The 57,671-nt window shown below is 39.9% G+C and carries 52 protein-coding genes and 2 pseudogenes (2 of these 54 running past the window's edge); 41 read left to right on the top strand and 13 right to left on the bottom strand.

The genetic code is table 11. The features are described 5' to 3' along the window. The 8 genes from ligA to rlmD form a co-directional block, all read left to right on the top strand. Positions 1 to 1,426 carry the 3' portion of an NAD-dependent DNA ligase LigA gene (gene ligA, locus ACXAEO_RS19405; protein WP_474883816.1) on the top strand. It extends 581 nt beyond the left edge of the window, so the window shows 1,426 of its 2,007 coding nt (coding positions 582-2,007); its start codon lies beyond the left edge, outside the window; it ends in the stop codon at positions 1,424 to 1,426. A 120-nt stretch (positions 1,427 to 1,546) separates the two neighbouring features. Continuing rightward, positions 1,547 to 2,725, top strand: a complete 1,179-nt coding sequence (locus tag ACXAEO_RS19400; protein WP_474883814.1) for a CamS family sex pheromone protein — start codon at positions 1,547 to 1,549, stop codon at positions 2,723 to 2,725. Between the two features lie 217 nt (positions 2,726 to 2,942). Beyond that, on the top strand, positions 2,943 to 4,487 hold the full coding sequence (pruA, locus tag ACXAEO_RS19395) for an L-glutamate gamma-semialdehyde dehydrogenase (RefSeq protein ID WP_474883811.1): 1,545 nt from the start codon (positions 2,943 to 2,945) through the stop codon (positions 4,485 to 4,487). Positions 4,488 to 4,851: 364 nt separating this feature from the next. Then, positions 4,852 to 5,142, top strand: a complete 291-nt coding sequence (gatC, locus tag ACXAEO_RS19390) for an Asp-tRNA(Asn)/Glu-tRNA(Gln) amidotransferase subunit GatC (RefSeq protein WP_474883809.1) — start codon at positions 4,852 to 4,854, stop codon at positions 5,140 to 5,142. 17 nt (positions 5,143 to 5,159) lie between these two features. Beyond that, a complete protein-coding gene (gene gatA / locus ACXAEO_RS19385; RefSeq protein WP_474883807.1) occupies positions 5,160 to 6,617 on the top strand; it encodes an Asp-tRNA(Asn)/Glu-tRNA(Gln) amidotransferase subunit GatA in 1,458 nt (485 codons plus the stop codon). Positions 6,618 to 6,631: 14 nt separating this feature from the next. After that, positions 6,632 to 8,062, top strand: coding sequence for an Asp-tRNA(Asn)/Glu-tRNA(Gln) amidotransferase subunit GatB (gene gatB / locus ACXAEO_RS19380; RefSeq protein ID WP_474883805.1), 1,431 nt, complete (start codon positions 6,632 to 6,634; stop codon positions 8,060 to 8,062). Between the two features lie 215 nt (positions 8,063 to 8,277). Then, positions 8,278 to 9,222, top strand: coding sequence for a diacylglycerol kinase (locus ACXAEO_RS19375; RefSeq protein ID WP_474883803.1), 945 nt, complete (start codon positions 8,278 to 8,280; stop codon positions 9,220 to 9,222). 135 nt (positions 9,223 to 9,357) lie between these two features. Further along, positions 9,358 to 10,731 (top strand): 23S rRNA (uracil(1939)-C(5))-methyltransferase RlmD, encoded by a 1,374-nt coding sequence (gene rlmD / locus ACXAEO_RS19370; protein WP_474883801.1) that lies wholly within the window; start codon positions 9,358 to 9,360, stop codon positions 10,729 to 10,731. A 122-nt stretch (positions 10,732 to 10,853) separates the two neighbouring features. On the opposite strand, the gene ACXAEO_RS19365 is transcribed toward rlmD, so the two are convergent. Further along, positions 10,854 to 11,714 (bottom strand): AraC family transcriptional regulator, encoded by an 861-nt coding sequence (locus ACXAEO_RS19365; protein ID WP_474883799.1) that lies wholly within the window; start codon positions 11,712 to 11,714, stop codon positions 10,854 to 10,856. A gap of 616 nt (positions 11,715 to 12,330) precedes the next feature. Here ACXAEO_RS19365 and ACXAEO_RS19360 point away from each other — a divergent pair. Together ACXAEO_RS19360 and ACXAEO_RS19355 are read left to right on the top strand one after the other, a co-directional pair. Continuing rightward, positions 12,331 to 13,353 (top strand): tRNA dihydrouridine synthase, encoded by a 1,023-nt coding sequence (locus ACXAEO_RS19360; protein WP_474884300.1) that lies wholly within the window; start codon positions 12,331 to 12,333, stop codon positions 13,351 to 13,353. 204 nt (positions 13,354 to 13,557) lie between these two features. Beyond that, entirely contained in the window at positions 13,558 to 14,241 is a 684-nt protein-coding gene (locus ACXAEO_RS19355) for a hypothetical protein (protein ID WP_474883796.1), read from the top strand. A gap of 255 nt (positions 14,242 to 14,496) precedes the next feature. Here ACXAEO_RS19355 and ACXAEO_RS19350 read toward each other — a convergent pair whose 3' ends face one another. Beyond that, entirely contained in the window at positions 14,497 to 15,015 is a 519-nt protein-coding gene (locus ACXAEO_RS19350) for a DUF421 domain-containing protein (RefSeq protein WP_474883795.1), read from the bottom strand. Positions 15,016 to 15,376: 361 nt separating this feature from the next. Between ACXAEO_RS19350 and ACXAEO_RS19345 the strand changes: the two genes are divergently transcribed. Further along, a complete protein-coding gene (locus ACXAEO_RS19345) occupies positions 15,377 to 15,865 on the top strand; it encodes a YehS family protein (protein WP_474883793.1) in 489 nt (162 codons plus the stop codon). Between the two features lie 20 nt (positions 15,866 to 15,885). Beyond that, on the top strand, positions 15,886 to 16,593 hold the full coding sequence (locus ACXAEO_RS19340; protein WP_474883792.1) for a M48 family metallopeptidase: 708 nt from the start codon (positions 15,886 to 15,888) through the stop codon (positions 16,591 to 16,593). 136 nt (positions 16,594 to 16,729) lie between these two features. Here ACXAEO_RS19340 and ACXAEO_RS19335 read toward each other — a convergent pair. After that, positions 16,730 to 16,822 (bottom strand): annotated as a pseudogene (locus ACXAEO_RS19335) (NAD(P)-dependent oxidoreductase); the annotation flags it as partial. Positions 16,823 to 17,179: 357 nt separating this feature from the next. Between ACXAEO_RS19335 and yyaC the strand changes: the two are divergent. Beyond that, positions 17,180 to 17,734, top strand: a complete 555-nt coding sequence (yyaC, locus tag ACXAEO_RS19330; RefSeq protein WP_474883790.1) for a spore protease YyaC — start codon at positions 17,180 to 17,182, stop codon at positions 17,732 to 17,734. A gap of 84 nt (positions 17,735 to 17,818) precedes the next feature. On the opposite strand, the gene ACXAEO_RS19325 is transcribed toward yyaC, so the two are convergent. After that, the gene (locus tag ACXAEO_RS19325) at positions 17,819 to 18,631 is read right to left on the bottom strand and encodes a MurR/RpiR family transcriptional regulator (RefSeq protein ID WP_474883789.1); all 813 of its coding nucleotides are present in this window, start codon (positions 18,629 to 18,631) and stop codon (positions 17,819 to 17,821) included. 150 nt (positions 18,632 to 18,781) lie between these two features. Here ACXAEO_RS19325 and ACXAEO_RS19320 point away from each other — a divergent pair, with 150 nt between their 5' ends. Further along, entirely contained in the window at positions 18,782 to 20,107 is a 1,326-nt protein-coding gene (locus tag ACXAEO_RS19320) for a 6-phospho-alpha-glucosidase (RefSeq protein WP_474883787.1), read from the top strand. Positions 20,108 to 20,237: 130 nt separating this feature from the next. Next, positions 20,238 to 21,800, top strand: coding sequence for a glucose-specific PTS transporter subunit IIBC (ptsG, locus tag ACXAEO_RS19315; protein ID WP_474883785.1), 1,563 nt, complete (start codon positions 20,238 to 20,240; stop codon positions 21,798 to 21,800). 380 nt (positions 21,801 to 22,180) lie between these two features. On the opposite strand, the gene ACXAEO_RS19310 is transcribed toward ptsG, so the two are convergent. Next, positions 22,181 to 22,825 (bottom strand): peroxiredoxin-like family protein, encoded by a 645-nt coding sequence (locus ACXAEO_RS19310; RefSeq protein ID WP_474883784.1) that lies wholly within the window; start codon positions 22,823 to 22,825, stop codon positions 22,181 to 22,183. 208 nt (positions 22,826 to 23,033) lie between these two features. Here ACXAEO_RS19310 and ACXAEO_RS19305 point away from each other — a divergent pair, with 208 nt between their 5' ends. From ACXAEO_RS19305 to ACXAEO_RS19275, 7 genes are all read left to right on the top strand, one after another. Then, positions 23,034 to 24,269 carry a hemolysin family protein gene (locus ACXAEO_RS19305; RefSeq protein WP_474883782.1) on the top strand — a complete coding sequence of 412 codons (1,236 nt, stop codon included), beginning with the start codon at positions 23,034 to 23,036 and terminating at the stop codon, positions 24,267 to 24,269. 55 nt (positions 24,270 to 24,324) lie between these two features. After that, positions 24,325 to 24,555 carry an excisionase family DNA-binding protein gene (locus ACXAEO_RS19300; protein ID WP_474883780.1) on the top strand — a complete coding sequence of 77 codons (231 nt, stop codon included), beginning with the start codon at positions 24,325 to 24,327 and terminating at the stop codon, positions 24,553 to 24,555. Between the two features lie 207 nt (positions 24,556 to 24,762). After that, positions 24,763 to 26,550: a PTS mannitol transporter subunit IIBC gene (locus ACXAEO_RS19295; protein WP_474883778.1), complete on the top strand. Its 1,788-nt coding sequence runs from the start codon at positions 24,763 to 24,765 to the stop codon at positions 26,548 to 26,550. A gap of 249 nt (positions 26,551 to 26,799) precedes the next feature. Next, positions 26,800 to 28,923, top strand: a complete 2,124-nt coding sequence (locus ACXAEO_RS19290; RefSeq protein WP_474883777.1) for a BglG family transcription antiterminator — start codon at positions 26,800 to 26,802, stop codon at positions 28,921 to 28,923. Continuing rightward, complete coding sequence (locus tag ACXAEO_RS19285) at positions 28,924 to 29,361, top strand: PTS mannitol transporter subunit IIA (protein WP_474883774.1); 438 nt, start codon at positions 28,924 to 28,926, stop codon at positions 29,359 to 29,361. It abuts the gene before it with no gap. A 1-nt stretch (position 29,362) separates the two neighbouring features. Further along, positions 29,363 to 30,526 (top strand): mannitol-1-phosphate 5-dehydrogenase, encoded by a 1,164-nt coding sequence (locus ACXAEO_RS19280; protein ID WP_474883772.1) that lies wholly within the window; start codon positions 29,363 to 29,365, stop codon positions 30,524 to 30,526. Between the two features lie 580 nt (positions 30,527 to 31,106). Next, on the top strand, positions 31,107 to 33,041 hold the full coding sequence (locus ACXAEO_RS19275) for an endonuclease MutS2 (RefSeq protein WP_474883770.1): 1,935 nt from the start codon (positions 31,107 to 31,109) through the stop codon (positions 33,039 to 33,041). A gap of 52 nt (positions 33,042 to 33,093) precedes the next feature. Here the strand turns inward: ACXAEO_RS19275 and ACXAEO_RS19270 are convergent. After that, positions 33,094 to 33,624, bottom strand: a pseudogene (locus tag ACXAEO_RS19270) (methyl-accepting chemotaxis protein); the annotation flags it as partial. A gap of 19 nt (positions 33,625 to 33,643) precedes the next feature. Here ACXAEO_RS19270 and ACXAEO_RS19265 point away from each other — a divergent pair. Next, on the top strand, positions 33,644 to 33,847 hold the full coding sequence (locus ACXAEO_RS19265; RefSeq protein WP_474884305.1) for a hypothetical protein: 204 nt from the start codon (positions 33,644 to 33,646) through the stop codon (positions 33,845 to 33,847). Positions 33,848 to 33,878: 31 nt separating this feature from the next. On the opposite strand, the gene ACXAEO_RS19260 is transcribed toward ACXAEO_RS19265, so the two are convergent. Further along, positions 33,879 to 34,067: an anti-repressor SinI family protein gene (locus ACXAEO_RS19260; protein WP_474883767.1), complete on the bottom strand. Its 189-nt coding sequence runs from the start codon at positions 34,065 to 34,067 to the stop codon at positions 33,879 to 33,881. A gap of 529 nt (positions 34,068 to 34,596) precedes the next feature. Here ACXAEO_RS19260 and ACXAEO_RS19255 point away from each other — a divergent pair. The 10 genes from ACXAEO_RS19255 (at position 34,597) to ACXAEO_RS19210 (ending at position 44,404) form a co-directional block, all read left to right on the top strand. Next, positions 34,597 to 34,908 carry a helix-turn-helix domain-containing protein gene (locus tag ACXAEO_RS19255; protein ID WP_474883765.1) on the top strand — a complete coding sequence of 104 codons (312 nt, stop codon included), beginning with the start codon at positions 34,597 to 34,599 and terminating at the stop codon, positions 34,906 to 34,908. Between the two features lie 430 nt (positions 34,909 to 35,338). Beyond that, on the top strand, positions 35,339 to 35,908 hold the full coding sequence (sipW, locus tag ACXAEO_RS19250; RefSeq protein ID WP_474883764.1) for a signal peptidase I SipW: 570 nt from the start codon (positions 35,339 to 35,341) through the stop codon (positions 35,906 to 35,908). 91 nt (positions 35,909 to 35,999) lie between these two features. Continuing rightward, complete coding sequence (locus ACXAEO_RS19245) at positions 36,000 to 36,830, top strand: TasA family protein (RefSeq protein ID WP_474883762.1); 831 nt, start codon at positions 36,000 to 36,002, stop codon at positions 36,828 to 36,830. 105 nt (positions 36,831 to 36,935) lie between these two features. Further along, positions 36,936 to 37,556 (top strand): hypothetical protein, encoded by a 621-nt coding sequence (locus tag ACXAEO_RS19240; protein WP_474883760.1) that lies wholly within the window; start codon positions 36,936 to 36,938, stop codon positions 37,554 to 37,556. 415 nt (positions 37,557 to 37,971) lie between these two features. Next, a complete protein-coding gene (locus tag ACXAEO_RS19235) occupies positions 37,972 to 40,014 on the top strand; it encodes a hypothetical protein (RefSeq protein ID WP_474883759.1) in 2,043 nt (680 codons plus the stop codon). Next, on the top strand, positions 40,007 to 40,552 hold the full coding sequence (locus ACXAEO_RS19230) for a signal peptidase I (RefSeq protein ID WP_474883757.1): 546 nt from the start codon (positions 40,007 to 40,009) through the stop codon (positions 40,550 to 40,552). Before ACXAEO_RS19235 ends, ACXAEO_RS19230 begins: the two co-directional genes overlap by 8 nt. Before the next feature lie 123 nt (positions 40,553 to 40,675). Continuing rightward, complete coding sequence (locus ACXAEO_RS19225) at positions 40,676 to 41,680, top strand: TasA family protein (RefSeq protein ID WP_474883755.1); 1,005 nt, start codon at positions 40,676 to 40,678, stop codon at positions 41,678 to 41,680. Positions 41,681 to 41,890: 210 nt separating this feature from the next. Beyond that, positions 41,891 to 42,160, top strand: coding sequence for a DUF5658 family protein (locus ACXAEO_RS19220; protein ID WP_474884298.1), 270 nt, complete (start codon positions 41,891 to 41,893; stop codon positions 42,158 to 42,160). 207 nt (positions 42,161 to 42,367) lie between these two features. Then, positions 42,368 to 43,822 carry an alanine/glycine:cation symporter family protein gene (locus ACXAEO_RS19215; RefSeq protein WP_474883753.1) on the top strand — a complete coding sequence of 485 codons (1,455 nt, stop codon included), beginning with the start codon at positions 42,368 to 42,370 and terminating at the stop codon, positions 43,820 to 43,822. Between the two features lie 141 nt (positions 43,823 to 43,963). Beyond that, positions 43,964 to 44,404, top strand: coding sequence for a DUF2935 domain-containing protein (locus tag ACXAEO_RS19210; protein ID WP_474883751.1), 441 nt, complete (start codon positions 43,964 to 43,966; stop codon positions 44,402 to 44,404). A 104-nt stretch (positions 44,405 to 44,508) separates the two neighbouring features. On the opposite strand, the gene ACXAEO_RS19205 is transcribed toward ACXAEO_RS19210, so the two are convergent. Continuing rightward, entirely contained in the window at positions 44,509 to 44,706 is a 198-nt protein-coding gene (locus tag ACXAEO_RS19205) for a YwbE family protein (protein ID WP_474883749.1), read from the bottom strand. 62 nt (positions 44,707 to 44,768) lie between these two features. Then, positions 44,769 to 46,310 carry an FAD-dependent oxidoreductase gene (locus ACXAEO_RS19200; RefSeq protein ID WP_474883747.1) on the bottom strand — a complete coding sequence of 514 codons (1,542 nt, stop codon included), beginning with the start codon at positions 46,308 to 46,310 and terminating at the stop codon, positions 44,769 to 44,771. Positions 46,311 to 46,648: 338 nt separating this feature from the next. On the opposite strand from ACXAEO_RS19200, the gene ACXAEO_RS19195 reads away from it, so the two are divergent. From ACXAEO_RS19195 to megL, 4 genes are all read left to right on the top strand, one after another. After that, positions 46,649 to 48,292: a PhoX family protein gene (locus ACXAEO_RS19195; RefSeq protein WP_474883745.1), complete on the top strand. Its 1,644-nt coding sequence runs from the start codon at positions 46,649 to 46,651 to the stop codon at positions 48,290 to 48,292. Between the two features lie 9 nt (positions 48,293 to 48,301). Then, positions 48,302 to 48,499 (top strand): twin-arginine translocase TatA/TatE family subunit, encoded by a 198-nt coding sequence (gene tatA, locus ACXAEO_RS19190; protein WP_474883743.1) that lies wholly within the window; start codon positions 48,302 to 48,304, stop codon positions 48,497 to 48,499. 156 nt (positions 48,500 to 48,655) lie between these two features. Then, the gene (gene tatC, locus ACXAEO_RS19185; protein WP_474884296.1) at positions 48,656 to 49,381 is read left to right on the top strand and encodes a twin-arginine translocase subunit TatC; all 726 of its coding nucleotides are present in this window, start codon (positions 48,656 to 48,658) and stop codon (positions 49,379 to 49,381) included. A gap of 122 nt (positions 49,382 to 49,503) precedes the next feature. Then, positions 49,504 to 50,700 (top strand): methionine gamma-lyase, encoded by a 1,197-nt coding sequence (gene megL, locus ACXAEO_RS19180; protein WP_474883741.1) that lies wholly within the window; start codon positions 49,504 to 49,506, stop codon positions 50,698 to 50,700. A gap of 68 nt (positions 50,701 to 50,768) precedes the next feature. Here megL and ACXAEO_RS19175 read toward each other — a convergent pair whose 3' ends face one another. After that, complete coding sequence (locus ACXAEO_RS19175) at positions 50,769 to 51,290, bottom strand: hypothetical protein (protein WP_474883740.1); 522 nt, start codon at positions 51,288 to 51,290, stop codon at positions 50,769 to 50,771. 163 nt (positions 51,291 to 51,453) lie between these two features. On the opposite strand from ACXAEO_RS19175, the gene ACXAEO_RS19170 reads away from it, so the two are divergent. Then, positions 51,454 to 51,999: a general stress protein gene (locus tag ACXAEO_RS19170; protein WP_474883739.1), complete on the top strand. Its 546-nt coding sequence runs from the start codon at positions 51,454 to 51,456 to the stop codon at positions 51,997 to 51,999. Positions 52,000 to 52,107: 108 nt separating this feature from the next. Here the strand turns inward: ACXAEO_RS19170 and ACXAEO_RS19165 are convergent, their stop codons facing one another. Further along, the gene (locus ACXAEO_RS19165; RefSeq protein ID WP_474883737.1) at positions 52,108 to 53,169 is read right to left on the bottom strand and encodes a M20 family metallopeptidase; all 1,062 of its coding nucleotides are present in this window, start codon (positions 53,167 to 53,169) and stop codon (positions 52,108 to 52,110) included. Positions 53,170 to 53,514: 345 nt separating this feature from the next. Between ACXAEO_RS19165 and ACXAEO_RS19160 the strand changes: the two genes are divergently transcribed. Next, positions 53,515 to 54,330: a YitT family protein gene (locus tag ACXAEO_RS19160; RefSeq protein ID WP_474883735.1), complete on the top strand. Its 816-nt coding sequence runs from the start codon at positions 53,515 to 53,517 to the stop codon at positions 54,328 to 54,330. Positions 54,331 to 54,396: 66 nt separating this feature from the next. On the opposite strand, the gene ACXAEO_RS19155 is transcribed toward ACXAEO_RS19160, so the two are convergent. Next, a complete protein-coding gene (locus ACXAEO_RS19155; RefSeq protein ID WP_474883733.1) occupies positions 54,397 to 54,837 on the bottom strand; it encodes an Rrf2 family transcriptional regulator in 441 nt (146 codons plus the stop codon). Between the two features lie 226 nt (positions 54,838 to 55,063). On the opposite strand from ACXAEO_RS19155, the gene hmpA reads away from it, so the two are divergent. Together hmpA and ACXAEO_RS19145 are read left to right on the top strand one after the other, a co-directional pair. Next, on the top strand, positions 55,064 to 56,260 hold the full coding sequence (gene hmpA / locus ACXAEO_RS19150) for an NO-inducible flavohemoprotein (protein ID WP_474883730.1): 1,197 nt from the start codon (positions 55,064 to 55,066) through the stop codon (positions 56,258 to 56,260). Positions 56,261 to 56,426: 166 nt separating this feature from the next. Beyond that, positions 56,427 to 56,942: a type 1 glutamine amidotransferase domain-containing protein gene (locus ACXAEO_RS19145; protein WP_474884294.1), complete on the top strand. Its 516-nt coding sequence runs from the start codon at positions 56,427 to 56,429 to the stop codon at positions 56,940 to 56,942. Positions 56,943 to 56,991: 49 nt separating this feature from the next. On the opposite strand, the gene ade is transcribed toward ACXAEO_RS19145, so the two are convergent. Then, positions 56,992 to 57,671, bottom strand: the 3' end of a protein-coding gene (gene ade, locus ACXAEO_RS19140) for an adenine deaminase (protein ID WP_474883729.1). Its footprint extends 1,051 nt past the window's final position; 680 of the gene's 1,731 nt are visible here — the last part of the coding sequence; its start codon lies beyond the right edge, outside the window; it ends in the stop codon at positions 56,992 to 56,994.

Here is a 57,671-nt window from a genome sequence, read left to right as displayed (position 1 = left end):
CAATCCACGAAACGCCGCAGCAGGTTCTTTGCGTCAGCTCGATCCGAAAATTGCCGCTTCACGGAATCTCGATCTCTTTTTATATGCGGTAGCGGATGCTGGTAGCACAGGAATCGAATCACATAGCGACGGATTAAATTTTCTCGATAAACTAGGCTTTAAGACGAATGCAAATCGTCAAAAATGTGCTACGATAGATGAAGTCTTGCAGTATATTGAAAACTGGGTGGACCAACGTCCTCATTTGCCGTATGAGATTGACGGCATCGTCATTAAAGTGGACAAGTTCCATCAACAGCAGGAGTTGGGAACGACAGCAAAGAGTCCACGCTGGGCTATCGCTTATAAATTTCCGGCAGAAGAAGTCATCACAAGGCTGGTAGGGATTGAATTGAATGTGGGGCGCACAGGTGTTGTGACGCCAACAGCTTTGCTGGAGCCTGTTCTAGTAGCGGGAACGACGGTAAAGCGGGCTTCTCTTCATAATGAAGATTTGATTCGCGAAAAGGATATCCATATTGGTGATTATGTGGTCATTAAAAAAGCGGGTGACATTATCCCTGAAGTCGTCAATGTGATGGTTGACCGCCGAAACGGAGAAGAGGAAGAATTCCACATGCCGACTCATTGTCCAGAGTGTAACAGCGAGCTTGTACGCTTGGAAGAGGAAGTGGCACTTCGCTGTATTAACCCGAGTTGCCCGGCGCAAATTCGTGAAGGGCTCATTCACTTTGTTTCCCGAAATGCGATGAATATCGACGGGTTAGGTGAAAAAGTCATTACACAATTGTTCAAGGAAGAATTGGTGCATGATGTCGCCGATTTGTATGCTTTGACGAAAGAACAAGTCGTACAGCTTGAGCGAATGGGTGAAAAATCAGCAGATAATTTAATTCAGGCAATTGAAGTGTCCAAAGGCAATTCATTAGAAAAGCTCTTGTTTGGTCTTGGCATTCGCCATGTCGGAGCAAAGGCAGCTAAAACACTCGCACAGCATTTTGAAACGATGAATGCGTTAAAAGACGCGACATATGATGAGCTTGTGGCCATCAATGAAATTGGTGACAAAATGGCGGATGCAGTCGTGACTTATTTCCAGCAGCCGGAAGTGCTTCAACTACTGGAAGAGTTAGAGTCATTTGGCGTCAATATGACATATAACGGCCCGAAACTAGTGCAAGCGGAAAATATTGATTCATACTTTGCCGGAAAAACAATTGTGTTAACAGGAAAGCTTGAGCAATTGTCCCGAAACGAAGCAAAAGAGCAAATTGAACAATTAGGCGGAAAAGTAACGGGGAGCGTCAGCAAGAAAACCAACCTGGTCATTGCCGGGGAGGAGGCAGGTTCCAAACTAGCGAAAGCACAAGAGTTGGGGATTGAAGTGTGGGATGAGAACCGGATGCTTGAAGAATTAAACGGATAGACGGCTGAAAGCGGTGGTCTTTATTTAAGAGACCGCTGTAGCCTTCATGCTGTTTGTTACAAAAGGAGCACCTATCATGAGGTGTTCCTTTCATATCAATTACAAGAGGTGTCAAATGTTTTGAAAAAAACGTTTTTAATTTCGTTAATGATGATGCTGCTTGTTTCCGCATGTGCTCCTAATTTTAATAAAGAAGAAGAAGTAGTGCAGGAAACGGATTCGAACAAAGAAAAAGCGATTATACCGAAATTTAGTATTTCCGACAGCTATTATCGTACAGTCCTTCCATTCAAATCTGGAGAGGCAAGAGGTCTTGTTGCGGCCAATTTAAATAATCGCCTTGATATCGGTGAATTTGAAACAGGGTTAATGCGATTAGCTCAAGGGGAATTTCCGCCTGATAAGTATTTTTATCAAGAAGGGCAGTACTTGGAAAAAGCAACGGTACAGCAATGGCTAAAGCGAAAAAAGAGTGCGGCGCAGTTAGAAGAGGCTCAACAGAGTTCAAAAGATAAAGAAGTCCAAAACTTAGGGTTGAACCCAATTGACGACGGGCAAGGTTCACTGGAAGATCGGAACAAGCGAAGTCCTCTCTATCTTTCTCATATATTAGAACAAGACTATTTAATTAAAGGGGAAGATGAAAAGGTTCAGCTTGGTGGAGTCGTTATTGGCCTTGCGTTAAATTCTACGCATTATTACACACAGGAGCAAGGCTATCCACGGGAAGTTAAGATTGAACAGAAGGTTTTGGAAGAGGAAGGGAAAAAGATTGCAGAAGAAGTTGTGAAGCGGATGCGGGAAATCGAAGGGTTAAGTGAAGTGCCGATTACAATCGGGCTGTTTAAACAAATGCCGAAAAGCTCCATTACTCCAGGTAACTTTTTCGCGGTTGGAACGGTAGATAAAGGGGATTCCTCGATTGATAAGTGGTCAGATGTGGATGAGCAGTATTATTTATTCCCTTCATCTGATATAACAAAAGATCACCGAGATGATGCGATGATGTTTAATGAATTCAAGGTGAAAATTGAAGAGTATTTCCCGAATTTCACGAGTGTCATTGCGCGAGGATACTACCTTGATGATCAGCTTCAACAAATGACGATTGAGATTCCGATTCAATTTTACGGAAAAGGCGAAGTCATTGGCTTTACTCAATATGTCGCCGGTTTAATGATGGAGTATTTCCCGCCGCATATGTCGACCCAAGTTTATATTACATCAACGGGCGGACCAGAGAGCATTATCGTACGAGAAGCGGAACAAGAAAAGCCGTTTGTTCATATTTATCAATAAGGTCAACGTTGTCGTTGATGACATAAAAGGTAAGAGCTGTCATGGAAACTTTTCTATGGCAGCTTTTTTATGGACAAGAATAAGGTTGTGGTAGTTGTTATATAAAAATAATTTTTGTGGTGTAGGTCGTTTAGTGTTTGAATTAATCAGTATATTCAAGTAGAATGAAAATTGTGAGTTGTATCCGCTTTAATTCGACAACGAGGGGGAAGGGAAAATGGTACCTTACAAACACGAACCATTTACAAATTTTGCAGTAGAAGAAAACAAAAAGGCGTTTCAAGACGCTTTAGCTTATGTGCAAACACAATTAGGAAAAGATTATCCGCTTGTGATCGGCGGGGAATATATTGAAACAGAAAATAAGGTTGTATCGATCAACCCAGCCAATAAAGAAGAAGTGATTGGAAGCGTGTCGATGGCGGACCAAGAATTAGCGGAAAAAGCGATGCAAGCCGCTTTGACGACCTTTGAAACGTGGAAAAAATGGAAGCCGGAGCACCGTGCGAACATTTTATTCCGTGCCGCTGCGATCATGCGCCGCCGCAAACATGAATTTTCGGCGTATCTCGTTAAAGAAGCCGGGAAACCGTGGAAGGAAGCGGATGCTGATACAGCTGAAGCGATTGATTTCTTAGAATATTACGCACGTCAAATGCTGAAGTTAAAAGACGGCATTCCAGTTAACAGTCGTGAAGGTGAGTTTAACCAATTCCATTACATTCCGCTTGGTGTCGGCATTATCATTTCACCGTTTAACTTCCCATTAGCGATTATGGCAGGGACAACAGTGGCGGCGATTGTATCTGGAAATACGGTTTTATTAAAACCAGCAAACTCGACGCCAGTGATTGCGGCAAAATTTGTGGAGTTAATGGAAGAAGCAGGCCTTCCAGCGGGTGTATTAAACTTCGTGCCAGGAAGCGGGTCGCAAATTGGAGACTACTTAGTCGATCATCCAAAAACACGTTTCGTTTCCTTCACCGGTTCTCGTGAAGTTGGTTGCCGCATTTATGAGCGCGCCGCGAAAGTACAGCCAGGCCAAATTTGGTTAAAGCGTGTGATTGCAGAAATGGGTGGAAAAGATACAATGGTCATCGACAAAGATGCCGACTTAGATTTAGCAGCGTCTTCCATCGTCTACTCAGCGTTTGGTTTCTCGGGTCAAAAATGTTCGGCTGGTTCCCGTGCAGTTGTTCACCAAGATGTGTATGACGAAGTGTTAGAAAAAGCCGTTGCGTTAACGAAAACGTTGACATTTGGTAATCCAGAAGATGTGGACACATACATGGGGCCAGTGATTGACGAAAGATCCTACAGCAAAATTATGAATTACATTGAAATTGGGAAAGAAGAAGGCAGACTGATGACTGGCGGTGAAGGAGATGATTCGAAAGGATACTTCATTCAACCGACGATTTTTGCCGACCTTGACCAAAACGCTCGTTTAATGCAGGAAGAAATTTTCGGGCCTGTTGTCGCATTCTGCAAAGCACGTGACTTCGATCATATGATGGAAATCGCGAATAACACAGATTACGGTTTAACAGGGGCACTTGTCTCAAACAACCGTGAGCACATTGAACGTGCACGTGAAGAATTCCATGTTGGAAACTTGTATTTCAACCGCGGATGCACAGGCGCGATTGTCGGTTACCAACCGTTCGGCGGCTTCAACATGTCAGGTACGGACTCGAAAGCGGGCGGACCTGATTACTTGCTTCTTCACATGCAAGCAAAAACAACATCTGAAATGCTATAAAAGAAGAGAATCGATTTTTAATATTTTATGAAGCGTCGTGAAGGGTCAACATCTGTTGAACTTCTTCATGACGCTTTTTTATTAAAGTATTTCTAGTAAACTGTTTAATCGGAAGACATTTTATTAAAATATTATTGAGATGTTCTGTTGGGTGCACTTGTCAGAGCAGGATAAACCATGTTGTCTCTTTGTCGATTTTAGAGTAACTTATGGTTGTTATTTCGTTTGAGAAAGCCTGTTGTACGGGGGGGAAATCCCAAAAAGAGAAATCCGAAAACAGCTGGTGGAAAAGATTGCTTCATGGCGCTAAAGTTTGGTATCATCAGTATATTGTCATGGGACGAATATTCGGAGGTGAAGGAAGATGTCAAGAATTTCAATTGACGAAGTAAAACACGTGGCGAACTTAGCCCGTTTAGCTATTACAGAAGAAGAAGCAGAAATGTTTCAAAAGCAATTAGATGCAATTATTACATATGCAGAACAATTAAACGAGCTTGATACAACAAATATCGAGCCGACTTCACATGTGTTGGCGATGAAGAACGTGATGCGTGAAGATAAGAAAAAAGCAGGTCTGCCGATTGAAGATGTTGTGAAAAACGCACCAGATCATAAAGATGGATACATTCGCGTACCATCCATTTTGGAATAGGGAAGGAGGAACGAATCATGTCATTATTTGACTTAAAAATGTCAGAATTACATAAAAAGTTACATGATAAAGAAATTCGCGTGCAGGACCTTGTGGATGAATCATATGCGCGCATTCAAGCAGTGGACGAAAAAGTAGGGGCTTTTTTAGCGTTAAATGAAGAACAAGCCCGTGCTTATGCAAAGGAATTAGATGAGGCGTTAACAGAAAAGGATGAGTTCGGCTTACTATTCGGAATGCCGATTGGTGTCAAAGACAACATTGTCACAAACGGACTTCGTACAACGTGCTCAAGTAAAATTTTAGCGAACTTTGATCCGATTTATGATGCAACGGCTGTGCAAAAGCTAAAAAGCGCAGAAGCTATCACAATTGGTAAATTAAATATGGATGAATTCGCGATGGGTTCTTCCACGGAGAACTCTGGTTTACAGTTAACGAGAAACCCTTGGAATCTTGAACATGTACCAGGAGGATCAAGTGGTGGGTCCGCTGCAGCGGTAGCAGCAGGCGAAGTATTGTTTGCGTTAGGTTCTGATACGGGTGGTTCTGTTCGTCAGCCGGCTTCTTACTGCGGGGTTGTTGGATTAAAACCGACATACGGAAGAGTATCTCGTTACGGCCTTGTGGCTTTTGCTTCCTCGTTAGACCAAATCGGACCGGTCACACGTACGGTTGAAGATAATGCTTACTTGCTTCAAGCAATTGCCGGAGTGGATCCACTTGATTCGACATCCGCTAATGTGGACGTGTCTGATTATGTTTCTTCGTTAACAGGCGATATTAAAGGCTTGAAAATTGCGGTGCCAAAAGAGTACTTAGGTGAAGGGGTTAGCGAAGAAGTTCGCCAATCTGTTCTTGAAGCGTTAAAAGTATTAGAAGGACTTGGTGCAGTTTGGGAAGAAGTTTCGCTTCCACACTCCAAGTATGCATTAGCCACGTATTACTTGCTGTCATCGTCTGAAGCGTCTGCCAACCTTGCTCGCTTTGACGGTGTTCGTTACGGTTACCGTACAGACAATGCAGAAAACTTAATCGAGATGTACAAGCAAAGCCGCAGCGAAGGCTTCGGAAACGAAGTGAAGCGCCGTATTATGCTTGGAACGTTCGCATTAAGCTCTGGTTACTATGATGCTTACTACAAAAAAGCACAACAAGTACGTACATTAATTAAAAAAGATTTTGAAGATGTGTTTGCGAACTATGATGTTATCATTGGACCGACAACGCCGACACCAGCCTTTAAAATTGGAGAGAAAACAAGCGATCCAATGACGATGTACGCGAACGATATTTTAACGATTCCTGTGAACTTAGCGGGCGTACCGGGCATTTCTGTGCCATGCGGATTCTCCAACGGTTTACCGTTAGGACTGCAAATCATTGCGAAGCACTTTGATGAATCCACGATTTACCGTGTTGCTCATGCGTTTGAGCAAGCGACGGAACACCATAAAGCGAAACCAGCATTGTAAGGGGTGAAAAGAAGATGAACTTTGAAACGATTATTGGTCTTGAAGTACACGTAGAGTTAAAAACAGAATCAAAAATTTTCTCTGGAAGCCCAAATGCTTTCGGAGCAGCTCCAAATACAAACACAAGTGTTGTTGAACTTGGTTACCCGGGCGTATTACCTGTTTTAAACCGCCAAGCTGTTGAATTTGCGATGAAAGCGGCTATGGCTCTAAATTGCGAAGTAGCGACGGATACAAAATTCGACCGTAAAAACTATTTCTATCCAGACAATCCAAAAGCATATCAGATTTCTCAATTCGACAAGCCGATTGGAGAAAACGGCTGGATTGATATCGAAGTGAACGGAAAAACAAAACGCATCCGCATTAATCGTCTTCACTTAGAGGAAGATGCGGGGAAATTGACACATACAGGAGACGGCTATTCTTTAGTTGACTTCAACCGTCAAGGGACACCGCTTGTTGAAATCGTATCCGAGGCAGATATGCGTTCTCCAGAAGAGGCATATGCGTACCTTGAGAAGTTAAAGTCCATTATCCAATATACAGGCGTATCGGACTGTAAAATGGAAGAAGGATCACTACGTTGTGACGCAAACATTTCTCTTCGTCCATTTGGACAAGAAAAGTTCGGAACGAAAACAGAGCTGAAAAACTTAAACTCTTTCGCTTTCGTTCAAAAAGGTCTCGAGTACGAGGAAAAGCGTCAGGAGAAAGTACTTCTTGCAGGCGGAGAAATCCAACAGGAAACACGCCGCTACGATGAAGCGACGAAAACAACGCTTTTAATGCGTGTAAAAGAAGGATCTGACGATTATCGTTATTTCCCAGAACCAGACTTATTGGCACTGTACATTGACGATGAGTGGAAAGCGCGAGTTCGTGCGGAAATTCCAGAGCTGCCAGATGCGCGTCAAAAGCGCTATGTAGAAGAGTTCGGTTTGCCGTCTTATGATGCGAAAGTGTTAACTGTTACGAAAGAAATGGCGGATTTCTTTGAAGCGACAGTTGGTGCTGGTGCGGACGCTAAGCTGGCATCCAACTGGTTAATGGGGGAAGTATCGGCTTACTTGAACGCTGAACAAAAAGAGTTTACAGATGTTGCTCTAACGCCGGACAACCTTGCCGGGATGATTAAATTGATCCAAGACGGGACCATTTCGTCTAAAATCGCGAAAAAAGTGTTTAAAGAGCTCATTGAAAACGGCGGTGAAGCAGAAAAAATCGTCAAGGAAAAAGGACTTGTCCAAATTTCCGACGAAGGGGCACTGCGTAAAATTGTCACAGACGCGCTCGATGCAAACCCGCAATCAGTGGACGATTACAAAAACGGAAAAGAAAAAGCGGTTGGTTTCTTAGTTGGTCAAATTATGAAAGCAACAAAAGGTCAAGCCAACCCGCCGATGGTGAACAAGATTTTATTAGAAGAAATTCAAAAGCGCTAATCCATTAGAAGCCATTTTGCCGAAGGCACAGGAAGGTCTTGCTTCCTGAAAACTACTTGATTATACTGGAACTATTGGATTATTTTTCAAGAAAGAAACGCTGCTCCTTGGTGAGTGGTGTTTTTTTCGTGTAAAATAGAAGCAGACATGTTTGAAACGTATTGCAGTTTAAAATAATAAAGATTAATGAAAAATTCTCTATAGGATGATGGGATATGAAACGAGCACGAATTATTTATAATCCGACGTCAGGGCGAGAGCTGTTTAAAAAGCACTTACCTGAAGTACTGCAGAAATTAGAAAAAGCTGGTTACGAAACATCCTGCCATGCAACAACAGGTGCGGGAGATGCAACGGAAGCGGCACGCACAGCGGTTGAGCGGCGATTCGATCTTGTCGTGGCCGCAGGCGGTGATGGAACAATCAATGAAGTGGTCAATGGAATTGCCGAACAGGAATATCGACCGAAGCTTGGGATCATTCCGGTCGGCACGACGAATGATTTTGCGCGAGCTATTGGCGTGCCGCGAACGACGATTGAAGCGGCCTGTGATGTCATTACAGAGGGCGTGTCTATGCCGATTGATTTAGGCAGTGTGACGAATGAAGGGACGACTCATTACTTCATCAACATTGCCGGAGGCGGCCGTTTAACCGAGCTGACGTATGAAGTGCCAAGCAAACTGAAAACGATGCTTGGTCAGTTGGCTTATTATTTAAAAGGAATGGAAATTTTGCCATCGATTAAACCGGCGAATGTTCGGGTGGAGTATGATGGGAAAATGTTTGAAGGCGAAATTATGCTGTTTTTAGTGTCACTGACAAACTCCGTCGGCGGCTTTGAAAAACTTGTTCCAGACTCGTCTTTGAACGACGGGATGTTTGATTTAATTATTTTGAAAAAGACGAATTTGGCGGAGTTCGTTCGAATTGCGACATTGGCGCTTCGAGGCGAGCATATTCACGATCCGCATTTAATTTATACAAAGGCGAACCGCGTCAAGGTGTTTACAGACGAAAAGATGCAATTAAACTTGGACGGGGAATTCGGCGAGTCGCTGCCTGGAGAGTTCGTCAATTTGTATCAGCATATTGAAGTGTTTATGCCGAAGGAAAAAGCAGAAGCAATGGAGAGAGGCGAAGACCTCTTAGATGTGTAAGTGTTTTGGACAAGCACGTTCAAAAAGAGGGGGTGACGAAAAAGAGATAGGCTCTTTTTCGGTCACCCCCTTCCTTTTCCCACATGTATGAAATGTGGTACAATCAGTTCAGCATTTTAGTAAAGGATGTTCATAATGACGAAACAACAACTGCCAGTTGAAAAGAATGATTATATAGATGTCGTATTTGAAGATTTAACGCATGACGGAGCGGGTGTCGCGAAAGTCAACGGGTTTCCTGTGTTTGTTCCGAACGCTTTGCCAAATGAACGGGCGCAAGTGAAAATCATCAAGGTGAAAAAAGGTTATGCGTTTGGACGATTAGTAGAAACATACGAGGAAAGCGAGCATCGTCAAACACCGCCTTGTCCAATCTATAAGCAATGCGGAGGCTGTCAGCTTCAGCACTTAACGTATGAAGGACAGCTCAAGTTCAAGCAAAAGCAAGTAAAAGAAGTCATGGCTCGTATCGGAGGGCTTCCGCACGTGCCAGTTCATCCAGTATTAGGGATGAACGAGCCTTGGCGTTACCGTAATAAAGCTCAAGTTCCAGTAGGGGAGCGGGAAGGCGGGCTCGTGACCGGCTTCTACCAGCAGCGCAGCCATGAAATCATTGATATGGAAGCCTGTCTGATCCAGCAAGAAAAAAATGATCGCATCGTTCAAAAAGCGAAAGAAATATGTGCGAAATACGGCATCCGTGCCTATGATGAGCAAAAGCACCGTGGTACATTGCGCCACATCATGGCTCGTTACGGCCTTGTGACGGGAGAAGCGATGGTCGTCTTCGTCACGAAAACGGAAGAGTTTCCTCATAAAAACAGCATTATTCAAGAATTGACCGAGGCATTTCCGGAAGTGAAGTCTATCGTCCAAAATGTCAATTCTAAACGAACGAATGTGATCATGGGTGACAAGACGAATGTCCTTTGGGGCGAGGAATACATTTATGACTTCATTGGAGACATTAAATTTGCGATTTCGGCCCGTTCGTTTTATCAAGTAAACCCGGAACAAACGAAAGTATTGTACGACAAAGCATTGGAATATGCAGGGCTGACAGGAGAGGAATCTGTCATTGACGCCTACTGTGGCATCGGTACGATCTCACTATTCCTTGCGCAAAAAGCGAAAAAGGTATACGGCGTCGAAATCGTTCCAGAAGCGATTGAGGATGCGAAGCGCAATGCAGCACTCAACGGATTGGAAAATGCCGAATTTGAAGTAGGCGGAGCTGAAACGGTCATCCCAGCCTGGTATGAAAAAGGCATTAAAGCAGACGTCATCGTCGTCGACCCACCAAGAAAGGGCTGTGACGAAGCCTTACTGCAAACCATCATCGAAATGAAGCCAAAGCGCGTCGTCTACGTCTCCTGTAACCCAGCCACACTCGCCCGCGACCTCCGTATCTTAGAAGACGGCGGTTACGAAACAAAGCAAGTGCAGCCAGTTGATATGTTTCCGCATACGACGCATGTGGAGTGCGTAGCAGTGCTAGAATTAAAATAATTTTATTAAAACCCGTCTCAATTGAGGCGGGTTTTAATATTTACATGACATTTTTAGTTTGGGATTTATTGCTAAATCAGTCTTTTTGGCATTCATCAATATATAAGGTAATTCATGTTTATTTAAAGCGATGACCGTTGAAGTTGGTCAAAAAAATGTGCCGTGCGTCTCGTCATTTCTGAAGGGAGTTGTTTAGATTGGCTCCACTGTTTCGGGGACTGCCCATACATGCGTTTGAACTCACGGCTGAATTGAGAGGAACTTTCATAGCCTACTTCCATAGCAGCTTCGTTCACATTCATTCCTCCAGCTATCTTCATAGCGGCATTGTTTAGTCGCATAGATTTTACAAACTGGATAGGGGACATCGTTGTAGCCTGCTTGAATTTGCGGTGGAATACGGCTCGACTCATCCCAACCTGTGCGGCCATATCTTCAATGGTGACGGTTTTGTCTAAGTGGGAAGATAGATACGCAATCGAGCGGGAGATTTCATTACCGACTCCAAATGCGCGCATAGCGGATTCCCCTGCATCTCCTTTCAAAACAGTGTAGTATAACTCTCGAAGCCTGCTGTCACCAAGTATCGCTGTATCCGTAGGGCTATTTCCTAATTGTAGTAAGCGCAATAGTGCTTCAGTAAATGCATCATCCCAATGAGCAAGTGCCAATCCTTTTGGAAGAGGACCACCTTTGGGCTTTCGGATTGCACCATAGGCGTTTTCCATCTCAATTGCTAGTTCGGTCATTACTTTTGTATCAAGGGAGATATAGACGCCTAGGAGAGGGTTATCTGGAGAAGCGGTTGGGGTCCCTGCTTCCACAGGTATCGACATCGTACAACACATGTATTGACTGCTGTCGTATACATAGGACTTGCCATCCAATATCGCTTCCTTAGCTCCGCTTACGATAGCCACAACAGTGGGTTTATATACCGCTGGGGCGCAGCGAAGTGAGGTGCTAACTCGGAAAAGTTGCACACCCTTTATCCCCGTTTCTATCATGCCATCTTCAGTCATTCTGTTTTCGATAAGTTGTTTGATTTGTTGTTTATTCATGAAACAAGTGTAGCACGATATAACAATCAACTCAACATCGTCGATACAATTAGGCAAGTTTTAGTGATTAATATGCCTAGTTATATCAATGGGTGAGAGTTATGATTGCTTTAGACAGGAAACACTTGCTGATAAACAACATTGGTTATTGACAAAGATATTAAAAAAGAAAATAGAAATTTTTAGGGATGCTTTAATTAAGTATAGAAAAAAGAGCTTGAATAATGGCAAATAATAAAATAGCCCAGTCCAAAAACTGGGCTATTTTATATGTAAATCTACATGTTGTAAAAATTCATTTCGGGCGAGCACGAAGAAGGAAATTGATTTTACAGTATCTTGCTTGTACTGAAATAGTGAAGTTACAACAAAAATTTTCGCTACACCTCTCAATTTGGTGAAAATAAACAGTGCTAATCTGTTTGAAAAAAGGTGCTTAAGCATGGTATAAGTGTAGAAGAAGTATGGACATTTTGTTGTTTGATTTTGGGATAAGGGTTTGACTTAGTAGCCCATCATGAGAGGATTGAATTTGAAAATGAAAGAGAATTTTTGGCGTGATTTACCACGACCATTTTTTATACTGGCACCAATGGAAGATGTGACGGATGTTGTTTTTCGTCATGTAGTGAGTGAAGCAGGTAGACCAGATGTGTTTTTTACCGAGTTTACAAATACGGAGAGTTATTGTCACCCAGATGGGATTCAAAGTGTGCGTGGGCGTTTGGCTTTTACAGAGGATGAACAACCGATTGTAGCTCATATATGGGGAGATAAGCCTGAATACTTCCGACAGATGAGTATCGGTATGGCAGAGCTAGGCTTTCGAGGTATCGATATTAATATGGGCTGTCCTGTACCTAATGTGGCACGACATGGGAAGGGAAGTGGCCTTATTCGTCGCCCAGAAGTGGCAGCAGAGTTAATCCAAGCAGCCAAAGCAGGAGGATTGCCAGTAAGTGTTAAGACAAGGCTTGGCTACACGGAGGTAGATGAATGGCGAGGCTGGCTCACACACATATTGAAACAAGACATTGCGAATCTTTCTATCCATCTGCGTACGAGGGAGGAAATGAGCAAAGTTCCTGCTCATTGGGAGTTGATTCCAGAGATAAAAAAGCTTCGTGATCAGGTGGCACCAGATACACTTTTGACGATCAATGGGGATATTCCTGACCGCCAAACGGGTTTGAAGCTCGTGGAACAATATGGTGTGGATGGAGTTATGATTGGGCGTGGTATTTTCCATAATCCATTTGCCTTTGAAAAAGAGGCGAAAGATCATAGTAGTAAGGAATTGCTTGATCTTTTAAGATTGCATATGGACCTTCATGATAAGTATTCACCATTAGAACTGCGTTCGTTCAAGGCTCTTCATCGCTTTTTTAAGATTTATGTTAAAGGGTTTAGAGGAGCAAGTGAATTAAGAAATCAATTAATGAACACCGAGTCAACAGACGAAGTTCGTGCATTGATTGATGACTTTGAGTCAAAGAATCTTGATGAAGTGCAAAATAATCGAGGTGTTTCTGTTCAAGGTAAAAGTGAAGTAGGACGTTAAGTTAAAAAAGTTAGCGTTTATTCTAGCTGTTAATTGGCGGGAGTGATGTACGGGATTGAACCGGGCTCATTCCCGCCAATTTTTATTAGTAATTGTATTTTCTTTAATTATTTATTGTTCTTCTCTTTTTTAAGCTTTCTTTAAGGTAGGTTGTGTACACTGGCTATGCCCATATATGAATGATTGGAAAAACAGGAGGAAACGATGAAAATTTCAGATAGTTATATGATGCAAAGTACACAATATGTTCAAAGAATGAATAATAGCTCATTACCTTTTGCGAATGCTCAATTAGTTGGAGATTCAAGCGATAGCGGCATGAAAGTCGAGATAAGTGATAAAGGAAGAAGAATGGGTCATATGATGGAAACAATGGGGCAAATGGGTGGTTCCAAAATGGAAGAAAGAATGAAAGAGATGAAAACTTCTATTGAAGAATTAGGGCTTTCTGAGCTGGATCTTGATAGTTTGTCCGATGAAGAAATGACTGAAGTGGCTAAAAACATTCATAGTGTCATGGAGAGCTTTAAGCCTGAACATGCAGAAGGGTTAAACATTGATTTTGATAGTCTGTCAGCAGAAGATATTAAGTCTTATGTGTCTGAATTTAAAAATAATACGTCTGGCGTTCTGGAGTCCATCGGAAAAATGGAAGGTATGATGCAAGGAAGACCTCCAATGGGAGGAAAGCCGCCGATGGGGGATAAAAATCAAAATGCGATTGATGCATATAAAAGCAATGAGGTAACGACTGAAGAAGACGAAGAGTTATTGGAAATGCTAGAGATGTTTATACAAACATTAAATACAGATGAAAACTCGGATGAAGATGAAAATGTTCGTGCGCTTCAGCAATTTGTTAGTGACTATTTATCAATGAAAGCATAATAGTGGTTGGGCACTTATTGTTCTCATATGCAACCGATTTATTTAGAAGAAGGACGTTCATTATAACGTTAAAGAGCTGTTGAATCCGCTCTTTAACGATACATAAGTGGCTGTCATCAACTTTACAAGGGGATGGCAGCCGTTTATGTTTAGAAAGCTTATGCCAGTTTTCTAGCTAGATGATGGCATGTACAAGAAGCTGTCCTATCAATATGAAACGTACCTGCTCCATTTCGGGAAGAGGAAAAGAGTAGTTCATTTTAATGTTTTAATTAAATTTTCTAAGTCATCTATTCGTTGAGTTAATACGTGTATATCGTCTTCTGTAGAGGGCTGTTTTCCTTTTATCCATCTGTAACCAATTTCGCCATTAGGGTCGATTGTGGCATAATCAATATCTCCAATATCTTTAATGCCATGTTGGCGTAAGCGCGCTTCTAATTCCCCCATTGTCATTCGCAGTTTTGTCATATTCTTTTTATTTGCGATGCCTTTTTCAATGACAATGACAGGTTTGCCTCCGATTAAGTCTTCAAAAAACTTACTTTTAAGCATGAGAAATTCAATGGTTAATAAAATGAGCACCATGACTCCCGCAACAGCAAAGTTTAATCCGACGTCCTTTTTAGCAACAGGTTCGATTAGTACTTTTCCAATTGAAATAATGATGACGGTTTGTGCAATCGTCATTTGTGAGATAGACTTTCGGCCTCCCAGCCTCATCAAGAATGTTCCAACTAATACAATTAAAGTGGTTTCCCAAAACCAATGCATCTTATCACCCTTCGCTCACGAATTAAAAGTTTTTTCTTCTATCTTTTTGTTCAATATGTTGTACAGGCATACTATGTTTAGTTAAGAAAGTTAGCAGCACTAGCTGTAACCCTACAGGGACTCGGTTTCTGTCGATCATTGGTTTATAAGGAAACTATGGTATATTGAAAAGACAAGTGTGTGGAAAATATGGAATAACGCTTTAAGAATAAATACAGAAATCATAGTGAGCAAGAGTTGAGCAAACTGTAAGAAGTTTGATAGTCATCTCCCCCTCACATATGGTAGGATTAATCTTTGCATGGAGAAATAATCATTAAAGAACATGCGGTGCAACAGCACGCTTACAGGAGGATTATAAATGGATAATAACGATATATTAATTCGATTACGATATGCATTGAACTTAAAAAACGCAGAGGTGGCAGAGATTTTTCATCTTGGCGGCCAAGATGTGGCGATAACGGACATCTCAAGAGTTTTAACAAAGACGGATTCTGATGAAGCGGAGAATCAAATCCCATGTGATAACCGTATGTTAGATGCGTTTTTAAATGGCTTAATTATTTTCAAAAGAGGAAAGCAAGAACCAAAACCGGGATCGGCGGCACCGGAACCCCCTTCTAATAAAAGTATCAACGTCAATAACCTTGTCTTAAAGAAAGTAAAGATTGCTTTGGCGCTAACAACGGAGGAGATGCTCGAAATCTTTGAAGAAGGCGGTATTGTCGTGACAAAAGGAGAGCTTGGTGCACTGTTGCGAAAAGAAGGGCATAAAAATTATAAAGAGTGCGGCGATAATTTTGCACGTAAGTTCTTAAAAGGGCTAACGGTGAGGTATAGAGATTAACGCATTGTAAAGGTGATGACATGATACATACGTATGCTGGAGAGACGATACGTTTTGAGATAAAGTATAAACAACGAACATCTGTTGGAATGATGATGGATGCGTATGGAAATGTGGAAGTTCAAGCTCCGAAAGGAACATCAGAGGAGACAATTCGCCAGCTGTTAGAGGAAAAATGGGATGTAATCCAGCAAGCCTTGCAGGAAATGAAGGAGCGACTGAATGGAACACAGGAAAAGGTGTATGCGCAAGGAGAGCGGTTTCTCTTTCTAGGGAAAAGCTTGCCGATTAACATTGTTCAAGATCATACCATTGAACAAGATTATGTCGTGTTGGAAGGCAATTGCTTGTATGTCCATGTTCAACAGCTAGAGGATACAGCAATGAAACAAGCGTTAAAGCGGTTTTATTACCAGCAGTGCAAGGCGTTAGTGGAGAAACGTGTACGTCATTATCAACAGCACTTTAAAATGAAGCCACGTTCCATTACGATTTCTGATAGTAAAACAACGTGGGGGACATGTGATTCCAAACAGCAACTCACCTTTAATTGGCGATTAGCGATGGCCCCTATGACAGTAATTGACTATGTCGTCGTTCATGAAATGTGCCACATGGTTCATCTGAATCACGACCGATCCTTCTGGCGCCTTGTCGGGAAGATTATGCCAGATTATAAAGAAAAGGAAAAGTGGCTAGCGTTATCTAATTGGAAAATGACAGTATAGTTACAAGTTCCTCTTTGGAGTGTGCAAGATGAAGGGGAGGGCTAATAAGTCCCCAAAAATAGTTAGCTTTATATTTATGAAGGGTGTCTGAAAAGGAATGATTTTTCTTTTTCAGGCACCCTTTCTTTTTAACTGATTACTTCATTTCTTCGACCCCCGTAAATCGCTCATTCATATGTTCCGAATGTTCAATTTCATCCAATACGGCCATCGCGTAGTCAGCGTAGCTGTTTCCTTCGGAGTTGAAAATAATTTACATTGGCGATAGTGGACAATCTGCCTACGCGGGGAGTGCCTCTGCTATATTTGTATGTTACTCAAATAAGAAGAAAAAATTGGTTGATAAGTAATGAATGTCTAAAACCTGCTGTAGTGTACAGATACGTTTTTTTTGACAAAAATCGTGTGTTTTCTATGGGGAAAACGGGAAATATGCCGATAAATGCGGAAAAATTTTCAAGGTGAATGAAGCATATTTCTACGAAAATAAACATTTTATGATAAAATTATTAAAAAATGTTAATTTTCTGTTAAGTTATTATGAAGATGTTACTGTAAGTGTTACCCATTTGAAGGGGGGATCTTAATGATTAAACCAGTGAAACCGTTAAATGCTTTAGGGCTGCAGCAAGCGTTAACAACTGTGATTCCCGCGCACGTATCGTACTATCAAGTCGTCTTTCTTTGTGTCGGGACAGATAGGTCTACAGGTGATTCTTTAGGTCCGCTTGTCGGGTCTTTCTTAAAAAAGAAAGGGTACAATAATGTTATAGGAACCATTAACGATACAGTTCATGGCCAAAATATAGATGAAAAAATAAAAAACATCCCATCTTATAAAAAAGTAGTCGTCATTGACTCAATGCTTGGGCAGACAAGCTCCATCGGCCGTTTTTTTGCCTTTGAAGGCGGCTTAAAGCCGGGAGCTGGGGTGGGGAAAGATTTGGATTTAATCGGTGATTATTCAATTGCAGGCGTTGTAAACGTCGGAGGCTTCTTTGCTCAGCAAGTGCTTCAATACACAGAGCTGTCGCTTGTGCTGAAAATGGCCGAAGAAATTACAGAGGCAATTGAAGCAAGATTTCCGCTTCCAGAACGGCTCGCTTCTCGGTATGAACTTGATTGGAAGATTACGTCGTAAAGGTGATTTATATTGATTGTCTTTTTTTCTGAAGAAGGACTAACAGGTTTTTTGACCTTTTAGTCCTTCTTTTTTGCGTGTCATTTATTTTGGTTGTTCCATGCTATTCAAGAAGATGGAATATACAAGGTAGATGGAGTTGATGACACTGAGCATGCTCAGTTCTTCAATAATGGGTGATTTATAATGTTCAAGCTTCTTGTTGCTGACAGAAATCAGGTCATTTGCGTTTTGAGCTAGAAATGACTGGCTATCGCCAGTTATAGCGATGATGGGAATGCTTCTTTCCTTTAATATTTTGACAAGCTGGACAATAAAGCGAGTTTCGCCGGAAAACGAAATGACAATAGCGGTATCAGCAGAAGTTAATGACTGGGCCTCTGTCAGTTGGTTTTCATGATTACTATATGCTGCTGAATATTTCCCGAGACGCATAAATTTAAACTGGGCATTTCGAGCAATGACATGGGAAAAGGTCACTCCAAAGAACGAAATCTTTTGGGACTCATGAATTTTTCTTGCGATGTTGAGTAGCTCCTTCGGACGAATCAATTGACTAGTTTCTGCTAGGGAATCTTGAAGTTGTCTGTAATAATCTTCAAGAAGGTCATCATTTATCGTTTGTTCAATTTGCTGAAAAAGTACTTCTGAAACATTAAATTCAATAAAGGACCTTGCATATTCTTTCAACTCTTTAAAGGATATATTTTCAAATCTTTTGCAAAATCTAGTGATGGTAGCTGGCGATGTATGGCAGGCTTCTGCAACATCGTAAATTGACATATGAGGAATTTCCCGTACATTTCTTAAAATATATTCTGCAATAATAATATCTGAGCTTGTATGGTCAGTCGATGATTCAATAAAATTTAATAGTTTTGCTAAAAAATTGTACATGATAAACCTCCGTACCCTGTCATCGTTTCTTACGCTCTATTATATAGCATGTATAAAAAGTTTCGTAAAATGAAACTTTTCTAGTTTCTTACCTTTTCTTTGATAAGATACGGATGAAAGCGATGACAATACTCTCTAGGAGATGATAATATGAAAAAATTTAATGTGTTAATTGTAGGCGGGGGAAGTACATGGACACCAGGCTTATTAAAAAGTATTTGTGTTAGACAAAAAACGTTCCCTATTAATCGTTTAGTCATGTTGGACGTGAATGAAGAGCGACAACAATATATTGGGGAATTTGCTAAAATTCTATTCCAAGAGGAATATCCTGAGCTGGATTTTTCCTATACGACGAATAAAGAAGAAGCTTTTACAGAAGACCTCGATTTCGTCTTAGTTCAGATGCGAACAGGTGGATATGCAATGCGGGAACAAGATGAAAAAATTCCGTTGAGCTTAGGGGTAATCGGTCAAGAAACTTGTGGACCAGGAGGCTTCGCATATGGGATGAGATCCATCAAAGATATGATTGAGCTGGTTCAGGATGTGCGTAGTAAATCGAAGGATGCATGGATTTTAAATTATACAAATCCAGCTGCGATTGTAGCAGATGCTTTGCAACGAGTATTTCCAGATGATAAAAAAATCTTAAATATTTGTGATCAGCCTGAAAATCTTCTTCGTTCATACGGTCGTTTGTTAAACATGGATACAAGAGAGTTTGATCCTGTCTATTTTGGATTAAATCATTTCGGTTGGTTTACAAATTTATATGACCAAGCTGGCAATGACGTACTGCCGAAATTACGAAATATCATTCTAGAAGGCGGATTCCGACCGGTTGACTATGAACAGCGTGATCAATCGTGGTTGGAAACGTATGCGATGGTTGAGCAAATTGTGAGAGATTTTCCTGAATATTTACCGAATACGTATTTGCAATATTATTTGTATCCAGATAAGGTTATGAAAAAGTTGAATCCTGAACATACACGTGCCAATGAAGTGATGGAAGGAAGAGAAAAAAGAGTATTCGAAGAATGTAAACGGGTAATTGAAGCAGGTACATCAAGAGATTCCCATGTTGTGCATAACGATGCCCACGGAGAGTTTATTTTAATTGTGGCGGAATCCATCGCCTTCAATAAAGGAGATAATTTCATCGTCATTTTAAAGAATGAAGGCATTATTGATAATCTTCCGAAGGATGCGATGGTCGAGGTAGCAGCAAGTCTAACTGCCAATGGACCAAGACCTTATGCAGTTGGGGAAATCCCAGCTTTCCATAAAGGCTTAATTGAAGGTCAATTTGCTTATGAAAAATTAACCGTAGAAGCATATTTGGAAGGCTCTTATCAAAAGGCGCTGCAAGCATTGACATTAAATCGTACTATCGTGTCAGCTGCAAAAGCGAGGGAAGTGTTGGATGCCCTTATGGAAGCTAATAAAGGATATTGGCCAGAGTTAAACTGATCCATTGTTCAAAGCAGGGAGTTCTTTTAGTGAACAGTTCTCCTTGCTGTTTTTTCAAAAACAATATGTTATGCGCTTTCAATTTGTTGCTTGCTTTTTAAAAGATTTCATTGGAAACGAGGAGAAATGGATGAAGAAATTTTTTAACTTTGATCTTTTTCAGCGTGTAGGCAAATCATTTATGGTCATTATTTCTTTATTACCAGCAGCGGGGCTTTTACTTGGAATTGGGACGACTTTACAATCACCGTATCTGATAGAATACATGCCTTTTCTTGAAGGGGGAGCTTGGGCTACTTTCGCTTCCTTAATGAAAGGGGCAGGTAGTGCCATTTTTAAAAATCTTGGCATCTTATTTGCAATTGGTATCGCCGGAAGCTGGACTGGAGGAAAAGCTGGAGCGAGTATAGCCGCATTTGTCGGATATGTAGTGATGCATACGGTTATTGGTATTGTATTAGGGATTACTCCAGAAAACGTATCTCAACCTGGTTACACGACAGAACTGGGAATTCCTACATTACAAGTAGGTGTGTTCGGAGGAATTTTAATGGGCTTTGTGGCAGCAGCCTTGTATAAGAAGTATCAAGATTTCAAAATGCCAGAAATGTTATCGTTTTTTGGAGGCACAAGGTTCGTTCCAATCGTAACAGCCGGTGTCTCAATTATTATGGCCTTAATTTTGGCTTTTGTTTGGCCTCATGTCCAACACTTCATTTTTGCAGTTGGTAATCAGCTTGCTGGAGCGAATACACCGCCGGTTTACATGTTTATATATGGCCTCATTGAACGAGCTTTAATTCCGTTTGGTCTTCACCATATTTTTTATATTCCGATTCGCTTTTCGGAGGTTGGTGGATCTTATACGACGCTTGCTGGTTCCATTGTGTCTGGCGATACGGCCATGTATATGGCGCAGCTGGCTGATAAACAAATTAATTCGGCCGTTGAGATTACGGCAGGTCGTTTTATGGCAGGGAAATTCCCATTCGTGTTATTTGGGCTTCCTGCAGTAGCGTTGGCGATGTATCATCTCGCTAAACCAGAGAATAAAAAAGCAGTGAGTGGTTTATTGTTAACAGCGGCCGGAACTGCTTTTTTGACAGGGATTACAGAACCTCTGGAGTTTACATTTTTGTTTGTTGCTCCATTGCTTTATGTTTTTCACTGCTTAATGGCAGGATTGTCATTTATGCTCATGTACATGTTAGATGTTAACATTGGCTATGCTGGCGGAGCTGGCATTATTGATTTTGCGCTGTTTGGCATTTTGCCGGGGGTGGGTGAACCGTGGTGGCAAGTGATTCTTGTAGGCTGCCTGATGGCCGTCGTGTATTATACGGTTTTCCGCTTTGCTATTAGTAAATGGAATTTACTGACACCAGGTCGAGGTAACGAAGATTCGAATCGTTTATATACAAAGCAAGATTATCAAGATAAGGGTAAACATCAGCAGGCGTTAAGTGTATTAGCAGCACTTGGAGGTCAAGAGAACATTAATAATCTGGATGCTTGCATCACGCGTTTAAGAGTAGGTGTGAAGGATAAAAACCAAGTCAATCATGACGAATTGAAATTACTTGGAGCAAAAGGGGTCTTGGAAGTAGGAAACGGTGTTCAAGCTATTTTTGGACCGACAGCAGAGATTTTAAAAAATCAAATCTTAGAGATTATAAATGATAAATCTGCTTAAAGAGATAACTGGTTACAGGTGAAAATCAGTGTATATTAAAATTTTTGAATAATTATAATTCTAGGTGGAGTAATAAAAAATGGGATTTATCACAGGGGAGTTAGAGTGAAAACTGATTTTGTGATTATTGTGTTTACTTGGACCGCATCTATTTTATTACAAGAATCCAGAATATATTATGTAGAAACCTATTAATCAGCTCACTAGAGGAAAAAGCTTTCTGAAAAACTGAGCATGTCGATTTCTGTTTTTCGCTTTAATCATCAAGATATGGAAGAAGCAGATAAGGAAAGCTATTATTTAAAATAGAAATAGACATAAAAGTGAAAGCCATCTTTGCCCGTTATGCGCGTTGGGGCAAGATGGCTTTTTTGTGTTCATTACAAATTTCTTAAATGGTCCATAATGACTTCTGGGTCCAGTCGGTCCATGAAATTTGGATTAACATCAGCAAAGCGCACGGTGGCAGTTTCATCAATCATAAATGTGGAAGGAACGGGTAAAATCCAATAGTTTCCTCCGTGGAAGCCTTCTAAATCAAGCCCCATTGATTCATACAACTTTTTTAAATAAGGCGGTACATCGAATAAGATGTTATATTTGGCTGAGACAAGTCCTTTCGTATCGCTTAACACTTGAAAGCTCAGCTCCTGCTTTTCTTTTTGTGTAAGAGAATGATCAGGTGTTTGCGGACTGACCGCGATGAATTGAGCCCCAATGCTTTGAATATCTGGAAGTGCTTGTTGGAATGAGCGTAATTGGCGGCTGCAATATGGACACCATGAACCGCGGTAGAAGGTTAATACAACGGGTCCTTTTGCTAATTCATCATATAAGTTGACCTTTTCTCCTACTGCATTCACTAAGGTGAAATCGGGGGCTTTATCTCCGACCGATAGGCCAGCTGCCACTCCGCTGTTTTGTACGTCTTTAATCGACTGTTCAATCATATTCCAAACTTCAATGGGACTGTTTGCTTTCATGTTCTCTTGGATGGATGCTAAATCTTGTGCTAATTGACTCATCTTGCTTCCTCCCTTTTATGTACTGTTTTCATTATAGTAGAGAAACGAAAAAAAGACTGTAATCGAGCTCACAGTTTTGACTATTAGCATTATAACGACGCTTTTTTTAAAATTGTGAGATTCTCTGGTTTTGCTAATACGTGAGAGGATACATTATAATAAATAAGCGAGTATGGTAAGAAAGCTCAGTTAATAGGGAGGAAACAAGTTGTTTATTGCTATTTTATTTTTCATGCTCATGTCCTTTTTTCTGTCAGGGAGTGAAACAGCTCTGACGGCAGCTAACAGAATGAAAATACAAACGAGGGCGGAAAATGGGGAGAAAAGTGCCCAAAAGTTGCTTGAACTCATATCAAAGCCGGATGAGTTAATTACGGCTATTTTAATCGGAAACAATATCGCTAATATCATGCTACCGACACTCGTAACCATTGTAGCGATTGAATATGGATTTAATGTCGGACTGGCAACTGGGATTTTAACGGTCGTGTTAATCATTTTTGCTGAAGTATTGCCAAAGTCTGTGGCCGCTACTTTTTCAGAGAAAATTGCTTTTACAGTTGCACCAGTCATTAATGTGCTTTTAATTGTGTTTAAGCCATTGACTTTTTTGCTGTCAACATTTACAAGAGCAGTCATTAGAGCCTTATCAAAAGGACAGGTAGAAGAAGCGACGATTTCCAAGGAAGAATTAAAAACAATGTTGGATATTGCTTCAATAGAAGGAACATTTCAAAACGAAGAAACGCAGCGGATAAAGGGTGCGATTGATTTTTACAGCAAAGATGTCCGTGATGCACTAAAAACACCGAGGATGGAAATTCAAGGAATTCCGTTTGATTCGACGTTTGAAGAAGCGCGCGAGATTGTGCTAACCAATAATTATACAAGGTATCCTGTTTATAAAGAGGATATGGACAATATTGTCGGCGTGTTCCACGCGAAGCTGTTGCTTGAGTGGTCACTGGACCCGACACGAAAATTGGAAGACTTTACGGATAATAAGCCATTGTTTGTCATTGAAACATTATCAATTGAAAAATTATTCAAGATGATGTTGAAAGAGAAGAAGCATTTGGCGATTGTTATTGATGAATACGGTGGCACAATGGGGATTATTAGCCATGAAGACATTATTGAAGCGATGATTGGACAGGAAATTGCCGATGAAACAGATGAAGATGAAGAAGTACTCATTGACGAACTGACGGATTCTCATATCATTTGTCATGGAAAGTTAGCCATTCGCCGTGTGAATGAAGTATTCAAAACGAAAATTCCTGAAAACGAAGATATTTTGGCAGGGTTTCTTTTAAAAGAGCTTGGTCATTTTCCGAAAGAAGGAGAAACGTTAGAATATCACCATCTTCACTTTGAAGTGAAAAAGGTAGAGGAGTATACGATTAAGCAAATCCAAATTGTAAAAAAAACACATCAACCTTAACGCAAGGTGATAATAAGCATGAAAAAGCGGTCACGAACTGAAAGGAAGTGGTGACATGTACCTCAAAATGGATGAAGTGGCGGAATATTTATCGTTGCCTGAATCCTATATTAAAAGCCTTGTGATGCAAGGGAAAATCCGTGCGGTTCACGACGGGACTCAATACTTAATTAACAAGGAGCAGTTTACGAATCATCTTGAGCAAATGGAAACATATAAAAAACTGCTGGCGGAATATTTAAGCGAGCCAATTCCAGAGGATTTGGACGTAAAAGATGAAGATTAAAATCAGATAAGAAATAGCATAATAGGAATGAAACACTGGCGAGCCAATTGGTTAATATTAGGCGTCAGTGTTTTTTATTTTAATGATGACAACAACTAAATTGACAAAATAGGTTTTTCTATAAATTGATATACCACGTGTAAACGCTTTATTATAAGAGTACAACTTAAAGCTATCTTATAGCTTTTGAAAGGAGTTTAGATAAATATGACGAATTCAAATGAGTCCAACTCAGCTGTTAAAGTTAAGATTCAGCGTTTTGGTAGTTATTTAAGCGGCATGATTATGCCGAATATAGGTGCATTCATTGCATGGGGAATTATTACTGCTTTATTCATTCCAACAGGATGGTTTCCAAATGAAGATTTAGCCGCGCTTGTCGGTCCGATGATCACGTATTTATTACCAATCTTAATCGGTTTTACCGGTGGAAGAATTGTTTATGATTTACGAGGTGGCGTCGTTGGGGCAACCGCGACAATGGGGGTCATTGTCGGTTCGGATATTCCCATGTTTTTAGGTGCCATGATTATGGGTCCATTAGGCGGATGGGCAATTAAAAAGTTTGACCAAGCAATTGATGGAAAAGTAAAATCTGGTTTTGAAATGTTAGTCAATAACTTTTCAGCAGGTATCATTGCTGGTATTTTAACATTATTGGCTTACAAAGGAATTGGTCCAGTCGTTTTAACTTTGAATAAATCATTAGCAGCTGGCGTACAAACTATTGTTGACGCTAATTTGTTGCCTCTTGCGAGTGTATTCATTGAACCAGCTAAAGTATTATTTTTAAATAACGCAATTAACCATGGGATTTTAAGTCCAATCGGAATTGAACAGGCAGCAAGTGCGGGGAAATCGATTTTATTCTTATTAGAATCTAACCCGGGGCCTGGTTTAGGAATTTTATTAGCTTACATTTTATTTGGTAAGGGAATGGCCAAACAAACAGCACCTGGTGCAGCGATCATTCACTTCTTAGGTGGAATTCATGAAATTTACTTCCCTTACATTTTAATGAAGCCTCTTCTTCTTGTAGCGGCTATTGCAGGTGGAGCAACTGGGGTATTTACATTCTTAATTTTTGATGCAGGTTTAGTAGCTGCACCATCACCAGGAAGTATTTTCGCATTAGTAGCGATGACACCAAGAGGAAACTACTTAGGGGTTTTAGCTGGGGTGTTAGCAGCAGCGGCTGTATCGTTCTTAATCTCAGCGGTTATTTTAAAAGCTTCAAAACAAACAAATGAAGATGATTTAACAAAAGCTGCCGAAAAAACAGCGGCATTAAAAGGAAAAGAAAGCAAGGCAACTGCGTTCATTCAAACAGAAGCAGCAAAAGAGCAAGTTGAAGTGAAAGAAGCACCTGTACAAAGCGAATTACCGAAAGATGTGAATAAAATCATCTTTGCTTGTGATGCAGGAATGGGCTCTAGTGCAATGGGCGCATCTATTTTGAAAAATAAAGTGCAAAAAGCTGGATTGGATATTGCCGTATCCAATACGTCGATTAATAATTTACCAGCAGATGCGGATGTCGTTATTACACATAAAGACTTAACAGATCGTGCGAAAGCCAAATTACCGAACGCTGCTCACATCTCTGTAGACAATTTCTTAAATAGTCCGAAGTATGAAGAATTATTATCGGCACTAAAGAATGAACAAGAAGATGAAGTAGTAGAAGAGAACGTACAAGTGGAAGAAGAACAAGGATATGATCAAGTGTCTAAAATTATCTTTGCATGTGATGCAGGAATGGGTTCTAGTGCGATGGGCGCATCCATCTTGAAAAACAAAGTGCAAAAAGCGGGTGTAGATGTGGCCGTATCGAACACATCGATTAACAACTTGCCAGCGGATGCAGATGTTGTCATCACACATAAAGATTTAACGGATCGAGCGAAAGCCAAATTGCCAAATGCCCGTCATATCTCCGTAGACAACTTCTTAAATAGTCCGAAGTACGATGAACTGATTGAAAAGCTTAAATAATTGTGACTTGAGCCTGATTCTCCATAGAATCAGGCTTTTTCATTTCACCGTTCACAGGAGGTTCATATAGGCTGAACGGTTTCTTTTTAAAAAATGGCAACAATGATTTTGCCGAAAATGTATTTTTCTTTTATTGTTCGAACAGGTGTAACCGTTTTATCATAAAGGTGTAGGTATAGAGGTTAAAAGTTGTCATCATTATAATAGACATACAGCATTGATTAACAGTTCCTTAATGGAGTGAACAGTATGTATATTTCTGCAAGAGAAAGACTGGTACTGGATATCTTATTATCAAAAAATGAAGAGATGACAGTAAAAGATCTCGCGGATGAAATGGATGTGAGTGTACGTACCATTCATCGCGACTTAAAGGGTGTCGAGGATACGTTAAACGAATATGATTTAACGCTTGTGAAAAAATCGGGAGTCGGCATCCAAATCATTGGAGAGAAGGAGAAGGTTGAGGAATTAAAGTTGATTCTTTTTAATCTATCTCATAATGAATACACTCCGGATGAACGCCAAACCATGATTTTATGTGCATTGCTGGAGGCAACAGAGCCGGTTAAGCTCATTGTTCTAGCAAATGAACTAAATGTCACCATTGCGACAATCAGCAATGATTTAACAAAATTAGAAAGTCAACTGAATCCGTTTGATTTATCGCTTATTCGAAAAAGAGGGTACGGAGTCGAGATTACGGGAACAGAGACTTCGAAGAGAAGAGCGATGAGAAGTCTCATCGCTGACCATCTCAATGAAGTGGAGTTTTTATCGTTAGTAAGAGAAAACATCCAAAAAAAATCGACTCAGCAAACAGACTCCATTTCGGAAAGACTATTAGGGCTTGTTGAAAAGAAAAAGTTGCTGGTTGTGGAAAAAGTGATTGAAGAAATTAATGAAGAGCTTCCTTATGCAATTGCGGACAGCGCGTATATCGGCCTTGTCGTTCATTTGGCACTGGCAATGGAGCGTATCCTGCAAGGGGAGAACATTAATATGGATCAAGCCTACTTAGAAACTTTGCAGATTGCACCAGAATACAAAATCGCTCAAAAGATCATTGATAAACTAACGAAAGTGTTTAATGTCGAGATTCCGGTTGCAGAAGTTGGGTATATTACGATGCATCTGCAAGGAGCGAAGCTGAGACATGATAAAGAATATTTGCTTGAAGAGTCGAGTTTTCAGGTAGCAGTCAAAACAAAAAGCCTCATCCAATTTGTTGAAACGCAATTGCATTATGATTTAACTAGCAATGTATCTCTTTTTCAAGGTCTTATTGCACATTTAAAACCTGCCCTGTATCGCATTAAACAGAATATGGGGATTACAAATCCACTGCTTTCCCAAATTAAAGAAGACTACAAAGATTTGTTTTTTATTGTAAAAGAAGCGGTGGAAACTATTTTTCCGGATTTATCTGTACCCGATGAAGAAATTGGATATTTAGTCATGCATTTTGGGTCAGCGTTGTTAGGGAACCGTGAAACAAATGATTTAAAAGCGTTAGTTATTTGTTCAAGCGGCATTGGGACATCCAAAATGTTAGCGACAAGGGTTCAGCAGGAAATTCCTGAAATTAAACAACTTAAAAACATATCGCTCTTTGAATTGAATCAAATTGATTTAAAGGATGCAGACCTTATTATTTCAACCATCAATTTGCCTAACTTCTCGAAAGACTATATTGTCGTCAGTCCGATGTTGACGACAGAGGAAATCGAGAAAGTCAGACAATATATTCGGGAACAAACGCATCTTCAAGATTTTCGTAAAGGGATGCCTCTGTCAATAGTGAAAACCCCGGAGTTTACGGATCCTAAGCAAACCATTGAAAAAATGCAAAGCATTCATCAGTACTCCAAGGTCATTTCGCTTATTTTAAGTGGATTTCAAGTAGTAGAGTCCGCTTCGACTAGTGAAGTGAGTGATTTGCTGGAAACGGCGTGTGCCCATTTACATGAACAAGGCGTTATCGCCGATGTGGAGTTAGTTGTAAAGGCGTTATTAGAGCGCGAACAGCTTGGAGGTTTGGGGATTCCGGGAACAAAGCTTGTATTATTTCATTCACGAAGTGCAGCCGTTGTAGATCCGTCCTTTACGGTTCATCGCCTTCATACACCGATTATGGTTAAAGGGATGGACCAACAAGAGATGGAAGTCAGCAGCATTCTTTTACTTCTATCACCTGAGCAGTTCCCAAGTCAAGGTTTAGAGGCTTTAAGCTTTATTAGTTCATTAATTATAGAAAATGAACAAAGTATATCATTGTTTGAATCCAATGATGAAAAGGCTATTTCTTCTTATATGGCCGCCAAGTTTGAACAATTTTTTGATGAAAAATTAACCGAAATGAGGAGATTTTAAATGTCTTTACCAATTTTATCAGCAGAAACAGTTGTATTAAACGCAAAAGTGGACAGCAAAGAGAGTGCAATTCGATTCACAGGAAATGTATTAGTTGAAAATGGTTACGTTGATGCAGACTATGTAGAGAAAATGCTTGAGCGTGAAGAATTAACATCTACTTATATGGGGAACTTTGTAGCAATCCCTCATGGTACAGAAGAAGCGAAGCAATCTGTAAAAGAATCTGGAATTGCAATTATTCAAGTGCCAGAAGGTGTGGACTTTGGAAACGGCAATATCGTTAAGCTTCTAATCGGAATTGCTGGAAAAGGCGATGAGCACTTAGAAATTTTATCAAAAATTGCGATCGTATGCTCTGAAGAAGAAAACGTGTTGAATGTCGTGAATGCTGCGTCTAAAGAAGAAATTTTGGCTCTTTTTGAAGGAGTGAACTAATATGTTAGCGGTGCATTTCGGAGCAGGAAACATTGGAAGAGGCTTCATTGGAAGTCTGTTATATCAATCTGGTTTCCAAACATGCTTTGTAGATGTCAACAGCGAGATTGTTGAGTTATTAAACGAAAAACAAGAATACCGCGTTGTCATTGCAGACAATTCTCAAGAAGAGCTCGTGATTAAAAATGTATCCGCCATTAACAGCCAAGCCAATCCTGAGCAAGTCATCGATACGATTGCAAAAGCTGATTTAGTGACAGCTGCTGTCGGGCCAAACATTTTACCACTCATTGCAGGACTTGTGGCGGAAGGATTACGCAAAAGAATCCAAACAACAGAAAAGCCGCTTAATGTTATTGCGTGTGAGAATATGATTGGCGGAAGCACACTTCTTAAAGAAAAAGTGTACGAAAAAATTAGCGAAGAAGAAAAGGCTGTATTTGATGAGCGTTTCGGTTTCCCAGATGCTGCGGTTGACCGAATTGTACCAAACCAATCCAATGAAGACAAACTTATGGTAATGGTGGAGCCTTTTTATGAGTGGGCAGTGGATGAAACGAACATTGTCGGAGAAAAACCGCCTGTGGAAGGAATTACGTTTGTAAATGATTTAAAGCCATATATTGAAAGAAAATTGTTTACTGTTAACACAGGTCATGCCGTTGCCGCTTACTTAGGTTACTATGGAGACATTCCAACGGTTGACGAAGCAATGAAAAATGAAGAAATTAAGACGCTTGTCGAAAAAACTCTTCAAGAAACAGGACAATTGTTGGTTAAAAAATACGGATTTGATATGGAAAAGCATCAAGAATACATCAACAAAATTATCGGACGCTTTTCTAACCCGCATATTTCAGATGAAGTAACAAGAGTGGGACGTTCTCCAATCCGTAAGCTTGGCCCGAATGACCGTCTTGTTAGTCCGGCTGCTCAGTATATGGAGCTAGTAGGTGAGCAGCCGACATATTTGGCGAAAAGCATCGCTGCAGCTCTTCTCTATGATTACGTACAAGATGAGGAAGCAGCAGCAATCCAAGAGAACATTCAAAGCAACGGTGTAGAAGCAACAATTGAAATGTACACGAAATTGGATGGACAAAGCGTGCTAGGACAGTTAATTGTCGAGCAGTACAATGCATTAAAAAACGGAGCTTTACAATAATAAAAAACAAGAAGGTAGCTAGTTTAGACACCTTCAGCAAAAGGGATCGTGATGATAAACGGTCCCTTTTGTATGCCGCCGACTTTTCGAAATTTTTCGTTTGAGAGTGTGGAAAAAGATGAATCATGTCTGTACTTTTTGGAGGAAGTTGTTTATAATAAACACATCTTTTTAATAAAGGAGTATGTTTTATGGAAGGTGCAGTTCTTAACTAAACGTAATTTTATACGTGCGTATCTGAAAAAATAGCATTGTAATCAATGCTTATTTCCTGATGGATTTTTTCGGAATGCGAAATGTTAAGAACACAAGTTTGCGCCAACTCCTAATGATGGAAACGAAGCATAATGCCTGCTTATTGATGACAGGAGAGATATGCTTTATTTATAAATTCTGCCATTAACCGCAACGGAACGAGTGTATGTTCTTTTGCGGTTTTTTATTGTCGCTTTGTTGCATTATGGAGCTAGATGATGGTCTCTTTTATCAATCACCCATCCCCATTGCGACATCGTGTGTTCTTACATTTCCTCGCACGTAAAACTAGTTAGACAACTACTATTTTTAGGAGGAAATACCATTGAATTCACAAACAATCGAAACACTTCAGTTTCACGATGTAAAACAAATCATTACCTCATATGCAATTTCAGAATTAGGAAAAGAAAAAATTGCCACTTTGATGCCATCAACAAGAAAAAGGCAAATCGAAGCTTGGCTTGACGAAGTGACAGAGGCGAAGAACATTTTACAAATCAGTTCCAGTGTCCCGATTCATGGTTTAAAGGGGATTGGTCAGCTTTTGAAAAATTTGCGTAAAAGCATTGCTTTACGCCCGGATCAACTGATGAGTCTGTACGATTTATTAATGTCGATTGAAAAACTTAAAAGCTTTATGAAAGATAAAGAGTATGCAGCCCCGGTTATTACCACATATGTTTATTCGATGGAGGATTTAACGGAATTGGCGGATGAAATTGTACGTTGTATCCGTAATGGACGAGTGGATGATTATGCCAGCAAACCACTGTTAAAAACAAGAAAGCAAATCGCGGTATTGGAAGAACGGATTAAAAGCCGGATCGACCAAATATTGAAGTCAGCGAAATATAGCAAATATCTTCAAGAAAAAATTGTCAGCATGCGTAATGGGCGCTATGTCATTGCGGTGAAAAAAGAATATAGGAAAAACTTAAAAGGGTCCGTACTCGATTCTTCTGCATCAGGTTCTACTGTTTACATGGAGCCAGAAGAAATCGGATTCATCCAAGATGAAATCGATATGTTGAAAATCCAGGAAGAGTTGGAAGAGCAACGCATTTTAATGGAATTGACCAACCTTGTAGAAGAGCGGGAACAAGAAATTAATATTGCAGTGGATACGATGACGCAATACGATATTATCTTTGCGAAGGCAAAATTCAGCCGAGACATTCACGGAATCGCTCCTCAAATCAACGAACATCATACAATTCGACTAAATGAAGCAAGGCATCCATTGCTTGGGGAAAGTGCGGTACCGTTGAATTTTAGGATTGGGGATAAGTTTGACGCACTCGTCATTACTGGACCGAATACAGGTGGAAAAACGGTTACGGTTAAAACAGTAGGACTTTTGACGATGATGGCTCAGGCAGGTATTCACATCCCTGTGAAAGAAGGAAGTGAAATTGCCATCTTCCAAAAGATTCTCGTTGATATTGGTGATGGACAGAGCATCGAACAATCATTGAGCACGTTCTCTTCACGTGTGAAAAACATTATTGATATTTTAGGGGAAACGACTCCGCAAACACTCGTCCTCTTAGATGAGCTCGGTTCAGGAACAGATCCGGCAGAAGGCATGGGCTTAGCTACGTCGATTCTTGAAGAACTGTATAAAAAAGGAGCCACATTGCTGGCGACGACGCATTACAGTGAAATTAAAGCATATGCAGCTAACCGTGATGGCTTTGAGAACGGCTCCATGGAATTTGATGCTGAAACGCTTCAACCGACATACCGGCTGTTAATCGGAAAGGGTGGAGACAGTCAAGCATTTGCCATTGCCTTACGACTTGGCATGCACCCAAAATTGATTGAGAGGGCGCATGAAATCACATATAAAGAGTCGAAGCGTTACGAGGCTTCTTCTACGTTTGGTAAGCATGAATTGGAGCGACAGCTGGCGATGAACGAAAAATATGTGCAAAAGCAAAAGCATGGGAAAAAAGATGAAAAGGCACCAGAAGTCATCTCATTTAAACAGGGGGATAACGTCAAAATCCCGTCCTTAAATGAGTTCGGTATCGTCTTTAAAGAAGCGGATGAGCGGGGTGACGTCGAGGTGCTTGTAAAAGGAGAAAAACTGAAGCTTAACCATAAACGGCTTTCGCTTTATATTAAAGCAGAAGAGCTTTATCCAGAAGACTATGATATGGACATCATTTTCGAATCAAAGGAACATCGAAAAATCCGAAGAAAAATGTCGAAGCATCATGTCGAAGGACTGATGATTGAGAAAGAACAAGACTAGTAAAAATAACTATAAAAAAGCCTGTCCAAATCGCGTTTGGCAGGCTTTTTCTTTATGTTAATTTAAACTGTTTGATTAATGTTTGTAATTCATCGGCTGAATGGCTTAAAAGCTCAGCTGAAACAGAAACACGCTCCAATGCGGTTAACTGCTCTTCAGTTGAGGCGCTCACCTCTTCTGCGGACGCTGCCGTTTGTTGAGAGATGGCTGAAATGTTTTGAATCGAATCTACTAAACCATCTTTTAGCCCGTCCATTGACTCTACTTGTGTAGAAACGGTGCTGATAGCTTTTAACAGTTCTTGAACAGAAGAAGCGATAATATGGAAAGCCTCTTCTGTTTGCTGGACAGCAGTATGCTGCTCTTTTGTCATTTCTGCTGTTTGTCCCATTGCATTGACGGCTTTTTTCGTTTCTTTGTTAATGTCGCTAATAGTCGTTTGAATTTTTTGAGTCGCTATCTTCGATTGTTCAGCTAATTTACGCACTTCTTGGGCTACAACGGCGAATCCTTTGCCGCTATCTCCCGCCCGTGCTGCTTCAATGCTTGCATTTAAGGCAAGTAAGTTCGTTTGATCCGAAATTGTATTAGAAGTATAAAATATGTTTTTAAAGGAAACATTAAAAATTTGTAAAAAAATATCGAATTTTGTAGAATGGAATATCATTCGCTACGAAGAGAAGAAAGGTATACCAGCAGCGGCCGTGGTGGCAAATGTGAAGATTTTATTTATTAAAGCAAATGAAAAGCAAATGACATCAAAGAAAAAACCTGATTGCTTTAACGGCAATCAGGGAAGTTACTGACAGGAGACAATCTGTTTTCTTTTTAAAGTGCTTATATGCCCGAGACTTTAGAAGGCTTAATAATAGAGTCTTCCAAACTTTCATTGCTTTTTAAAAACGCTCGAATTTCTTCTTTTGTTAGTCCAATCCGTAAGGCTTCTTCAATGAGCTTTACCCATTCGTAATCAATCTCTTCCATCTTTTCCATCTTTGCGTGCAATCCTCTTAATATATCCCCCATGGTAACCTCCCTAACATACTAATCGCATGGATAATTTCGGCCTAGCCATCCACATCGTCTATAACTATAATTATATGGAAACTTTTTGAAAAATCTGTTATAGTTTGTCGTCTTTAAAATAACATGAAAAATTGTAGGTGTGGAGTGTAATAAATGTGTAGGAAAATAAGAGAAGTCCCCGTCTTTTTTACAAAAATACGAAAGCTATATTTTTTTAATATAAAATTTTTATGACTTTAGTACGAGAAAATAAACAGATTTATCGTCGGACAATAGACAACCTTGTGAGGATTTGTCAAAAAGTTTATTCAAGTTATCAGACTTTTAGTTCACATAAGAAATTGTCCCTGCATTTAATCGCTTTACTTTCTCAATCTTCATCATGTATACTTCTAATTAAATTTAACGTTCTTTATAAAGAACTTATTTATTTTTCAATAACTCATTCAAAATAGACAAAAGTATCAATACTTCAAATGCTATATCGAAAAAGGGAGGTTCCAATTTAGAAGGAGAAGGAGAAGGAAATATGGATGGGAGAAAAATTCGAGATTTAAGAATAGCACAAAGCATTTCGTTGACAGAACTGTCAAAGGTTTCTGGTGTTTCTAAGTCATATTTAAGTTTTATTGAACGCGGAAAGCAAAAAAATCCTGGAATCGATATTATAGAGAAAATTGCAAAGGGACTAAACGTGGATGTTCACGAACTCTTAACGGAAGAAGGAAAACAAATAGATCCATCGCAGCTAGATGAGGAAATTCTGAATCTAGCCTGGGAGATGACTCAATCCAATATCGATAAAGAAAAACTGAAGCAATTAATACAACTGCTGAAATAAAGGCCGCAAACCATTTTGAATGGTTTGTGGTTTTTATTTGTTTCTATTAATTTTGTTCTCATCGTTATAAATAGTTATTGTAGTCTTTCTTAACATATGTTCACTAAAAGAAACAAAAATGTTCTTTAAAAAATACGAAAATATAAGAAAATAAGAGAAAAATCGAGATAATGGATGAAAACTGTTCTTTATTAAGAATATTCGCCTATTTTAGAGGTTTTTCAAACCATAATAGGTCGTATATACTCAATCTATAAGTTCTTTAAAAAGAACAAGATAACTGATGGAACGAACAAAATAGAGAATGTTTCCTTGTTTTAAGTGGAAAGATGTTCATTGGAAAGATCGAATGATTAAGAACTCGACGCTAATTCATGTATTTTCAAATGGTAGTAAACACATACAAACATTAAATAAAGGCGGGGAAAACATGAAGAAAGTTATGAAAATGATAAGCAGTGCCGTTAGTTTTCTACTATTTGCGCTTCTGCTCTTAATGGTTTTTACAGTCATTTCGTCTAAAGCATCAGGCGGTGAACCACAAGTATTTGGCTATCAACTTAAAACCGTTCTTTCTGGTTCGATGGAACCGACATTTCAAACGGGCTCGATCATCGCTATCAAACCGATAGAAGATCCAGCTAGTTTGAAAAAAGGCGATGTTGTTACTTTTCTAGAACAAGGTGACAAGTTCGTTACTCATAGAATTATTGAAGTCATCAAAAATGGTGAAAACACCATGTATCAAACAAAAGGGGACAATAACCAAAGTGCAGATACTCAACCAGTACTAGCACCAAATGTCATTGGAACATACACAGGCTTCACTATTCCTTACTTGGGATATTTCATAGATTTTGCACAATCTAGCAAAGGAACAGCAATCTTACTCATTACACCAGGTGTACTCTTACTTCTTTATTCTGCAGTCACCATCGTTGGAGCATTGAGAGAACTCGATAAAACAAGCAAGAGCCAGGAAGCTGAGAAACCGGCTTAACAATAATTGTAACTCCTTATGAAAACGTAAGGGTTCAATATAAAAACTTACATACCCAAAAAATAAGGGTGAAAACGGGGAGGAAATTAGGATGAGCATTAAAAAGAAATTAGGTATGGGTGTAGCTTCAGCAGCATTAGGGTTATCATTAGTAGGTGGTGGAACTTGGGCGGCGTTCAATGATACCGCAACGATTAACAACCATTTTGCTGCGGGTACTTTGGATTTAGAAGTTGGTAAGAGTGGTAACAAACCTATTAGTTTTGATCTTAGCAACATGAAACCAGGAGATAATGTACAAAGAATTTTTAAACTAAATAATAAAGGTTCTTTAGCTATCAAAGAGGTATTATTAGACACTACTGCTACTAATTTCACCGATGATCTTACAGTGGTGAATGGTGGTAAAAACAGTAAAGCAGAATATTTATCTCAATTTGTAATTGATTTTGCAAATGTTGATGGTGAATCAACAAAATGGGAACCAAGAAATAATATTGTTAAGTCTGGTGAGACATTAACTTTAGCTGATCTTGTAGATGGAAATTATGTAAATAAGGTTAAATCTGAGTACTTAGGTGCAGGGAATAAAATTAACTTAGCTGCATTAACAGTAGCTGATAATCAATATAGAGGTATACCGGTAACTCCTACAGATAGTGATAATGTATTCATTCAAATCACATTTAATAATGATGACACAAAGAACAAAAAAGGAGAGTACGTACAAAATAAATTCCAAGGTGATAAAGTTGACTTCTTCTTTAATCTTGAAGCAACTCAATGGGATGGTGTACATGTAGACACTCCTAATGGTAATGGTGCGATAAACAATGATGTGCAAGGTTCTGCAGATGGTTCAACTATGCCGGATCCAGTAACTGAAGGTTCAGCAACACATACTAACTCAGTGGAAGACTAATAGATTATAAAAGTTTTTTACAGAAAAGGTGGAATTCCCACCTTTTCTATTCATATTATAGATTTTTTTATAAAATTAAGGATCTTAATAATAAGGAAGGTAAAAATGAAGAGCATCTTTTTAACAGTTATTATCCTAATATCCTTTTCATCTTTACAAGTGTTCAGTAACACTAATAATGAGGAAGCAATAGCCGACGTTTCAATAAAAGCACAAAAACTTTCAATCAACGTTACTAATGTAGCACCAGGAGATTATGTGACACAAACTATCACAGTTCAAAATGAGAGAGCGGACGAATTGATTTATAATATTAAAAATACGCCAGCTTGGTTTGGTGGTTCAAATGAGTTTTATAAGCAGTTGTTATTGAAAATTGAAGACCTTAAAGGAGAGGGACAAGATAGAATCTTATATGAAGGTAAATTAGATCAATTCGATACACTTGCTCCTCGATTACTAAAAAATCTAGAAAAAGAAGAACTGTTCTTTACGATTAAAGTTCCAGAAGAATTAGGGAATGAATTTCAAGGGGCCTATACTAGTTTTGCGATGAAATTGTATGATGAAAGCACAATAGCTTCTTTTCTCCCTGTGAATTCAAACATGCAAATTAATACTTTTAACATACTTGCAAGTACTTCTTTATTTGGAATAGGAGTATTATCATATCTATTTAGGAAAAAGAAGCTGCAATTAAAACAAAATAAACTGGACCTTGATTAAGTGCTATATAATCAAGGTTTTTATGTTTTTAATTTGCACATTAAATTAAACTCTTTTATTTGACTCTAAATAAAGTTGGATTTGATTTATGAAAGGGTATACAGCATAGACAAATTTTTTAGGAGATAGCATATGCTCGTTTTACAACTGTTTATTATAAAGAACAAAAATAGGGATGTATGCTGAGATATAACAACATTCAAGTTAATTTTAGTTTAATTTCTTTTTTAAGAACAAAATTGTTCTTTTTTTAGGTTGATAATTAACAACCTAAAAGATATAATAAAACAAAAGTTCTTTATAAAGAACAAAAGATAGGTATCAATCAAGTTCCCAACTATATAGCTACAAAATTACACAACTCAAACTGCTTTTACATAAAAACCTTATTATTTTATTGGGGGTGGACATTTGCATGAGAAAAAGAAGAGCAGCAACAGAAAGGCAAAGAAAAAAAAGGAATAGAACTGTTTATCGTTTCGCCAGTTTATTATCAATAGCGGCATTTGGCATGGTACAGACCATTCCTTCTTCATATTCAGCCTTTTCGGATGTAGCAAAAGTAGAGAATGGGGTTGTATCGTCTTCATTTGTTTTTCCAAGCACAATTGAAGAGATCGTTAATGAGGTTAAGAGAAAGGTAGAAGTAGTAAGTGAGGTGAAAAAAGAGGCTTCAACCGTTTTTAAGAAGTGTATCTCAACAGCTGATTCGAAAGCAGCAAAGGAGTGCGTTGCGGATCTAGAAACATTACTAGAAGAGATGCATCATGAAACAGAAGCGGGATTGGAGAAAGCCCAAGAACTTGAACCTTATTTAATTCGGGCAAAACGAGAACTTCAAAATGATGAAGCAGTCGAGAATATTCTTATGATGGTACAAGAGGGAGCAAAGCAAGTTAAATTCCATATTGAAGAGATGTATAAAACGTTAGATGATGTTGAAAAAATGGCGGATGATGCTGACGAACATGCGGAAGTTAAAATATTGGAAGAAAAGCTGGCAGAAGAAGCGTTGCAGAAGCAAATTGAATTAGAACAGAAGTTAGCGGAAGAAGCGAAAAAGCAGGAAGAGTTAGAGAAGCAGTTAGCAGAAGAAGCAAAGAAGCAAGAAGAATTAGAACAGAAGATGGAAGAAGAAGCAAAGAAACAAGAGGAGTTAGAGAATCAGCTAGCGGAAGAAGCGAAAAAGCAAGAGGAAATTGAAAAACAGTTAGAAGAAGCGAAAAGGGAAGAGGACATAGAGAAGGAATCAACGGAAGAGGATAATAAGGAACAAGACAAAGAAAATGGAAGTGAATCATCTAAAGGAAGTCAGTCGAACGAGACTCCAATAATATCAGAAGACAGTGAAACAGGACCCGAAACTAGTGTGCCAGAAACAGAACAAGGAGAAACTCTTCCGGCATCTCCAGAACAAGGAACAAACCCAACAACGGAAGAAACCCCAGCAACTAATCAACCAGAAATCCCTCCAACATCTTCAGAACAAGGAACTAATCCAGAAACAGAAGAACCTATAATAGATAATCAATCAGAAGAAGAGTCAGAACAAGGGACGGAAGAGGGAGTAGCAGAAGAAGAGCAAGGAGAAATCCCTCCAACATCTCCAGAACAAAGAACTAATCCAGAAGCAGAAGGATCTGCAACAGATAATCAATCAGAAGAAGAGTCAGAACAAGGGACGGAAGAGGGAGTAGCAGAAGAAGGGAAAGGAGAAACTCCTCCAACATTTCCAGAACAAGGAACTAATCCAGAAACAGAAGAATCTGCAACAGATAATCAACCAGAAGAAGAATCTACACAGGAGCCTGAACTCGATCAACCAGAAGCCCGACCGCCTACACTAGAAGAAGAGGAAAATGTAGATTCTGAAACCGACACCCCAACAGAAGACCAACCAGAAGAATCTCACGATATGATTGAAGAAGAAACTGAATCTAAAGAGGAAAATTCAGTCGATAATAATGACTCCGAAGGACCGCCTGTAATGCCTGAAGAAGCTAGAAAACAAGAAGGAGGAGATGGAGAACCAGCGAGTGAACAGTCAGAAGAGCCTTCAGTGAATAAAGAAGAGGAAGTGGTGTCAGATTCAGCAGAAGATAGTCAAACACATAATTCATTGAATGAGCCTACGTCTGAGTCAGAGCAAGAAGAAGTGCATGATAAGACAACAGTGAACGAAGAGGACAATGCTTCTTCACTATCAGATGAGCAAGCATCTCATTCTGAACATGATACAGAGTCGAAGGGCGAGGGAAGTAGTGTATCTTCTCAGTCAAGAAAAGAAGAAACAGAGTCTGACTCAGAAAATGATACTACCACAGATCATCAAGACAATCGTTCATCAGAAAAGAACGAAGAGAAGGATACTTCATCCATAGCTAAAAAAACAGAAGGTACTCATTTTAGAAACGCCTATAACGTGAAGGTCACCATCGGGTCTAAAGTAGATGGCTGAATTTAAAGTGTGGATGATGAGAGCGGTCAGTACGGTAGGATTGATATTTCTATTAATCTCTGTTTACTTCATTGTCTCTTCAAAATTTATGGAAGAGCCCCCTCAATTTTTGGGCTATCAGTTCATGACCATATTATCTGGTTCTATGGAGCCAGAAATTGATAGAGGTTCCGTCATTCTTGTCAAAGCGATAAAGAACCCAACAATGCTTCAGGAAGGTGATGTGATTACCTTCCTATCTCCCAGAAATCATCAATTAATTACACATCGGATTATGGCTATACACGAAGAAGCAACTTACACGGAATTTACGACAAAAGGTGATGCCAATCTTACACCGGATGCTAGGCCAATCCCTGCCGATTTAGTAGTAGCAAAATATCAAGGTGTCACGTTCCCGTATGTTGGCTACATAGTGAACTTTATGAAGTCAAAATGGGGAATGGTTATCTTTTTAATTATTCCTGCTGTCTACATGTTGACCTCTAGTTTTCGCTATTTGCAGCATGCTGTAGCTTTGTCTAAAGAAGAAGGATAGGTGAGAAGAACTTCTCACCTATTTTAATAATTCGGCTTTATTTCATATGGAAGTTATGCTCTGAATGATTAGCGACAAAGTAATCTATTTAAAGATTTTTTATACGAAAGCTAGGTGGTACAGATGAATTCTAAATACGAGATTACGAAAGGAGTCATTTTTCTGATTAGCGGCTTTATCTTATTAATTTCTGCTGTCATGCCACAAGGGACTTGGTCATTTTTTAATGATATTGAACAGCAGAAACATGTGTTAGCCGTAGGAAGATGTGATATTGATGCATCTTCTATTGAAGGGGACTCCGAACTTAAATTTGATTTAAGTTATCTCATTCCGAAACAGTCAAATTCTCAAAATGAAAAAGGGAATAAAGGGAAGGAAGAAGAACCGAATTTAATTGAAGTAACTCTTGAAAATAAAGGAACTTTCCTTATTAATGAAATTTATATGCATACAGCTATTGATTTTGGAAAGGATGCGGAAAATTTTGCGTCTCATCTTGCTGTAAAAGTGTTTGTAGATAAAGAGAATATGAAGGAGCCTGTTTACGAAACAACACTTGCCAGATTGGCAAAAAGTTCATTAGATATCAAATCAGAGTTTTTAGAAGATGGGTTGGAGGTAAATGAAAGTGCAAAGATCATTCTTCAAATTTCCCTGTCTCCTTCTAGTCATTTGAAAAAAGAAGAAATTAAAAAACTTCAGGACAATGCTTTATTCGTTAATTTTGACATAGAGGGTATTTGTGGCAGTGGAAGCGGAAGTGATGGGGAAGAGGATGACGACACCAACCAACCAGAACAATGGGATAAAAGCTCCTTGGAGTTCGGTAGTGCAGGTCGTGAGGGCGATAAAATATACGCTATCGTGAAAAATGGTCAAGATTCAGGGAATATGAACAGTTCTGTGCCATATGAAGTGTTTTACATTAAAAAGGGGAATCCGAAAGATGGAGTAGTCGTTAAAACAGGTTTAGTTCCGGCGTTAAATTCAGGGCAACAATATAAAATTACGTATAAACCAAGTGAGTTCGGGATTTATATGGTTAAAGCTTATCAGCATTCTGATCACCCAGGTAAAGGAGAATTGTGGAGTAAGGAGATTCCTTTACGAAATAAAGAAAGGTGAGCAAGGTAACTTGACTATAGTTTCATGGCACGAATATAGTTTTGTCTCTAACGAAAGATTTCTGATTATAAAAGTTAAACATGGGAAAGACCTTGAGGGAAGGAGAAATTGTCATCAAGGTCTTCTTTAAATAGTTCTGTTCTTAATTAAGAACAAATATTTTTCTATGGTGGTGATCAAACGTTGAATTTAGTGTTCCAATACCTCGCCATGCTCAACCTCCTAGATGCAATCCTCACGTATTATGGCCTGCAGCATTCTTATATTAATGAAGCAAATCCGCTGATGAATGCTTTATATGAGGCTCATCCTCTTCTATTTCTAGCTGTTAAATTTGGACTTTCCTGTTTGTTATATGTTCTTAGTGTATTTAAGACGTTTCATCCTCCTGATTGGATAAAGGGACTTTCGGTGGCGGCCTCCGTTGGTTATACGTGTGTTTGTCTGTATCATGGTTATTGGATAGTTTTAATTATGTAGAGGTCTCTGAAAAAAGCACAGGTCTGTTTAGTGCATGAGTGTCATAATATACAATTTTAATAGAATACTTTATTGAAAATGCAGTTTTTTAGCTGTTTGTTTTGTTTATGTACTGAATATTTATGGACGTACATATTGTTTTAGAAAATAATTTATTTTATAATTTTAAATATACAGAAAATTAAAAACAAAAAAGGGGGAGTTTATTTGGAACAATTCGTTGGTTGGCTGAATGGTGTGTTATGGAGTACGCCTGTAATTTATGCTTGCCTTGGGGTCGGACTACTTTTTTCTATTTTGACAAAGTTTTTGCAAGTCAGGCATGTTAAAGAAATGATTACCTTAATGTTTAAAGGAAAGAGTTCGGAAGCGGGCGTTTCCTCTTTCCAAGCGTTGTCCATTGCTCTTTCAGGACGCGTCGGTACAGGGAATATTGCTGGTACGGCTACGGCTATTGCATTCGGGGGACCGGGAGCAGTATTTTGGATGTGGGCAATTGCCTTTATCGGGGCATCTAGTGCTTTTATCGAGTCGACGTTGGCTCAAATTTATAAAGTAAAGCAAGACGGACAATATCGAGGCGGCCCTGCCTACTATATTGAAAAAGGGATTGGATGGAAATGGTATGGGACTTTGTTTGCCATCGCAGCTTTGCTGGCGATGAGTGTTTTAATGCCAGGAATTCAATCAAATTCGATTGCTTTAGGGTTAGATAACGCTTTTGGAATCAGTCCAACCGTTACAGGAACCGGCCTTGTTATTTTATTAGGTATTATTATTTTCGGTGGAGTGAAACGGATTGCGAGTGTCGCTCAATATGTTGTTCCGTTTATGGCGCTTGGTTACATTCTGTTATCTGTCATTATTGTGGCCATGAACATTGCAGAGTTGCCAGGCGTGTTAGCGTTAATCTTTAAGAGTGCGTTTGCTTTAGATTCGGCGTTTGGTGGGATTGTCGGGATGGCGATTTCATGGGGGGTTAAGCGCGGTATTTATTCGAATGAAGCTGGTCAAGGTACGGGGCCACATGCCGCTGCTGCAGCGGAAGTTTCCCATCCGGCTAAACAAGGACTTGTTCAAGCATTCTCCGTTTATATTGATACATTGTTTGTATGTTCGGCAACGGCTTTCATGATTTTATTTACAGGCATGTATAACACGCAAGCGCCAGATGGGACTTATCTTGTAAACAATTTAGCGGATGTCGAACCGGGTCCTGGTTATACGCAAGCAGCCATTGAAACGGTTCTCCCAGGATTTGGAGCTGGATTCGTTGCTGTTGCTTTATTCTTCTTCGCTTTTACAACCATTATGGCTTACTATTACATTGCTGAGACGAATATTGCTTACTTAACGCGCGGGAAAAATAACAAATGGCCGATGATGGGATTAAAGGCCGTATTATTAGGAGCAACTTTCTACGGTGCTGTTAAAACGGCTTCTCTTGCATGGGCTTTAGGAGATGTTGGATTAGGCATTATGGTATGGCTGAACTTAATCGCCATTTTAATCTTGGCTAAACCAGCATTATTAGCGTTAAAAGATTATGAAAATCAGAAAAAGCAAGGACTTGACCCGGTGTTTGATCCAGAGAAACTGGGCATTAAGAACGCGGATTACTGGGTAACTGAGTATAAAAAGGATCGAGATCGTGTTTCTTAACTTGTTCTGTCCTTCATTATGAAAAGGAAAACCATCCTCTGCAAGCTTTGGCAGGGGATGGTTTTGTTCAGTGAAAAGAAAGGGCATATTCGACCTGTTTCCGCCATACATTGAGAGTAAAAAGAAAACAGGGGGATGAGTATGCAATTTTATTATGGGCAACAAATGCCTTTACGCATTTTGGACGAGGCTGAATTTTGGAAAGAGCAAGAAGAAGAGCATACGGTTGTCATTCGTGAGCTGGTGAGCGGCTTAGAGAAGGAATATGTAGAGGCTTTGAAAAAATGGGAAGAAAAGCTGTCGGAGACGCATCAAAAAGTAGTGCGCTATATCGAATCGGTTGTCCGCTCTGCTTACTACGTTCCAGTTCAGCTGTATCAACAAGTATTAAAACTAATTTCGTTTTGCCTAAAGCAAAGCTTGAAGTTTATTCAATTGTGTCAAAAGATTAAAACAGAGAGTGAAGCAGTGAAGAAAAACCCAACGGCGAAGGTTGTACTGAATCATATTATTCGTGAGTCAGAGTATTTTGTCGGGATTGCCCAAACACTGCTGTACCAAAACCAACCGGAGATAAAATAGATATTCAAAGTTTTCAAAATGGACAAGCCTTTGTAAGAGAACAAGCAAAAAATAAAGAGACGCCTAGGTTCTCACAAGAATTCGGCGTCTTTTTAAACAATCATTTATTTTTGGATAATTTCCTTCACTCGACCTACTTGTCCGTCTTGGAGCCTTACTTTAATACCATGAGGATGGAAGGGGGATTTCGTCAAAATATCTTTTACGATTCCTTTTGTTAATGTGCCAGTTCGTTGATCTTTTTTTAATACAATTTGTACCTCAATACCTGGAGAGATATCACTTCTTGATTGCCCATTCATTTTATACACCTCGTTTTGCATCAATACTTCTACTATAAAGAAGCTATCGGTGAAAGAAAAGCTTAATTCTCCTCAACCTTTTTTAACGGCTGTTCAGCAGGTCCTTCCATGACTTCTCCTTGAAAGGAAAATCTAGAGCCATGACATGGGCAGTCCCATGTCCGATCCCCGTCATTCCAATTCAACTCGCAACCAAGGTGGGTACAAGTTGTATCGACGATATGAAGAACCCCGTGCTCGTCCTTGTATGCTCCTGCTCGCTGTCCGTTCACTGTGACAACAGAGCCTTCATCGTGATGTAAGTCTTCTAGTTTTTTTGTAGGAAATTGTAATTTTCCTGCAATAAGGTGTTTGGCTACATCGGCGTTTTGTGTAATGAATTGTTTCACATCAGGAGCAGCGTGAAATCTAGAAGGGGCAAACAAGTCTTTGTAAGGATTGTCCTTCTTTAAAATAATATCCCGTAATAACAAAGCAGCAGCGGTTCCGCTCGTCATCCCCCACTTTCGATAGCCAGTTGCCACAAGAAGGTTAGGATGGCTGGCGTTCGCTTGACCAATGTAAGGAACTTTATCCAAGGTAAACAAGTCTTGGGCAGACCAACGATACATATACTCTTTAATCCCGAGTACATCATCTGCAAAGTGTTCTAATGCCTCATAATGCTTTAGTGTATCTCTTCCTTGTCCCGCTTTATGGCTTTCTCCACCGATAAGCACCAACTTTTCCCCGTTTATAGCTGTGTAACGAAGAGAACGAACGGGTTCATCGACACTTAAATACATACCGCCGGGAAAATCTTTTTTCGTTTTTACAGCAATCACATAGGAGCGTTCTGCGTACATGCGCGCAAAATAAAATCCTTTTCCATCTTCAAACGGAAAATGGGAGCAGGCTGCCACGTAATCACATGTGAGTTTGAATCCGTCCTTTGTTTTCACAACGGGACGTTTTCCTTCCTCTATACCTATTGCGGTCGTCTGTTCATAGATGGAACCGCCACATTGGATAATCTGTTCTACAAGCGCAGCCAAATATTTAAGCGGATGGAATTGTGCTTGATGTTTCATGACGAGAGCGCCTTTTACTGGGATATCAAAAGGGAGACTGTTCAGCAATGAACCATTGATGCCAAGCTGCTGGTAAGCGTTGTACTCCTTCTCTAGTTTTTCTTGATAGTTGGCAGAAGACGTGTATAAATAGGCATCTTCTTCACTAAAGTCGCAGTCTATGTGCTCGTCATGCACTTTATTTTTTATAAACTGCAGTGCATCATTTGCTGCCTCATAATAGAGCCTTGCTTTTGCTCTTCCTAACTGAGAAATGAGCTCATTATACGTAAGGTCGTGCTGAGCAGACACTTTGGCTGTTGTATGTCCTGTCGTTCCATTTAAAAGTTTGCCAGCTTCAAGCAGTGCCACTTTGACACCTTCTTTTGCAAGCAAATAGGCTGTCGTGATTCCGGATATTCCACCTCCAACGACGACAACTTCGGCAGTCAAATCGGTCTCTAGTTTTGGAAAGGAAGGCAGTGTACTGGAATCCCTCCAATAAGGTTCTGGGTATTGGGGCATTTTTTGATGAAAAGAGCGGTCTTGATTCATTTTTTCCTCCTATATAAGTGATTTACCTTTAACATTTCCAATAAAAGTAAAACGAAAACGTTCTCTAGACGGTTTTGAAAAAAAATACCGGAATATGAATGAGGAAAAATAGTGACCTAATAAAGAAATTTTTTGGACTAATTTACAAAACTTAACACATTTTTACAAAAACTAAATAAAAACTAAATATTTTCTAAATATTTCAGCTATAACATTTAGTTAGACAAAGGGACACTCTCGCTAGGGACGGTTTGATTTTCCTATAATTTCTGCTGCTTTTCTAGCATTCCCGTAAAGGGGAGAGAGTGAGAAATCTATTAAATCGAAGAGGTGTAAACATGTCTGAATTGAATCGCAGAAAGTTTTTGACGTATGTAGGAACAGGAATTACAGCAATGACTGTAGCATCAACAGGATTAGGTGCACTTGCTCCGAAAGCGGAAGCAAACGGAAAAGTAGCAGCAACTCATTTGTTTGGATTCAAGCGAAAAGTGTCAGGATTAAACTTTACTCCTATCCAGCCTACGGATCAGGATGAGCTTGTGCTGCCTCGAGGATTTAAATATGATGTCGTGGCTGCATATGGCGATGTTATCAATAAAAAAGGCGATACTTTCGGCTATAATAATGATTTCACCTTATTTTTCCCTATTGAAGATTCCAATGATCGTGGCCTTCTTTGGGTCAATCATGAATATACAAGTGAACTGTGGGTAACAGGCCCAAGAGGAAAAGATGGGACTTTCACGAAAGACCAAATTCAAAAATTACTATACAATCAAGGCGGCTCCATTATTGAAGTGTACCGTGATGAAAACGGCGTGTGGAAAATGGATACAAGTTCGAAATATGCTCGCCGTGTGACAGGCTTAACGCCGATGAAGCTGACAGGTCCGGCTAAAGGTGCAGAAGCTGTGGGTGGTGCCAATGCTGTTCAAGGAACTTTTGCGAACTGTTCTGGCGGACAAACGTTGTGGAATACAGTTCTATCAGCAGAAGAGAATTTTGAATATACAGCTAAAGATGCAGGATTGAATGAAACACACTACGGCTGGATTGTGGAAGTTGATCCGTTTAACGACAAGTTTGAACCGCGCAAACATACAGCATTAGGTCGTTTCCATCATGAAAATGCGGCGATGGGATTAGCCAACGATGGACGAGTGGTCGTATATATGGGAGACGATAAAACAGACGCCTGTGTCTACAAGTTCATCAGTAAAAATAAATATGTCGAATCTCGCAAACAAGCAAACTCTGATTTGCTGGAAGAAGGCACACTGTATGCAGCCGACATGAAAAAAGGAAAATGGATTGCGCTGACTATTGAAGCGGTTCGTGAAAAAGCAAAAGACAAACCTGAGCTTTTGGAAAAATTCAAGGTACAGGCAGATGTACTTGTCCATGCTCATGATGCAGCTATTTTGCTTGGTGCAACACCGACAGACCGTCCGGAAGACGTGGAAATCAGCCCATTTGATAAAACGGTGTTCATTGCGCATACGAACAATGCAAACCATGGGAATATTCACGGTCATATTACACGCTTCATTGAAGCGAATGATGATTTAGGTTCATTAACCTTCGATTTTGAAATCTTTGCTGCGGGCGGTCGTCAAAGCGGGTTCAGCGCACCAGATAACTTGACGTTCGATAGCGAAGGCAATCTATGGACGGTAACCGATATATCTTCAAGTTCTTTGAACAAAGGTGTACACCAGTCCTTTAAAAATAACGGAGTATTTGTTATTCCTTCTATGGGAGAAAGCCAAGGAGAAGCCATCCAGTTTGCTTCTGCGCCTGTAGAGGCAGAATTGACGGGACCTTGCTTTACAAAAGACGAAACAACGTTATTCTTGGCCATTCAGCACCCTGGTGAAGAAACAGAAGATATTAACAATCCAACAAGCTTATGGCCGCACCGACAAGGAGACAATCAGCCACGTCCATCCGTTGTTGCGATTACAGGCTTTAAATACTAGGAGGATTTTATGCTGCAAAATATTGGAGTGCCCGGGTTAATTTTAATTTTAGTGATTGCTCTTATTATTTTCGGTCCTTCTAAATTGCCAGAGATTGGCCGCGCATTCGGAACGACGTTGAAGGAATTCAAAAAATCAACGAGAGAGCTCGTTTCCGATGATGTGAAGCAAGAAACAAGCGAGGAAAAAGAAAAGGCAGTGAAATAAAGAAGGAATGCTTCACTTTAGTCGCTTTTCTAGTTTGCTGAACATGAATAGGCATAGCTTTGTATAAAAAGAAAGACCTTGGCTTCTCTACATGGACGGTACAGTCTGTGCGGTGCCTAGGTCTTTTCTTTCATGAAACATTTTAGTGGTGGGGGGATGAAGGTGGAAGATAGAAATATGAAAGCAGTGGAGCATTTTGAAGAACTGCGAAAAAGAATCATCATGACCCTTGTGGTGTTTATTTTGTTTTTAGTACTTAGTTTTATTTGTGTTCAAGACATTTATCATTTTTTCGTTAAAGACCTTCCGTTTAAACTAGCCATTTTGGGACCGAGCGATGTGCTTGTTGTGTATTTGATGATTGCCACGGTGATGGCTCTGGCGGCGACGATTCCGGTTGCTGCCCATCAAGTATGGTTATTTGTCAAACCAGCTCTGACGGAACATGAACGCAAGGTAACGCTTCTATATATTCCGGCGTTATTTATGCTGTTTCTTCTTGGCATTTCGTTCGGTTATTTTATTTTGTTTCCAATCGTCCTCTCTTTTTTAATGTCGTTATCGAGTGACATGTTCAATACGTTTTTTACGACGGAAAAATATTTTCGCTTTCTTTTACATATGACGCTTCCATTTGGGGTGTTGTTTGAGCTTCCTGTCATTATCATGTTTTTAACTAGCTTAGGTATTCTGAATCCGTTTAAGCTTCAGAAGGTGAGAAAGTATGCTTATTTTATTTTGATTACCATTTCTGTGTTAATCACGCCGCCTGATTTTCTGTCCGATGTTCTCGTCATTATTCCGCTCATCTTACTGTATGAAGCAAGTGTTAGCTTATCCAAAATTGTTTATAAGAAAAAAGAGATTCCAAACGTAGGATAAGGAAGATGAAAGAGCTCCGATAATGACTGGGGCTCTTTTTTTCGGTCCAATTTCCAAAAAAACGTTTTCGAACATAGTATAGGAAAGAAGGTTGTTAGGTTGGCAGTTTAGGAGGGGAAAGAATGAAAAGAAACAGCGGCAAAATAGAGACAGCGGTCATTCATGGAGGATATGATTCGAAAGAACATTTAGGCAGCCTATCGATTCCCATTTTTCAAACCTCTACGTTTATTTTTGATAGTGCCGAGCAGGGGGAGCGACGTTTTAAGGGCGAAGAGGAAGGATATGTGTATTCACGGCTCGGAAATCCGACGGTGCGAGCGCTGGAGGATACAATTGCTTTATTAGAAGGAGGAGAAGCAGGTCTTGCTTTTGGCTCGGGCATGGCGGCAGTCTCGGCTGTATTAGTTGCTTTAACGAAGGCAAACGATCATATTATTTGTTCACAAGGAGTGTATGGCTGTACATTCGGACTATTAAAGCTCATGGAGGAGAAATATCACATTACCCACGATTTTTGTTTAATGGAAACAGAACATCAGCTGCGAGCGCTCATTCGTCCACAGACCGCGTGCATTTATGTGGAGACTCCTGTCAATCCAACTATGAAAGTCATTGATTTGGCACTCATTGTGAAGGTAGCAAAAGAGTACGGGATACCAGTAGTCGTGGATAATACGTTTTCGTCTCCTTATTTGCAGCAACCGTTGGCTTTTGGGTGTGATGTTGTGGTTCATAGTGCGACAAAATACATTTGCGGTCACGGAGATGTGGTAGCAGGTCTTGTAGTAGGACAGAAAGATTTTATAAAAAGTGTGGCAATGACGACGCAAAAAGACATTGGCGGGATCATTTCTCCATTTGACGCGTGGTTGCTGTTAAGGGGATTGAAAACACTTCCGGTACGCATGGACCGCCATTCGTTTAATGCAGAGAAAATCTATGAGCAGTTAAAGAGTCATCCATTCATTCAGAATGTTTACTATCCAGGTGGGAGAGAACATCCTCAATATGCCATTACGAAAAAGCAGATGAAACAAGGAGGTGGTCTAATTTCTTTTGACATTAAAGGAACGAAGCAAGATGCTCAACGCTTTTTGAATGAACTAAAACTTATTAAAATTGCGGTAAGTCTAGGGGATACAGAAACACTCATACAGCATCCTGCCACAATGACTCATGCGGTTGTTCCTGAAAAGGTCAGAGCTGAAATGGGGATCACAGATGAGTTGCTTCGCTTATCTGTCGGTTTAGAGGCGTGGGAGGATATATGGGAGGACTTGCAACAAGCGTTAAATAAAACGGCTGTCTCTCGTTAATTTTTATAACTTGGATGATAGAGGGTGGTTCGCATAGGAACTCACCCTTTTTATGTGAGGCCAATCGTTTAGCTTTCCATTTGCGGGTGATCTTGCTGATAGTGACAGTCATCGGTTTCTTTCTTTTGGATTTTTCGTTTCCAAAGCAAATAGGCCGCTTTTCCATCACTTGGATGACCGGCAGGATTGTCCATTGGAAATAAAGCGAAAAACAAGAAATAAAAAGAGAAGTAAATGAATTGATCCCAAAACATGGAGGGGGCTAATATCTCCATTTGAACGAGTGTATTGACGATAAGCAGGCTGATAAGGTTAAATAAGGACCCGCCGAGAAAAACGAGCGATTGCGTAAAGCGGTTTTGCCATTTGAGGTCAGAGAATTCACATCCGCCGGACCAAAAGTAAAATTTTCGGATTTCAATGTTTCCAAACGTATAAAAAGTATCTCCACAACCGACAACAATCCGTATGCCTTTCCCGCCAAACAATTTGACAAAAAAGATATGACCTATTAAATGGATGAAAGTCACAATCGGTAACAAAATAAAAAACGCCAACAGAAATTTCCACACATCATATAAGCCGAACATACTAATCCTCCTATTTTCTATAAAAGATGTTACTTATGCTTACCCCCTGTTTTTTCGTTTAAATACATTTTTATTTAGGGGTAAACGCTAAATAATTCTTTCTCTTTTTTCGGTTTGATGTGATTCAGAAAGGGTATGTACAACGAAAAAGGAGGAGATTCATATGAATCCAAATGAAAAATATATTGTTGGTGTGTATGATACAGAAAGTGAAGCGATTCAGGCAGTTGAAGAATTGAAGTTAAAAGGTTATTCGGTAAAAAATATTTCCGTCATCGGGAAAAATCAGGAAGGGGTAGAGCTGATTTCCGACGAAACAGGAACGAAGACTGGAGAAGGGGCAGCGGTCGGTGCAACGACTGGAGGGGCTCTTGGAGGATTAGCTGGGTTATTAGCAGGAGTAGGAGCTTTAGTCATTCCAGGAATTGGTCCTATGATAGCCGCAGGCCCGATTGCTGCGACTCTTACTGGCGCAGTATTAGGAGCGGGTACAGGAGGAGTAGCGGGTGCTCTCATTGGAATGGGGCTTTCGGAAGAGGAAGCAAATCGGTACGATACGCACGTAAGAGAGGGGAAATTTTTAGTCCTTGTGGATCGTGGTACAAGCATTGGAAATACAAATCGCGAAGCCTTAACAGATGACCTTGCTTTAACCCGTCATAATGGCGGAACAGTCGACCCGCGTATGATGAATGAGGGCCGTAAATAAGCGTAGATAGGGGTGGTATAGAAATGCGTGTTTAAGACTTTCCTCGCCAAATCTTAGGGAGAAAAAACGTGGGAACTCTTTTAATCAGCAGAGTTCCCGAGTTTTTTATTAACAGTTGAATTGAAGAGCCCACTCGATGAGTAGCTGTGTATATAGTTCCACAGATGCAAGCTCCACATATTCGTCATCTCCATGCCAATGAGCCCCTGATGGACCAAACTCAATGGCCGGGATGTTATATGCGGAAAAGAAGCGTGTGTCCGCTGACCCGTGTTGACCAAAAATAACAGCGGGTTGATGAGTATGTTTTTCGATTAAGAAGCGTAAGTCGTCTATAAAACGACTGTTTTTTTCTGTTCGGACCGGTTCACCGTGCATATGTACAGTGAGGTGTTCACCTGTAATTGTTTGAAGCTCTTGGAGAATTCTTTCAGCGGTTTGGCTCGGAAGGAATCGAATATCCAATGACATGACGCAGCGGTCAGGAACTTTGTTGTAGACATCTCCTCCTTGAATTTTTGCTAGATTAATAGATGGACGAGCGTAAAATTCTGTTTGTTCCTTTGTAAATGGAAGCTCTAAAATGTCCTGATACATGTGCATCGCTTTTTCAATCGCATTTTCCCCCTCCCATGGTCTACTTCCATGCGCTGCTTCTCCGTGAATGTCAATGTCAACTTGTAAAATTCCTTTCGCCTGTAATCCGATGCCGAGTTGGGTCGGCTCGGCGCAAACGATAAAGTCACCTCGATAGCCTTGTTCCGCTAAATAGCCGGAGCCATAGAATCCGCCTGTTTCTTCATCAGGCACAATTTGGAGCTGAATGCGTGACCGAAGCGTTTTGTTCTTCAAGGAAACGATGGCACACATCATCGCAGCGACTCCCGCTTTCATATCAGCTGCTCCCCGTCCATACAGTTTTCCATCAGATTCAAACGGGATAAATTGATTCGGTTGTCCGCTCACGACATCGACGTGACCGTTCCAAATGAATGTATTTTCTCCGCTCCCAATTTCACATACGAGCATGTGATAGCCGTTGTTTTCTAGAACTTTCACCGGGATTTGCTGTTCTACAAGCCAGTTTCGGCAAAATTCGATGGCGTCATTCGCTCCGTTTTTTGTCGAACTGTCGATGGCAATTAAATCTTTCAGTAATTGTTTCAGCATGTCTCTTGTTCTCCTTCATTGTGTAATGAATAATTGATTTATCCAATTTTAAATTAAAAGAATTTTTTGTCAATGTTCAGCATTTTTCTTGCTGCGTTTCGCTTTTATAACGAAAGAATGAAATAATGCTTCTTATGCTATGCTAAAGAAGAATTCATGACGCGGTAGTATTGATGGCAAATGGGAAGAAGACGTATTTTATTGTGAAAATGGTTTGAGTATCAAAAGGATAGCCAAAGATAATGGAGGTAAATTTCTGAATATACTTTTTTCGTATTTTTTCATTATGAGCGACTATAATGAAAGGAAATAAAGTGTTAAATTTGTCAGCAAGAGGTAGATGGAATGCAGAGAATATTTATTATTATTGTAGGTTCAATCATTATTGGGTTCGCTTATAATTTATTTTTAATTCCCCACAAAGTGTTAAGCAGCGGTATTAGTGGAATTGCGATGATTATCGGCATTTTAACACCGTTTAACACGGGAATTATGAACTTTTTACTAAATTTACCGTTGTTAATTGTCGGATTTATGAAGTTAGGGAAACGGTTTGTGTTGTATACCCTTTTGTCAGTCATTGTGTTATCAGTTGCTTTATACATCATTCCGATTACGGCGGTCAGTACGGATCCGATTTTATCAGCAGTATTTGGCGGTGTTTTAACAGGACTTGGAGTAGGACTCGTGTTCCGTCAAGCTGGTTCGACCGGAGGCTTTGATATTATTGGGATGCTTTTGACGAATAAAAAAGATTTCCCGCTTGGGGCATTATTGTCTGCAATGAACGGAATTGTCGTCTTTATATCAGGGTTCTTTGTGAATTGGGATGCGGCTTTCTATACGATGCTCTCCATTTTTGTGACAGGGAAAGTAGTAGATGCAATTCATACTCGTCATATTAAGTTAACGTTGACCATTATTACAAACAAAGGTGAGGAAATGAAGCAAGAACTTCTCGAAAACCTTGTAAGGGGAGTAACGGTTATGGATGGAGAAGGGGCGTATTCGAGAGAACGTCGGAAAATTTTAATGACGGTTATCTCCCGTTATGAACTCATTGATGTGAAGCCGATTATTCAAAAAATCGATCCGAACGCCTTTGTTAATATTACAGAAACGGTGGAGGTAGTAGGGTTATTTCGGAGAGATATGCCTTGATTCACAGCCATTCATACATGGATAAAAAACGTCTCACGAGAGGGTTATACTCTTGTGAGACGTTTTTTATCTGTCAGGGTGGAGCAACTGTTTCAGGTCGTCTTTGTTTTGAATTAAATCTTCTAATGTATACCCTTTTAGTACGTTAATAAAGGCTTGCAGTGCCTCATACAATACATGCTTTAATTTGCATGCAGGCGTAATCGCACAAAGATTGCCGCTTTGGTGAAAGCATTCCACTATATGAAAATCATCTTCTGTTTGTGAAACAACTTCACCGATGTTAATGTCGCTTGGATGTTTTGCCAGACGAATTCCGCCATTTCGTCCCCGAATCGTCTCAATTAATCCGAGTTTTCCAAGTGCGTGAATGACTTTCATTAAATGGTTTTTGGAAATGTGGTAGGCCTCCGCAATTTCTTTAATATTGCTTAATTCATCTTCTTTTTTTAAAGCTAAATATAATAAAACACGAAGAGAATAATCCGTATAATTTGTCAGTCTCATAGCTATAACCCCTTCATATCATGAAAGTATCCTTATCATAGCATGTTTTGAACGAAAGCGTGAATGTTTGAGTGATGGGCAAACTCTTCTCTGCAGGAAACAAACCGTTTCATGTGAAATTGTGACAACTTTTCAAAAGATGTATTTTAAATATATCTTTTAGTGGAATCATCATTTATGATAAAGATGTATTTAAAATACATCTTTAAAAGGTGAGGGGATTGTCATGTTAAGTGAAAGAACGATTGAAATCGTAAAGAGTACAGCTCCTGTATTAGCAAAATACGGTGAAGATATTACAAAACGTTTTTATGAAATGATGTTTGACGCACATCCTGAACTTTTAAATATTTTTAATCAAACAAATCAAAAAACAGGCAGGCAGCAAACGGCTTTGGCGAATACGGTTTATGCAGCAGCTGTTTATATCGATCAACTTGATCAAATCATACCAGTTGTTAAACAAATCGGGCATAAACATCGCAGCATTGGAGTGAAAGCAGAACATTATCCGATTGTCGGCCAGTATTTATTATTAGCTATTAAAGATGTGTTGCAAGAAGCGGCAACCGATGACATTATTCATGCTTGGGGAGAAGCCTATGGGGTAATTGCTAATGCCTTTATTCAAGTGGAACATGAGATGTATGAAGAAGCTGAAACGAAAGAAGGTGGATGGAGAGATTACGAATCGTTCTCGGTTGTTCGAAAAGTGAAAGAGAGCGAAGTGATTACTTCATTCTATTTAAAACGAACAGACGGCTCGCCTGTGTCTTCATTTCTTCCAGGTCAATATGTGAGCGTTCGTGTTCAAATTCCAGAAAGTGAGTATACACATATTCGCCAGTACAGCTTGTCTGACTCTTCAAACGGTGAATATTATCGAATTACAGTGAAGCGAGAGGCGGATAATCAAAAACCAGAAGGGACTGTATCTAACTATTTACACGATCACGTTCAAGAAGGGGATTGTCTAGAGTTAAGCGCACCTGCGGGTGAATTTGTGTTAAATATGGAAAGCGAGAAGCCTCTAGTGTTCATTAGTGGAGGAGTAGGAATAACACCGTTGATCAGCATGGTGAAAACGGCAGCAGCAAAACAACCAAACCGAAACATAACATTTATTCATGCGGCACGAAATGGCCAGCACCATGCTTTGCGGGAAGAGGTTGAAGCGGTGGGTGTTTCTACATTTGTTTGCTATGAACAGCCGACACAAGAGGATATGGCCTTACAGAGGTTTGATAAAGAGGGATACATTACAGCTGAATGGCTTCAAGACATTATTTCTGACAAGGATGCGGACTATTATATGTGCGGACCAGTTCCGTTTATGAAAGCGATCCATCATTCATTAAAAGCAATAGGAGTCAATGAAGAGGCCATTCACTATGAATTTTTCGGACCAAATATGAAGTTATAGAAAACAGCTCTTGAAGGGAGAGAAGATAATCCTTCAAGAGCTGTTTTCTATTTTAGAATCATGGCTGGACAGAGGGAGTTTTTGGTTTTTTATGGAAAGTGGTTTATTGATTGGCCATGGGGGAACATCTTTTATAGATAACAATCTTTAAAGGAGTGCATGTATGATGGTAAAGAAAATTGCTGTATTAATGACTGATATGTATGAGGATGTAGAGTATACGGAACCTGCTCAAGCCTTTAAGGAAGCAGGGCATGAATTAACGATCATTGAAAAGGAAAAAGGGAAGACTGTGGAAGGAAAACAGGGAGAATCGACGGCGACAGTGGATACTGCCATTGATGAAGTAAATCCAGAGGAATTTGATGCGTTATTCTTGCCTGGAGGCTTTTCTCCTGATCTTTTACGAGAGGATGATCGTTTCGTGGCATTTTCAAAAGCGCTGATGGAGGCTCAAAAGCCGGTTATGGCGATTTGCCACGGACCTCAATTGCTCATTACGGCTGAAACGTTGAAAGGACGAGATGTAACAGGTTATAAATCAATTGCGGTTGATTTGAAAAATGCCGGTGCGACATTCCATGATAAGGAAGTTGTAGTATGCGGTAATCAGCTTGTGACAAGTCGGAATCCAGATGACTTACCAGCATTTATTCGTGAATCATTAAATGTGTTGCAGTAAGGCTGTTTTTGTATAAAAAAGCCAGCATGGAAGCCCCATGCTGGTTGTTTTATGCTTGAATGGGAATGTGCTGAAAAGTCTTTACATCAAACAATCCTTTATCAGTCAATTTTAAATCGGGAATAACCGGTAAGCTCAAAAAAGAAAGGGTGAGCAAAGGGTTAAATGCTTCGGAAGCACTGATTTTGCTTAGGGCGCCATCAAGCTGATGAATAAGTTCATTCACTTGCTGAAACGGCTCATTTGTCATCAAGCCACCGATTGGCAAGGAAAGGGTGGCAAGAGTTTGGCCATTTTGAACAATCGCAATTCCACCTTGGATTTCTTTTAGCTTTTCTACGGCATATAACATATCGGCATCATTTGTCCCAACGACTACAATGTTATGAGAGTCATGAGCAATGGTCGTAGCGACCGCTCCTGATGTAAAACCGAACCCTTTAACAATTCCAAGACCGATATTGCCAGTTGCGCGGTGACGTTCAATAACTGCAAGCTTTAACTGATCCTTTTCCATGGATGATATAAATTGTCCGCTTTGAACGGTAACATCCTCGACAAGATGTTTGGTAACGAGGCTGTTTGGAACAATTTCAATGATATGAGCAGCCGGTTTTTCGAGTGCAATGGTGAAATCGCTTTGAGTCAGGGCAGGAATACGGATTGAGTCTTTCAAGTCTTCCGCTTCTGTTGTATGAGCAGATAATGAAAGAAGGCAAGCGCCTTGCT

The organism is Bacillus sp. ABA4_010 (assembly GCF_056159105.1).
This window is presented reverse-complemented; position numbering and strand designations above follow the sequence as displayed.

Excerpts from the sequence above, each read along its gene's own strand:
- ACXAEO_RS19285 (WP_474883774.1), top strand. The coding sequence starts at position 28,924 with ATGTCTTTACCAATTTTATCAGCAGAAACAGTTGTATTAAACGCAAAA.
- ACXAEO_RS19160 (WP_474883735.1), top strand. The coding sequence starts at position 53,515 with ATGCAGAGAATATTTATTATTATTGTAGGTTCAATCATTATTGGGTTC.
- ACXAEO_RS19225 (WP_474883755.1), top strand. The coding sequence starts at position 40,676 with ATGAATTCTAAATACGAGATTACGAAAGGAGTCATTTTTCTGATTAGC.
- gatB (WP_474883805.1), top strand. The coding sequence starts at position 6,632 with ATGAACTTTGAAACGATTATTGGTCTTGAAGTACACGTAGAGTTAAAA.
- ACXAEO_RS19195 (WP_474883745.1), top strand. The coding sequence starts at position 46,649 with ATGTCTGAATTGAATCGCAGAAAGTTTTTGACGTATGTAGGAACAGGA.
- pruA (WP_474883811.1), top strand. The coding sequence starts at position 2,943 with ATGGTACCTTACAAACACGAACCATTTACAAATTTTGCAGTAGAAGAA.
- ACXAEO_RS19155 (WP_474883733.1), bottom strand. The coding sequence starts at position 54,837 with ATGAGACTGACAAATTATACGGATTATTCTCTTCGTGTTTTATTATAT.
- ACXAEO_RS19245 (WP_474883762.1), top strand. The coding sequence starts at position 36,000 with ATGAGCATTAAAAAGAAATTAGGTATGGGTGTAGCTTCAGCAGCATTA.
- ACXAEO_RS19165 (WP_474883737.1), bottom strand. The coding sequence starts at position 53,169 with ATGCTGAAACAATTACTGAAAGATTTAATTGCCATCGACAGTTCGACA.
- tatC (WP_474884296.1), top strand. The coding sequence starts at position 48,656 with ATGAAGGTGGAAGATAGAAATATGAAAGCAGTGGAGCATTTTGAAGAA.
- ACXAEO_RS19210 (WP_474883751.1), top strand. The coding sequence starts at position 43,964 with ATGCAATTTTATTATGGGCAACAAATGCCTTTACGCATTTTGGACGAG.
- ACXAEO_RS19200 (WP_474883747.1), bottom strand. The coding sequence starts at position 46,310 with ATGAATCAAGACCGCTCTTTTCATCAAAAAATGCCCCAATACCCAGAA.
- ACXAEO_RS19170 (WP_474883739.1), top strand. The coding sequence starts at position 51,454 with ATGAATCCAAATGAAAAATATATTGTTGGTGTGTATGATACAGAAAGT.
- ACXAEO_RS19145 (WP_474884294.1), top strand. The coding sequence starts at position 56,427 with ATGGTAAAGAAAATTGCTGTATTAATGACTGATATGTATGAGGATGTA.
- ACXAEO_RS19340 (WP_474883792.1), top strand. The coding sequence starts at position 15,886 with ATGATACATACGTATGCTGGAGAGACGATACGTTTTGAGATAAAGTAT.
- sipW (WP_474883764.1), top strand. The coding sequence starts at position 35,339 with ATGAAGAAAGTTATGAAAATGATAAGCAGTGCCGTTAGTTTTCTACTA.
- hmpA (WP_474883730.1), top strand. The coding sequence starts at position 55,064 with ATGTTAAGTGAAAGAACGATTGAAATCGTAAAGAGTACAGCTCCTGTA.
- ACXAEO_RS19325 (WP_474883789.1), bottom strand. The coding sequence starts at position 18,631 with ATGTACAATTTTTTAGCAAAACTATTAAATTTTATTGAATCATCGACT.
- ACXAEO_RS19310 (WP_474883784.1), bottom strand. The coding sequence starts at position 22,825 with ATGAGTCAATTAGCACAAGATTTAGCATCCATCCAAGAGAACATGAAA.
- ACXAEO_RS19300 (WP_474883780.1), top strand. The coding sequence starts at position 24,325 with ATGTACCTCAAAATGGATGAAGTGGCGGAATATTTATCGTTGCCTGAA.
- ACXAEO_RS19265 (WP_474884305.1), top strand. The coding sequence starts at position 33,644 with ATGTTTTTAAAGGAAACATTAAAAATTTGTAAAAAAATATCGAATTTT.
- ACXAEO_RS19375 (WP_474883803.1), top strand. The coding sequence starts at position 8,278 with ATGAAACGAGCACGAATTATTTATAATCCGACGTCAGGGCGAGAGCTG.
- ACXAEO_RS19320 (WP_474883787.1), top strand. The coding sequence starts at position 18,782 with ATGAAAAAATTTAATGTGTTAATTGTAGGCGGGGGAAGTACATGGACA.
- ACXAEO_RS19295 (WP_474883778.1), top strand. The coding sequence starts at position 24,763 with ATGACGAATTCAAATGAGTCCAACTCAGCTGTTAAAGTTAAGATTCAG.
- ACXAEO_RS19175 (WP_474883740.1), bottom strand. The coding sequence starts at position 51,290 with ATGTTCGGCTTATATGATGTGTGGAAATTTCTGTTGGCGTTTTTTATT.
- megL (WP_474883741.1), top strand. The coding sequence starts at position 49,504 with ATGAAAAGAAACAGCGGCAAAATAGAGACAGCGGTCATTCATGGAGGA.
- ACXAEO_RS19235 (WP_474883759.1), top strand. The coding sequence starts at position 37,972 with ATGAGAAAAAGAAGAGCAGCAACAGAAAGGCAAAGAAAAAAAAGGAAT.
- ACXAEO_RS19205 (WP_474883749.1), bottom strand. The coding sequence starts at position 44,706 with ATGAATGGGCAATCAAGAAGTGATATCTCTCCAGGTATTGAGGTACAA.
- gatC (WP_474883809.1), top strand. The coding sequence starts at position 4,852 with ATGTCAAGAATTTCAATTGACGAAGTAAAACACGTGGCGAACTTAGCC.
- gatA (WP_474883807.1), top strand. The coding sequence starts at position 5,160 with ATGTCATTATTTGACTTAAAAATGTCAGAATTACATAAAAAGTTACAT.
- ACXAEO_RS19290 (WP_474883777.1), top strand. The coding sequence starts at position 26,800 with ATGTATATTTCTGCAAGAGAAAGACTGGTACTGGATATCTTATTATCA.
- ptsG (WP_474883785.1), top strand. The coding sequence starts at position 20,238 with ATGAAGAAATTTTTTAACTTTGATCTTTTTCAGCGTGTAGGCAAATCA.
- ACXAEO_RS19360 (WP_474884300.1), top strand. The coding sequence starts at position 12,331 with ATGAAAGAGAATTTTTGGCGTGATTTACCACGACCATTTTTTATACTG.
- ACXAEO_RS19355 (WP_474883796.1), top strand. The coding sequence starts at position 13,558 with ATGAAAATTTCAGATAGTTATATGATGCAAAGTACACAATATGTTCAA.
- ACXAEO_RS19220 (WP_474884298.1), top strand. The coding sequence starts at position 41,891 with ATGCTCAACCTCCTAGATGCAATCCTCACGTATTATGGCCTGCAGCAT.
- ACXAEO_RS19345 (WP_474883793.1), top strand. The coding sequence starts at position 15,377 with ATGGATAATAACGATATATTAATTCGATTACGATATGCATTGAACTTA.
- ACXAEO_RS19260 (WP_474883767.1), bottom strand. The coding sequence starts at position 34,067 with ATGGGGGATATATTAAGAGGATTGCACGCAAAGATGGAAAAGATGGAA.
- ACXAEO_RS19230 (WP_474883757.1), top strand. The coding sequence starts at position 40,007 with ATGGCTGAATTTAAAGTGTGGATGATGAGAGCGGTCAGTACGGTAGGA.
- ACXAEO_RS19255 (WP_474883765.1), top strand. The coding sequence starts at position 34,597 with ATGGATGGGAGAAAAATTCGAGATTTAAGAATAGCACAAAGCATTTCG.
- rlmD (WP_474883801.1), top strand. The coding sequence starts at position 9,358 with ATGACGAAACAACAACTGCCAGTTGAAAAGAATGATTATATAGATGTC.
- ACXAEO_RS19280 (WP_474883772.1), top strand. The coding sequence starts at position 29,363 with ATGTTAGCGGTGCATTTCGGAGCAGGAAACATTGGAAGAGGCTTCATT.
- ACXAEO_RS19350 (WP_474883795.1), bottom strand. The coding sequence starts at position 15,015 with ATGCATTGGTTTTGGGAAACCACTTTAATTGTATTAGTTGGAACATTC.
- yyaC (WP_474883790.1), top strand. The coding sequence starts at position 17,180 with ATGATTAAACCAGTGAAACCGTTAAATGCTTTAGGGCTGCAGCAAGCG.
- tatA (WP_474883743.1), top strand. The coding sequence starts at position 48,302 with ATGCTGCAAAATATTGGAGTGCCCGGGTTAATTTTAATTTTAGTGATT.
- ACXAEO_RS19240 (WP_474883760.1), top strand. The coding sequence starts at position 36,936 with ATGAAGAGCATCTTTTTAACAGTTATTATCCTAATATCCTTTTCATCT.